The organism is Rhizobium sp. BK112, from assembly GCF_014193215.1.
Taxonomy (GTDB): Bacteria; Pseudomonadota; Alphaproteobacteria; order Rhizobiales; family Rhizobiaceae; genus Rhizobium; species Rhizobium anhuiense.
Genome location: NZ_JACHYZ010000019.1, coordinates 57,672 through 101,337, shown reverse-complemented (window position 1 = coordinate 101,337; position 43,666 = coordinate 57,672). Strand labels below are relative to the sequence as shown.

Here is a 43,666-nt window from a genome sequence, read left to right as displayed (position 1 = left end):
CATCATTTTCGAAAACGTCTTTGCCCCAAGTACCCATAGGATGTCCTGTAACTTCTGCACCAATGGGCGCGGTCTACGAAAAAATAGGAGCGACCTACGAGAAATCCAATTTTAATAAAGAGCAAGCAACACAACCCTTGTTAGCAATTTTATTGTAAACAAAACAACCAAAGCGTCCAAGATGAAGGTACTTTTAGATTGAAAGCTGGTAAATGCCGAATTACGTCGGCGTTTAGGCCACTTGGCTCGCTCTAAGCGGCCGGAGAGCGCACAAGATCATATGCACGGTCGGCGAGCAGCGCATATCCTGCTCAAGGATGACCGGCCTTCCAACGCGGCAGATTGGTCCCGAACATTTCCCGCTGGCAATGTCACTTCGTGTCCAAGGCCGAGTCCGAGATGCTATCCCATTTCTGTAATCGAGAAAGAACCAGATGTCTCCGTGGGTAGGAATGCCACAAGCAGCGGTCAATTATTTCTCCAAGGTCGCCTTATTGTTGCGCAATTTTACATCTTGTTTCCAATACCCATCTGTGACCACGCGACCTCCCGATCCGGATCGTTCTGAGGGTGTTCACCAATCACAGACTTGGTCCCGCCAATTTCACCGCCTAATGGGCGGTTTTCGCCAAGGAAGAATGTCTGTGAAACTCAAGCGACCGCTGGTAGGTGCAGCCGTTTTGGTACTTGTATTTGCTGGTTGTCTGGGTTGGGTATGGCAACGCCACGGCGCTTATGGCCTCAACACCCTTCTCCGACGCGGTGGGACGTACTGGATTACCCTAAAGGCGGACGATTCACGCCTCTCGCCGTCCATGCAATTGGCTCTCAAAGAACCTCCCCCAATTGCTCAATCTGGGCCCTTCACTTGGCGCGAGGTCGAGAAGGGTTTCGAGGTAGCGGAATTGCCGGTGATCGCGGACGGGAAAGAAGTCGACCGCATTTTGCTTAATCGTATCGATCCAGCCCTCTTTCGTTTTGTGGCACTCAATTCAGCCAATGGGGACAAGGGGATCGACGAATGGGAGAAGGCGCTGCCTACCGCCGTTTTGATCGTCAACGGCAGCTATTATGATCTAAAAGGGAGACCAGACACACCAATAATCAGTGATGGCGTCGCCATAGGACCAACCACGTACGACGCAAAGGCAGGAGCCTTCACTGCTGGCGATGGCTTTGCCTCCATCAAGGAACTGTCGAACCAGACCTGGCAGACGGCATTGACAGGCGCGACCAATGCTATGGTGTCTTATCCCCTTCTAATTGGTTCGGACGGACAAACTCATGTGAAAGCAGTAAGTCGCTGGTTAGCCAACCGAACGTTCGTCGCGGAGGATGGCGGACACCGCATCATCGTAGGGACGACCAAGGAAGCATTCTTCCCGCTCGCTGGCCTGGCGGAGTTTTTGAAGAGCGCTCCGTTGGATTTGAAGATTGCACTTAACTTCGATGGCGGCCCCATTGCCTGCCAAAGCGTCCGCCTCAACGGCTTTCAACGAAAATTCTACGCCCAGTGGGAAGCTCAGGTGGATGGTGACCAAGTCAAGCTTCTCAGATGGCCTTTCGGCAAGAGCTGGGCCATGCCGATGGTGCTGGCAGTGGAACGAAGATGACGCAACGCCAATCGCCAGAGGCGATGTCGTTGTCGTCAGAAAGCGAACGAGGACTTTCGAGAGAAGTCCAAAGACGCTCGGCGCGAAGCCCTAGCGCCTTTCGATAGGAGGCTGTCACGAAGCGGCGGCCGAGACCGGGTGAGCTATTCTTTGGCACCCGGCATGACCGCTCGTGGTCTGCAGCGAACAATATCCGACTGATTTGCCCGCATGGGGGTGCCTGGTGTCAGGCATACGGGCAAATCAGCCAGCGGTAGTAAATTAGTGTGTAGTGCTCGGAACCCAACCCCCAAATATTAAGGGGTTGTCCAGCGCCTGTTGGAGGAACCCCCTTCGCTCGTTGATGGAAAGCCGATCACAGATCGGGCTGTGGAGACAATGTGGAAGCAGACACGGCAGTTACGTCCAGTCGTAACTGTCCCATATTAAGCCATTATTTAGGAATCGCTTGCATGCGCAGACCGCGATGTTACCGTTGCCGCCATCGTGGGGGGCGCCTATGACAATTGAAGCTGATTGATTTACAGGAGGCTGGCTCAAGGGCGCGGGTGCTGGGAGTGAGGGCCCACGAAAACCCATACCTCGAACCTCATAGGATGCACACTGATGGTACCGTTGCTCTCGCGGATTGGCTTGCGCGTCACGACGCGTGGAAGTTCGGTTGGGAGGCTGAGGACGCAAGCCGCGAAGGTCGGATCGTTAATCACTTCAAGGACCTGATCTCGACCGCCAAACGACGGGCGTTTGATGCATGAAGTAGCTGATATATTGGTTGCGATGCCAGAGTTGCAATTTGATCCGAATCCCGTCATGTGAACGCTCCACCGTCGCCCATCAATGCAACACGGACCGACGCAGCCCATGGCGCTCCGGCATGAGGTTGTAGAGCGCCCTCTCCTTTTGCAGACGGCAGCTCTGCGACGCAGCAGCCATCGGCCATATTCTTCAATCCAAACTTAGATTACACACGTATATCGCCGTTGGGGATAGTAGCATCCGTGCCTTGAGGGGTCGAGGGTAATGAACTGGAACACATCGTCGGCATTTACGCCGGTCGGGCTTGCACTGCGCGGTCAGACTGCACACAAGATCATATGCACAATCGGTGATGCAGCACATATTCTGATCAAAGACTGGCCTTCCGGTATGGGCGAGGAATATGCCGCGGCTGTAAAAGCCTGTGTCGATGCGATTAACGGACAGATCGGTCCAGAGCAATTTCGGGAAGCGCTATTGCGTGCGGCCGATGAGGCGGGGATCGCTCGTTTGACAGTCGTTCATTGATCACGTCTGAAAGCGGCGACGCAACTGTCTGACATGGTGGTGGCGAAAACACCACTAGGGAAGTTGACGTGCGGATAGAAATGGCCGGACCTCAAGTTCAGCATCCACTCATAACTCGAACGTTTGTAGCCGACAGCGAGGCTCCAGACTCGAAAGAGTGCCTTCACTCAGCGAGCGCGGTAAGAATGCACAGGCGTCCCTTGTAGATAGCTTTTCCATCGTTCAGAAACGCCTCGTTTTTTGCGATCAGGACCTGCTGATCATCCACGAGTGCTGTGATACGGTCCTTTTGGGTGCGGATGGTAGAGATCGATTGCTCCACCTGTTTTTCTAGGCCCTGCAGTAGTGCGTCGATCGACAGGTCTCATCTGGCTCTTTTCAGGCGCCGAATCCCAGTTTGCCCGACATCCGTTTCTTCTTGTCTAAGGACTACTTAATAGCGCAAATCGGTATTTTGATGCACCCTGCCAAATTTTATTGTTTAGTAACCGGATCCTGTCAGGGTGTGTTCAAGCCATCCCGACCTTAGCGAGCAGCAGTTGTGTTGGCGAGGCACGACGCCCTGTTCGCAACAGGGCGTCGTGCCGATGTACCCACCGTCAGAGTGCGGGCCGTGGGGTAGGAGACCTTCCGCACTTGAAAGAGGGTCTGGCGCTTAGGACAACATGGAGCGTGGCCTCGGCAGCGGGAACGGCTTCGGAGCATTTCGCTTTTCGAAAGACGCTTGCGGGGGCGAGCCTAAAGGGGCAGTTCCTAGTAGGCACCCCGAATGCAAGCGGCAACAGCATCGACTCTGGAACAGAGGCAATGCGCCAGCGTACACGGGCCGAACTGCGACACGGCTTGTCCATCCACCTGAACGTGCTCCATAGTTCCCCCTGATGAGTCTCTAAAGACGGAATTAGTGACGCGACTCCATCGCGCTGCAAACATGTTCAGCGTCGACAAACTGGAAGCTATTGCCTGACTGGGCATTGCGATTTCTCAAATAATTACATTGGACTAGTGGCAAAATCTTGTGTTCATGGCATGATTTCCCTGCCGTCAGATTTGTGCGAGGCGCCTTAACGCTCTTGTCGACGTGAGCGCAGTACGTACTCGGCTGTAGATAGGCGGGCCCCAAGGGCTCCAAAAAGAGACATTTCGCTCGAATTTTAGTGGTTTCTCGCACGAAATCTCTAGAGGGCGCATGCATGCTGGGCCCATCAAAGAGGACGGGCAATGGCCAGATTTGGAAAAATAACAATTGGCGTGAAGGCTGCATTCGTGGCGGCCACAGCAGTTGTCGCTTCAACGAGCCCTCTCACTGCAACGGGGTTAAGTGCTCTGACGCGCGATAGCGGAAGCAGCTTAGTACGTATCGGCGAAGGGCCAAAGACTCTTGCTCCTTTCGCAAGCGTTGTTTTTTGCATGCAGCACAAAGATCAATGCGTCAACACGGGTGGTCCGTTGATTATGGTGCTCGACAAAAACCGCAAGTCGCAGCTCATCTCGGTAAACAATTCCGTAAATCACACTATACGTCCGATCAATGACAAGCCCGGAGCGGACGTCTGGAGCATAGACGTCACAGCGGGCGACTGCGAGGACTTTGCGCTAACAAAACGCAAGAAGCTCATGCAATTGGGTTGGTCATCAGAATCTTTGAAAATTGCTGTTGCCATAACGAGCAACGGCGAAGGACACGCCGTATTGGTCGCTAAGACCTCTGAAGGCGATCTAGTCTTGGACAACCGCTTCAATGCCATCAAAGAATGGCGTAAGACGGACTTACGTTGGGTGATGGCACAGACCGGAGACAATCCTAAGTACTGGGCCAAGGTGAAGGCCAACGTGGAAGAGCCACAATTTGTGTCAGCAGCCAGAGAAGCCGTGTCCGAGACAGCTGAGATCAATCACAGCAATGCCGACGGCGAACACCAGCCGAACATCACTGTGACTTTTGCCTATTTTCAATAAGTCGTCTGGTCAGCGGGCCGCGACGACCGACATGGGTGCCTCTTGGGATCAAAAATCATCGGAGAAGTGGTCCGCGCCGAAGTCAGCAGAGCCCTCCCCCGCCCAAAGCCAGATACGTTAGGCGTCGGGAGAGCTATCAGCCTCAGTGAACTCTTTCACCGCGGCCCTCCATCAAAGTCTTCCCACGTTATCTACGCGACGTTATGCGTGCCCGTGGCGCAGACGCAATCAGGTCACGTTGCAAAGCGTCTGAACCTCTCCGGAGCGATGTTAGCCAGAAGGGCAGTCTTCTGACGCTGCCTGCGGAACCGATGCCAGCCGTGGCTTCGACGATAGCGGACCATTCGGGCCTGCCAGGAGGCTGCCGACGGAACCGATCACGGCCGCTTCGCAGATCGTGAAAATGGAACTGGGCGTAGACCTCGTGGTGAGGGTAATCGGTTGACCGGGTTGCCGCCTTAGTGCGGGCGATGCGAGGGACGGCATGATCGTGAACGGCCAACGGCACCGGAGACGGAGCTGAAAGCACATTATTCTTCGTTTATCCCTCTCAGACGCTCACGCTGATCAATCTTCTACTGTCATGCGGATTTTGTTTCCCGACTTCGCGATCTGACGGGCACACTAATAGAAGTATCGCTATGCTGAGTTGTTGCGGTGGGGTGGCAATGCGATGAATTGGCGAAAGCTTCTGAGCGCGGCGGAGTTCGCAAAGCTGGGGCGATCGGACCATCCGTTCTACGGGCTACGATTGCTCAGTTGCGGGGAGTAAACAAGTAACCATTGGCTGCAGTCGCCGTGTTATCAACCCTATTGCCACCCCGGGGGCTGCTTTCCAGTCTATATGAGCAGAACATCGCCTCCCTACATAGGTCGATACTCCAAATGCGCAGATAAGGTTGTTGAACCTGTGTACCATTCTAGCCCTGCGAGATATTTGAGCTTAATCCTTGCCGAGAAAAGTAGACGTACTCTCCATACTTGCTGTTAAAGCCCTCTAATTGACTGGGCTTTCAGCTTTGCTGCCCATCTCATTCCTGCTCTCTGTCCACTGGTCAATAAAATGAGTCTATAAACCGCTCGAAATCCAATCCTAATCTGAGAAATATTGAGGTAAATCACGGTCCAACATTGACCCAAAAAAGGCGCCTCGGTATTAACCAATGATTAACTTTGGAGGTGACGTCGGCTGGGGATGAAAGTAAAGGAAGCACAAATCGAATTCGGTTTAAGAGCGGCACATGTTGACGGTAACGACGAAAGATAGTGTAAATAATATTTACTCAGAGATTGACAACGACAAAAATACTCCATCAGATTGCATTGATGTTCTAGCTATTGGACAAGCGGCATCTCGCTCCGCTCGGTGGGATTTCTTTTTAAAAAGGCTCTTCGATATTTATGCATCTTCCACTGCGTTACTGATACTGGCGCCGCTTCTTGTCGTCATCGGGGTGCTTATCAGGCTTGAGACGCGGGGCTCCCCGCTGTTTTCGCAAACAAGGTGGGGTAAAGATGGGAAGAAGATCACGGTATACAAATTTCGCTCCATGCGGTCTGAAGCATGTGATCCGAGCGGCGTTATTCAAACTGTCGAGAACGATCCGCGCATAACGTTTCTAGGCAGGATCTTGCGCAAAACGAATTTGGATGAATTACCTCAGCTTTTCAATGTGCTTCGCGGTGATATGTCGCTGGTAGGCCCAAGATGCCACGCAATCGGCATGCTCGCCGGCGGGATGCTCTATGAAGAACTCGTCCCAGCCTATCATCGGCGCCATTCAATGCGCCCCGGTCTCACCGGGCTCGCTCAGATGCGTGGTCTGCGAGGACCGACCGATCGGCCCGCCAAGGCCCGGGCCAGAATAAATGCGGATCTTTACTACATTGATAATTTCAGTTTTTGGCTCGACTTGAAGATCATCTTCGGGACGATCGCCGGTGAACTGCGAGGCGGAAACGGCTTCTAACTCCCTTAAACCGCTGAAACCGCCGACGTCGTTGCTCGCAGACAAATACGACTATACTGCATCGTCTAGGGCGTCATGCGTTTGACCGTTTCAGCTTTCCAACAACACCAGAGTTTGGATCAATAGAAGGACTATCAATGCGTATTGTTATGATCGGTTCGGGTTATGTCGGCCTTGTGTCCGGTGCCTGCCTTGCGGATTTCGGCCACCACATCACCTGCGTGGACAAGTCCGAAGCCAAGATCGATGCCCTGGAGCGTGGCGAAGTGCCGATCTTCGAGCCGGGCCTCGACGCGATCATCGAACATAACCGGGCGGCCGGCCGCCTCGACTTCTCCAAGGAATTGGCGGCTCCCGTCGCCGCCGCCGACGCGGTGTTCATCGCCGTTGGTACGCCGTCGCGTCGCGGCGATGGTCACGCCGACCTGAGCTATGTGTATGCTGCTGCCCGCGAGATCGCCGCTGCAGTTACAGGCTTCACCGTCGTCGTGACCAAGTCCACCGTTCCGGTCGGCACCGGCGACGAGATCGAGCGCATCTTTCGCGAAGAATTTCCGGGTAAGGACATCGCCGTCGTCTCGAATCCGGAGTTCCTGCGTGAGGGCGCTGCGATCACCGACTTCAAGCGCCCGGACCGCATCGTCATCGGCACAGAGGACGCACGCGCGACCGAAGCCATGCGCGAGGTCTATCGTCCGCTCTATCTCAACGAAGCACCACTCTATTTCTGCGAGCGCCGCACGTCCGAGTTGATCAAATATGCCGCCAACGCGTTCCTGGCGATGAAGATCACCTTTATCAACGAAATCGCTGACCTCTGCGAGCAGATCGGCGCCGACGTGCAGAAGGTCGCCAAGGGCATCGGCATGGACAAGCGCATCGGTGACAAGTTCCTGCATGCCGGTCCGGGCTATGGCGGTTCCTGCTTCCCGAAAGACACGCTCGCCCTCGTCAAGACGGCGCAAGATTATGACAGCCCGATGCGCCTGATCGAGACGACGGTTGCGATCAACGATAACCGCAAGCGCGCCATGGGCCGCAAGGTCGTCGCAGCTTGCGGCGGCAGCGTCCGCGGCAAAAAGATCGCCGTTCTAGGCCTGACCTTCAAGCCGAACACCGACGACATGCGCGATGCCCCCTCGATCACCATCGTCCAAGCGCTTCTCGATAGCGGTGCCACCGTCCACGCCTATGACCCCGAAGGCATGGAAGCCTCCAAGGGCATGCTCGGACCGGTAATCTACGGCAAAGACCCTTATGAAATCGCGGAGGATACCGATGCGATCGTTCTCGTCACTGAATGGGACGAGTTCCGCGCCCTCGACTTCAAGCGCTTGAAGACCACGGTCAAGACGCCAACCATCGTCGATCTGCGCAATGTCTACTCTGCCGCCGAAGTCAACCGCCACGGCTTCAGCTATTTCGCTGTTGGCAAGAAGAGCAGCGCGAACAAAGCGAGTTGAGCGCGACTCGTGCGGGGCCGAATTACATTTGGGCCTCGCATCCTCGATAAGGCGCGCCGCCCAGCTTGAGATGGGCATTGCACAATGAAACAGCGATCTCATATCGCCCGTCTGGTGCCTTAGCGAAAGGCGTCTTCGGTAGAGCGAACGCTCGCTCTCCCGAAGACGCCTCCGAAGTTTGTACACTTTCTGGTGGACTGTCCACGATCGCGCCGCCACCAGATCGAACCTCTTTTACGATTCTGGCGTCAACTTCATTCCGGTGAGCTGGGCGTGAGCCAGCGTACCGGAGAACGGACTCGGTAATTTCCGCTTCATTTCCTCGCTCCATCGTCAGCGTATCAAATCCGGTTTTGCAGTCGGAATCCGGAGAAATCGAATCGCGAGAAGCATCGTCAACAAATTCGTACTGGGAAAGCTTCCTGTAAGTGCTTGATCCAGGGATCAAAACATTATCTCGGAGACGAACCGGGTACTTCCCGGTTGCGCAATCTAAAAATATCTCGGTGCTCCTTTTGCCTGGGTCGTAGATAACCGAGTTTGACAACGAAACAATCGTCCGTGGACTAATTCGCGGATTGCGGTCGTTGTTGTGTGCGAACAGTACGCCAGATATGTCAACATCGAACACATCTGATCCAATCAGCAGACCCATCGAATGATTCCCTTTGGGGTGCCCCGCAGCTCGCAGAGCCTCAGATATAATTGAGTTTCTAATCTGAACATTGTTGGTGCCGGCATGCCAGACGCTGAGGTTCTCATCGATCGCCCAACTCACGCTAACATTTTCCACAATCACGTTTTGAATCGCACCACCGTACTTCGCGGGGTTTCCGCCAATCGCGATGCCATCTCGCACGCCTGAGACCTCAGGATCGCTTGACGGACCAGGTCGTACGGCGATGTGGCGAATACAGACGTCATGGCTATGCACGCGAAGCGTCCCGCCGACAAGCGTTACGCCCGGTTCAGGCGCCGTCTCGCCGGCTAAGGTTACGAACGGGGTGCGCAAATCGATATCAGACTCAAGCCTGATCGTGCCCCCGACATCGAAAACAATTATCTTCGCTCCGGACGTTCTCACTGCCTCCTCAAGGCTCCCCCTCCCTTTAGGATCGAGCGTTGTTACACGGACTATTTTGGCCCCCGGTTGAAGACCGCATTGAGAATTCGGTACGAACTCTTCTGCTCGGAGGGACGAACAGGCGACCATCGTGGCGATCAAAATAGCCGAAAAGACCGAAAATGCCTTCATATACATCTGTTATCTTTCGCAAACGTTGTGTAGGAGCAATGTTGAAGAATGTTTTATTCACCCGTTTATATTAGAGCACGTCTATTGTCCCGATTGACGTTGTCGCACCCAAACCTTACGAGGATGCTGTCCCTAGATGCAGACATTGACATTTTTTCTTTCGCTGTCTGGATCCTTAACCGCTTGGAAAAAGGCTGGCATACTCGATCGAGAAATTCTCCACCTCAGCGAATATATAAGGGTTGGCGTGTTCGATAAAATTAATATCTTCAGCTACTCGCGCTCCGACCTTACGCTTTTGAGCGATTTGCGCGCCGCGGACCCACTTTACGAGAAGTTTGATGTTCTGGTGCCTTCACGCAAGGCGACCAAATCGGTAATTTTGTTGCATTCAATCTTCGGACCATTGCATCACTATCGTCGGATTGCAGCGTCTGCCGCTCTCAAAACCAATCAGATAAGTGGCAGTTGGGCCGCTCTAATTGCAAAAGTGTGTACGCGCCGGCCCCTCCTGCTTAGATTTGGGTACATCCTTTCGCGGCGGTTTCGCCTGAATGGCCAGCGTCGGGCGGCGTTCCTCGCGCGCCTAGTAGAGCGGATCGGACTTCGGCTCGCTGATGCGGTCGTTGTAACTTCAGAACAGGCCGCGACGGAAATTCGCGGACGCACGGAGTCCTCATCGAAAGTTCACCTTGTGCCGACCTATGTCGATACTGAGCTTTTTGCGCCGGGAAATACTGTTGAAGAAAAAGAGCGATTTATCTACGTTGGCAGGCTGACTCCGCAAAAGAACCTCGCAAATCTGATACGTGCCGCCCAACGTGGCGGGTTTGAGATTGATATGTTCGGTGAAGGTCCGCTTAAGGGGGATCTAGAGGCACTCGTTGAAGCTCTCGGCGCGAAAGTGAGCCTCTTGGGCAGTATACCAAATACAGAGCTTGCTGGCACGATGAAGAATTATCGCTACTTTGTCTTGCCAAGCTTGCACGAGGGCTTGCCGAAGGTTTTGCTCGAAGCGATGTCAACCGGCTTGATTTGTGTGGGGACAAACATTCCCGGCACGAGCGATCTCATAGAAGACGGCGTGACCGGGTATCTTTCGGACGGAACGAGCGATCTCGAACTCGCCGATGCCCTCCGAAGAGCTTCCGAAGGGAAAAACACCGGCCCCGCTGCGCGTGCTTTAATTGAAGAACGCTACGGTATACGCCGTTACATCGAACAGGAAGCCGCAATATTCGAAAGTGTTTTTAACTAATATGTCGATAAAGGCAAAATCCCTATCAGGTATTGGCTGGTTATCATTTGCCAATTCGGCTAACCAATTAACCACACTTATCGTTTTCGTAATACTTGCTCGTCACTTAACGCTGGAGCAGTTCGGCCTGGTGATGCTCGCAGTGCTGATCAACAACGTCTTCACAATCGTATTCAAGGAAGGAATTGTCGACTTCATCATCCGAAGTGACGATGACCCTGATGGCGATACTACAGCCACCGCTTTCTGGCTTCTTTTGATGTTGGCCGCCCTGTGCGTGGCAATTCAAAGCGGTGTGATAGCGCCGTTTGTCGACCATTTCTTCAGCGCAGACACGTCGGTGTACTTGGCCGCTATGGCACCCATTATCGTCCTGAACGCAATGAGTGTCGTTAACCTCGCCAATGCCCGAAAGAAATTCAACTTCAAGATCTCGGCTCTTCGGAACTTCATCAACGGGCTGTTAACTGGCATTGTGGCAATCGTCATGGCCTTGCTAGGTTATGGAGCATGGTCGCTCATTGTTTCCAGGGTCGCCGGCGCCCTCGGATCGGCTGTGATTCTTTGGCATGAGGAACCGTATCGGCCCAAATTAGTATTCAGCGTTATGCACGCAAAACGCATAGTGTCCTATTCGGCGCCAATCCTTCAATTCCGGCTTTTGAGTTATCTGTCGGGCCGCATGCCTGAGTTTCTTCTTGCTGCCTTCGCTGGTCCAGCCGCTTTGGCAATTTACCGGGTCGGCGGACGATTGATCGAGGCGGTCAATTCGCTCTTGCTGGATTCAATCGCAAATGTCCTTGTCACTACCTTTGCAAAGCTCCGCGACCGGGACACCATTGAGCCCTATATACGCGTGACATCCGCGCTGCTCGCGATCCTTGCTCCGATTTATATCGGATGCGGTGCTATTGCTCCTGAGTTAACGCATGTTTTGTATGGCGAGAAGTGGGCGGAGAGTAGCATCGTTTTAACATTTCTCTCGCTTCAGATCGTGCCGGCCGTTCTAAAAATGGTCGCGATAACGCTGTTCAAAACTCGTGACCGCACCTCAAAATTGAGGAGGCTTGGCATCCTGGATATCGTTTCGTCTGCTCTCTTCGCATTGACAGCGACGACCGGCAGCCCCTCAACCGTTGCGGCAGCGGTTGTCATAAGCGCTTTCCTGACTTGCGCGTTCTATCTGTCGGCTAGCCAGAAGTCATTTGGGATTTCGGGGGCATCGGTCGTCAAAGGAAGCGCGCCGTATTGTATCGCAAGTTTGGCGATGTTTGCCATGGTCTTCCCCCTGGCAGGCTTGCTACTGTCGCACATGCCGCCGATTGCTGCTGCAATGGTAGCAGCACTAACCGGTGCTCTGATTTATGTCGCGATCATTCTTGTTTTTTTCAGAAAACAGTCGCTGGTTCTGCTGGCCGAACTATTGTTTCTGCTGCCCGGTCGTCTCAAAAACCTTTTCTTAAAGCGCAAGATGATGCCGGTAGAAGAAGGCGAAAATTCGTGAAGACGCTTTCTAAATGCGTCACTTTCGTCTGGCGTCTATCAGCCTAGACTGCATATCCGAGTCAGCGGCCAGGCTGAAGTCCTTGATGTCTTGAGCGGGCGCATGCTCCAGAAAGTGCACCAGATCCGACGCGAGGGCACTGGCGCCGGCCGAGCGGGTGACAGGTTGAAGACTAAGCCATACTCGCATCCGAAGACTAAGCACGTCGGGCTCGACTGGCGCATATTTGGATGACAACGACATCAAGGCCGCGAGCTCGGCGGTGTTTTCACCTTGGAGCCTGCGAAGCATCGCAAAGCGGAGCCAATAGTTTCCCTCTTTCGGCGAGCACCCAAGAGCGAATTTCATATATCGGTCGGCGCGAGTGAGCGTATCGACCCAAGCAGAAAGATTTGGCTTCTCCGCCGCCTCATCGACGGCGCGAAGCATGACAGTTACCGCCGGCATCACCAAATCTTCCCGACAACCGTGAGACTGTTCGAGCTCCATCGCAAGCACGGCCGCGCGCTGCGCTGCTTTCTGACTTATAGGACGGCCACTCTCGACACGAGCAGCCGTCGATACTAGATCGCTGAACCGAAGTGTTTTATAGAACTCGCTTCCCGCGAATATTGTCAATAGCCCGCAGGCGATCGAAAGCGCCCCACCTAAAATGGATTTCACGCGCTACTTTTCTTCCAAGTAATAATCTGAGTATTTGGAGTGATAGTATTCGACTGAACCATGCGATCGATAAAGTTTTAACTTTTTAGTGTCGACCTTATTGAGAACCGCACCGATCATTCTTGAATGTATTGCAGGCTCACTGCCCAAAACAGCTTGCACGACCTTACGCGACGTCATCCCCCATTCTATGACCAGCATAAAACTGTCAATGAGGGGCGCCATAGCTCGAGCGTCGATGACCGGCCCTGCAGGTGGGAGGTCAATGATCACGTAGTCGAATTTGGTGCGAGCGGCTGCCAGAAAATCTGCCATTGCCTTCGACGACAGTAATTGCGCTGAGTTTGAGACACGTTTGTTGACCAATGCTGGGATAAATTCAACGCCACTTTCTTCGATACGGATAAGCAAATTTGCGGCCGAAGCGGAACCGTTCAAGATCTGGGGCAAACCAGATTCTGCATTTGGCGCCAAAAGCTTGGAGGTTCCTGGTTGCCTGAAATCCGCATCAAGAAGCAACGTTCGGCTGCCCTCTGCCGCCAGCAAGTGGGCCAAGTTTATTGCAGCGGTGGACTTGCCCTCCCCGGGTAACGCCGAGACCACCCCGACAACCCGGCAACCAGATGTTTCATCGGATTCAATAGCGATCTTCGCAGCTCGCAAGGTCTCCGCGAACATCGACATTGGATGCGTCATGACATGATTTGCCGCGCCATCTTTAATGGCAGGCATAAATCCAAGGAAATCGATTTCGAGGGAGTTTCGAACTTGATCCCCAGTTCTGAAATACTTGTCCTGAAACTCGAGAAATGCAGACGCTGACATGCCAGCGGCAATGCCCAGGATACCGAACAGCGCAAGCGTCAGCGGCTTTTGCGGATAGCTTGGTACAGTCGGATTTTGAGCCTTCTCAATAATCCGCGCCTCGGTTATCGGGAACGACTGTTGCTGCGTGGCTTCCTGATACCGCGCCAGGAACGTCTGATACAGGTTACGAAAAGTATCGGCCTTGCGCTCAAGCTCACGCAGTTGAACCTGTGTTTCCCCGGCTGCTGCGCTTACTTTGCTGGCTTGCCCAACACTGTCGGAAAGCGACTTTTCCTTCGAAAGGGCCACATCGTAATCGCTCTTATAGCTCTCCGATATGCGACCCAACTCTTCAAACATCATGCGCTCATACTCGGCCATCTGCCCTCTGAGCCGAACCGCTTGAGTATGATTGGGCCCGAGCCGTGCAGAGATTTCCGCCTCCGTCTTGGAGGCTTCGAGATATTTCATTCTGAGATCGTTCGAAATCGAACTGTCCAAAACGTCGGTAACGATCGCGTCAGTGCGATGAGCGTCGATGATTATCTTTATACGATCATATCGAGCTTTTGCCTTAGCAGTCTCCGCCTGCGCATCAATGAGCGCCCTGTTAAGCTCAGACAACTGTTGATCGGATATGAGTTGGCCGCTGGTTGCCAGAAGTCCATTGTCGGATTTGAATTTCTGTACCGCCAGATCCGTCTCAAGCGCCTTCTGTCTCAATTCGTCTATTCGCTGCTCCAGCCAGTCGCTGGCACGGCGCGTCGCATCATACTTCGAGTTCAGTTTATCGAGTAGGTAGCCCTCTGCAATGGCATTCACAATTTTCGCAGACAGGGCGGGCGATCTGGAGGTATACTCTATGTTCAATACGTAGGTTCGGCCAACGCGGCTTACCGACATGTTCGCTTTTACAGCTGCGGCTGCGTTTTCACGCGCCTCGTCTGCGGCATCTTGGTCTTCTGTTGAACTGGAAAAGAATCGCCGCAAATCAAGGAGTTGAGCCAAGCTGCTGCGTAGTGATTGGCTTGGCGACATGAAGGTTGCGTTGTCTTGCAACTTAAATTTGTCGACGACGGAAAGCGCGACCGAATCGGACCGAAGAACTTCAACTTCGCTCAAAACCGCGGCATCGTCGTTAACCGCGGCTCCGGTTTCGCTCATTTGGCTGAGGAGACCGCTATTGCTTTTGTCAATGAGCAGAGTGGCCGACGCGGTGTACATTGGTACAGCGCTTAGTAGAAAAGCTGCTCCCACCACGAGCCCAGCTGCGAGCGCGACGGCGACAAGAGTCCAACGCCGCCGAATTATCGCGAGGATAGCGTCAACGTCGAAGTTATCGCGTCGGGTACGAAACTCACTGCCGAGTTCAGCGGCATCATTTCTAAATGGGGACAGCATTCTAACTCCAACACTACAATTAATTTGGACTAATCACATTCGTCACGATGGTCGTTGACCTCCCGGCGCCTCTGGCCGCCAACCGTGCCGGTGCAGTCGTTGCGGTCGCCACGTCGCCACCGACATTTCCACTGTTGCCGACCGCTCCCGTATTGCCGATATCTCCTGCCGCGGCAGCAGCGGCACCGTTACCCAAGGCGGCAGTTGCGGTGTCATTGGCGGCACCAAGAAATGCCGTTATAACCTCCTCTAGGCCGCTAGCGGCGATCTTCTCTTGAATTTGAAGTGCATATTCCGGCTGAGATGCGGCACATGCCCGAGCTGTCCAAGCCAAACCAGCGCCAATCGCTGATTTTTGGCCTGGCGAGGCGCCGGCGGCGAGTTGGACAAGCCGGTCGACGTTATCAAACCTACTTCCAGCCAGCGTCCTGACCTCCAAGGACATTGCTGCACCGCCCGTCGGATATTTTGTGGTAAGATCGGCAGGTTGAGAGGAGAACGAGTCCAACTGCTCCGGGCTGGCTTTCGCGGGAGCGATGAAACACGATGCTCCCGCGTCAACAGCTGCATGTACTTGACCAGCACCGAACACCACCACAAAAGCAGCTGCGCACCGTAGTTTAAAATAGCTCATTCCCTCACCTCATTTTCGCGCAGGGACCATATTTTGTGGGAGTGATTTAAACAATCTCCCGGCCCAGGTTAGTTACTGTATCGTTAATTTCCGGCACATCACGAAAAACATCGCGCGTGGTGACGGTGCTTGATGTTGCGCCCCAAAACCGAAGGAACATCTGGCGCGGCGCCACGGCCTCCACCCAAAACCGTCTTTGCTGGAGGCAGAGCCCGCTTCGACGAAAAGGAGGAGAGTTGTTGTTTATGTCGACTTGGGCGCAATCGATCCCAACCTTACGGCCCTTTGTCGTGACTTTAACTGTCGCTTTCTGGTCCAGCGACTTATCATCGCGGTCGGATCGGCGAAGCGTACGTCCGGCCAAAGCCAATCGTAACGCCAACCGCCGGAAGAGCCTTAGAACCACTTTCCATTAAGACCTTATTCCTTCAAACCTAACATTTTGAAATCGTTTAACAGATCAGCTTGCCGTTTTCGAGCGCTCCGCGATTTATTTTAAAGATGTTGCACTCGGGCAACGTTGGCCCGACAAGACTATGTGAGTTGTTTTAATGTCGTATTACCTGAGATCTCATGCGGTCTAATATTGCTTTTGTCTTGAAAGGAGATCCCAAAAGCTATTCCTGCAACCGCCGCAAAGAGATTGCTAACGCCCGGTATTTGGAGAGGAAAATCGACCAGGGAATGGGCAAGTAGCGCAATGGTCGCGCTTATACCCAATGCAGCAAAAGGGCGGAAGCGTCGGCGGAGCTTCATACCGCCGAGATAGGCGCGGCACAGAATCCACATCCCACACATCAGCGCAATGAGGAAAATAACGCCAAGGCCGAAGGTGCCCTCCAGAACAGAGTTGTGCGCCCTATCCCATATGCCGTTTATTCCACAATCTGGGCTCCGATAACGTGGAAACGCTGAGCGAAATGCGCCGAAACCAGTTCCTACCCAAAAGTTTGCGTCAGCCACAATACCAGACAAAATCGAGCCATACGTGCACACCCGGCTATCGGCAAGTTTTTCGGTGGTCAGGCGAATGATCGCTCCTTGACCAAACAACGCAATACACGAAAGAATGAAGCTACCCATGAACAATGAAGGCATTACCATTGGTTGCTTTTGGCGCGCCGGGCCGCCGGAAGAATATGCGCGGAGCAATGCTGCCATCAGTAAGCAACCAAATATAGCGGCTGCTATGCCCGCCCTCGACTTTGTCAAGAGCAGCGCAAATACGCCTAGCGCGAAGAGTGAGGGTGTCATCCATCTCGATATGGGCCTGCCCTTGGGTGCGATACGCTGCCCATAGAGCATGAACGCCAAGAGAATCTGCAGAATGAGGCCAATATAGGCGGCCGCATTATTTCGGTTCACAAACGGGCCGGTTAGGCTCTCCTTGTAATGCAGCTTGTCTGCGAAGACAATATGATCAGGGTCCACGAAGAACTGGACGAGCGCGCCAACAACGATTGCGGCGCCCCATGCACCGAGCAGCCTCAGCAAGCGCAACGCGCTGTCATTGCCGGTCGATACGGCCCGAAACAAAAAGAAAATGACAATAGGCACGAGTAATCGCAAAATCGCGATATCGGTTGCCCCAGGGGACACAGAAATCGACTTCTGCTGAATACCCTCGAAGCTTTCGGAAGACGCGCCGAGCGTGATGAAAGCCGAGATATCCAAAGCCTGTGAATAGGCGGCAGCTGCCAGCGTACAACTGACGATGAATAGAAGCCATATTGTTTTTGTCTCGGCCGCGCGGGGCATCACAACGAACGCAACCGTGCCTGTTGCGAACGTCAGAACAGCAAAAAACTGGAAAGGGACTTCGGCGACGCCCCCATATGCTAATGCCGGGAGCGCTACGAGGGAACATAGCCAATGTGCGTAAATGCGTGACCTCACAACCGTCACCGCACCGTCGTCACCTGAACTGGTTCCCTAGCAGCTACTGTTCGGGTCATTTCTCGATCTTGCTGCGGGTAGAACGCCGGATTTTGAGCCACCAAGGGTATTATGTACCAGAACATGAAGTCTGCCTGCAGCGGACCATCGTTGTGATAAAATATGTGCACGAGATACGGGACGAATGCGAGCACGCCCACCAAATTTTTTGCGAAAGCACGTAGCAAGTATGGAACGACAAAAAGCGCCAACACCCCATGTTTGTTGATAAACATCAAATAGTAGTTATGGAGTGCATGGATCGTAATCGCTTGAGAATTGGGATAATTTTTCAGCCAATCCCAGTACTCGGAATAGTGAGCGACGCTGTCGAAAGACAGCCCATATCCGAATGGTCTATAGAAGAACAACATTGAACCATAGACGCTAAGGACCAACCGTCCCTCGCCCGAACTGTTTTCCGTGTTGAATGTACGAAGCCCGGAGGAATTCATTGCCTCAACAATGGAATCTCCAAGAAGAACTGCAGCCGCCATGAAGAGGCCAGCTAACAGCCCGAGCATTGGCTTAGCGGAAGCTAAATAGAGGCAGAAGAATACAGCCAAGCCAAGCATGGGCGAGCGATTGCCAGAGCATATTGCCACGAAGCCAGTGATTGCAACCGTCGCAATCAGTCTTCGGTCCAATCCGCTCATGATCGCACTCCGACCAACTTGACTGATGCGGTACGCGAAAATTACAGCAAAGGCTAGGCAGAGCTGCGTTCCGAGGTGAACCGGACTATATGACAAACCCAACGCTCGATAGTGTGTGTCAAATCCCTCAAAATCTGCGAAATCTCTTGGCTGTAATGCGGACAGTGCGTCGTAGGCGGACCAAGCGGGCGAAAATCCTGCAAATTGCAAGGCGGCAAAGATTGAGGAAATCGCGATCGGCAGCAAAAAAATTAGAACCGTTGATTGATAACCAACAACAGTGATCACGCAATATCCCACAATCAAGCCGACGATTGCTTGAATGTGGATCTGAACAACTTGACCTATGGAGTAAGTGAAGCCGTCCCCTACAAGCGCACTAGATATCAATGCACAACAAGTCAAAAACGCAATGAGAAATATCTGATTTCTTTGATCCTTAACCGCGCGAACGATAAGTCCAGGCGCATACGCGCCCACCACGGCAAGTAACACCGCGACGAAAAGCAATCTTACGGGAAGGCCACCAACCGACAGTCTCACCAACACAACGGCAAGCATCATGTTGATCGCAAATAGGGTCGCTACGATGGGTTTCAGCAAGACGTTACTCGACAGGTTCGTGGTCTTATTGTTCAATCAGTGGGCTTGCGAGTACCATTCAACAAAGCGCCGAACGCCCTCAGATACAGGTGTCTGTGGCGTATAGCCCGTCAACGACTGAAGAAGCTCAGGTGCTGCATAGGTACGAGGCACATCGCCCTGTTGCATAGGTAGCATATTACGCAACGCCTTTTGATCCAGCGCCTGTTCTACAGTCTCGATAAATGCCTCCAAGCCAACCGGCTGCCCGCCCCCGATGTTCACGATGCGGAAGGGGGCATGCATTGATATAGTGTCTATCGCGTCATCTGTAGGCGTCGAGGACTGCGGAATCACAGGTATGAGTCGGACAATCGCTTCAACGAGATCATCGATGTAAGTGAAATCTCGGGACATTTGTCCATGTCCATAAACGTCAATTGGCTTGCCGTCGAGTATGGAACTCACGAACTTGAAGAGCGCCATATCCGGTCGGCCCCACGGGCCATAAACCGTAAAAAACCGAAATGCAGTGGTGGGGATCTTATGAAGATGCGATTGGCTGTGCGCCATCACTTCCATAGCTTTTTTTGTCGCTGCGTAGAGGGTCAAAGGCTCGTCTGCCTTGTCCGATTCCCCAAATGGAATCTTGCTATTTGCTCCATAAATCGACGAAGTCGATGCCAGTAGCAGGTGATTGGGTCGAAACTGCCGGCACAAATCCAATATGTTCCACGAACCCACTAAATTTGATCCAATATATGCGTCAGGATTCTCAAGGCTATATCTCACGCCTGCTTGAGCGGCCAGGTGCACGACAACATCCGGTCGAGCGTATTGGAATGCCTCTGACAGTCGATCACGGTTCTCTAGCATTGCGATAACCGGGTAGAAATTGCTGTAGTTGGATAGAATTGCGTGCCGCCGCTCCTTTAAGGAAACGTCGTAATACGGTGTCATCCCATCAAATCCCGTCACGGAATGACCTTCCTCCAATAGGCGTCTCGCAAGATGAAAGCCTATGAAGCCCCCAGTTCCAGTCACTAGAAATTGCATATCTTTGTCTTCTCTTTATGTGCGGCAAATTTACCTCGGGTTATGCCGACACTAAGCATACCCGGAGGAATAATCTATAACGGGACAATCCGATTTGGCTATCTTTCAACAAATACACGCGCCATATGATCGCGTATTGGCTTTGTGAAGTAACTTGCGACGGATCGATCGTTCCCTCTAATGAACGATTCCACAGGCATGCCGGGAAGGAGTTTCAATTCCTTCAGCTTTGCGACCTCATCAGCGGGGATGGCAATGTCGCATTTGTAAAACGCAGTATTCGTTTTGGCATCCATCTCGAGATCCGCCGATACTCTTAGGACCTGTCCGGTCAAATCAGGTGTTGTGTTTCGATCAAACGCACTAAATTTTAGGAACGCTGACTGACCAACGGCCACCTGATCGATCATCGACGGAGCAAGCCTCACGCTCACCACCAGTTCACTTTGAGATGGAACTATCTGAAGAAGCGTTTCGGCTGGCGTGACAACAGCGCCAACACTGTGGATATTGAGATCGTGAATAGTGCCCGCTGTTGGCGCGCGTATTTCAACACGATTCAGTTGGTCGCGGGCCGTTACTTCTTTTTCAGTCAGTTCATCGAGGCGGCTCTGGACGTCTCTCTGCTCTGTTTCAACCTGCAATCTTAGGTCCTGATCGATCTGCAATAGCTGGATCTTTATTTCCGAAATCCGAGCTTTCGCACTCGCTGCAGAGGCAACCAGTTGCCCGTTCTCGCCCTGAATGCGCGCTTCGCTTCGATCAAGGCTATTCAATCTGTTGAGTGAAACGAGGCCCTGGTTGTAAAGACGACGTGTCCCTTCCAATTCTTTATCGATCAAACGGATCTCTTGAGCCTTAGCGGCTTGTTGAGTTTCTAGGCCTTTGATCTGCTCTTGGTACTGGGTGATCTGTTCACCGAGTTGCTGACGCTGTCCCTCTCGCGCGTCCCGGCGGCTCTGAAAGATGCGACGCTCCGATTCCATCACGCCGTCAATCTTATCGGGCGCAATTCGGAGAGCTAGCTCCGACGGGACGATAATATCTTGCAGTCCCATCGCTTCAGCAAAAAGCCTAGCCTTCCTTGCGTAGAGCTGATTAATTGCGGCCTTCAAGATCTCATAGTTCATCTTAGCAGCAGTGGCGTCCAACCTGATTAGCACTTCGTCGCTACGCACGACTTGGCCTTCGCGCACGAGGATTTCAGTTACTATCCCCCCACTAGGGTGTTGGACCGGCTTGATGTTTCCGTCAACAACGAGCGTTCCAGGTGCGACTACTGCGGTTGCGAGTGTCGTATTCCCTGCCCACACGGCAAAACCGCCAAATATCGAGATCACCGCAGATACGCCAAACAGCATATGAATGCGCAGAGATTTTCGCAGTCCGTTTCGCGTCTCTCCGTTCATGCTCCCAGATCTCCATCAACGACCTTCAGCGTTGTCGCCGGCAACGCCCGGGGACCCTCAGATATACGATTGATGATGGCATCCCGCTTCCCGTACATTGCGACGTCCCCGTTTCGCAGCATGAGGACATGATCGACGATGTTCATAATGTCGGAGCGATGCGCGACAACAATAACAATACCATTTCTGTCCTTCACTCGGAGCAGAGCGTTAGCGAGCGCACGCTCTCCATCGACATCCAGATTTGAATTCGGCTCGTCCAGCACTACCAAGAATGGCTTCTTGAAAAGCGCCCTTGCGAGGGCAATACGCTGCCGTTGACCGGCCGATAGGTTTTTGCCACCCTCTCCGACCGCGGTCTGATATCCATCCTCGAAGTGAACAATCATTTCGTGTGCGCCCGCCGCATGGGCTGCATCCAATATATCATCGTCGTTCGCATTCTTAGCGAAACGGCTGATGTTCTCCGCTACGGTCCCCTCAAAGAGCTCTACTGTCTGAGGAAGATATCCGATGTGCGAGCCGCGCGCAGTGTCCGTCCATTGGTTTAAGGTTGCGCCATCAAGTCTGACCTCTCCCCTTACCGGCGACCAGATCCCGGCAATCGCTCGCACCAGACAAGACTTACCTGAACCGCTAGGACCGATGACACCGAGTATGCTTCCCGCCTCAAGCGCGAACGAGGCGTTTTTAACAGCTAACTTTTGCGTGCCTGGTGGCACGATCGCAACGTTTCGAACCTGCAAGTTCAGCTGCGGAGCGGCCAGATTCGTTTTATGTTCGGTGATCGTTGCTAGCATGGAACTCTCACTGAGCCGTCGCCAGGCTTGCATCGCACCGATCAAAGACTTCCATTGGCCGATAACCTGCTCCACTGGTGCGAGTGCGCGGGACACAATTACTGAGGACGCTAAGATCATCCCGCCAGTCAACTGGCCATCAACGACAAGAAATGCTCCGAGCGCGAGAACACCTGACTGGACGGCATATCTGAACGTCTTGGATGCACTCGCAGCCATACCTGCAAGATCATTTATCTTGCGACCCGATTTCGCATGCGCCTGATGAAAGTCGAACCATCGCTCATACGCGCGATCGAACAGCCCCATCGACGTAATGGCTTCAACATTTCTATGAACCTCTTCCTCGATCCGACCTCGGGCAGCGAGTGTTGTGCTGAGGTTTCGTGCTTCTCGCTTCGTGGCAAAATGAGTTATTGCCGTCAGCACGACCAGGATCAGAAGTGCTGAAGCAGCAACAATCCCAATATACGGATGGAGAAGAAAACATACAAAAAGATAGAGAAGCGCCCACGGAAGGTCAAACAAAGATAGGAGACCGCTTCCAGATAGGAACTGCCTTATCTGATCCAAATCCGCAGCCGGTCTCGTTGCACTCTGCCGTGCAGCTGCAACACGAGGCATCGTAGCAATGATGCGGAAGACAGAGGATGCTAAGTCAATGTCCAAGATGCCGGCAACACGAGCCATAATGCGGCCGCGTAGTACGTCCAAGACACCTGAGAAGAGATAGAGAAATGCAGCGAGAACACCCAGCGCCACGAGCGTTGGCATGTTCTTACTTGGTATCACCCTGTCGTAGACCTCAATCATGAAGACTGGACCTATAAGCGCTAGAAGGTTTACGCAGCTTGTCAGAACCACTGCCATGACAACGGCGGGGGTAAAAACACGCGGGGGGAAGGGTCGAGTGTGACTCATTTTGCCTGCACTTCTTGGACTTGGCGCTTCCGGACTAATATTAAGCGGTCGCTACTTCAGTTGAGTCGGAATTGCGGAAGCGAGGAATATCATTGTCATTGGATACACCGATCTTGGTCAATATTGTTTCAACGACTTCATCCCAGTCCGGAAATAGGCTCCGATTTACCGTGAACGATTCGGGCTCAAGCAGGGCTTTCTTGATTAAGTCAGCGAGCTGAGTGCCATTTTGGGGATCGAAGTAGTGAACATCTGGCAACTGGAGGTCGCGGTTGGCGTCAATGTCCGAGAGCAGGATGGGCGCACCGCATTGTATTGCTTCGAGGACCGAATTGGACATACCCTCGTGTATCGAGCAGTTAATAAAAACCGCGGCTTGGCGAAGTCGGTCATAGACCTCCTTCCGGTCGAGAGCACCTTCCATCCTGAGGTTTACTAACCCGCGGCGTACGATGTCCGAAGACAAAACGTCGAATTCATTTGTCTTATCGGGCCCACCGACGATCGTGACCGGTGTTGAGCCCAAGACGCTAGCAGCCTCGACCAGCACCGAATAGTTCTTCTGGCTAGTTATACGACCAACAGCCAGAGCGCCAATCCGCTGAGTTTCAAGCTCAACCCTGTCTCTAGTAATGCCATTCCGGACGACGGTAGCAGCTATCGCTTTTCTACCAAGGTGCCGTTGAATACTGGGCGAGACCGCGATAACGTGATCAGCAAATCGCATGGTTGTTTCCGAAAAACGGAAGTAAAGCTTTGCTAACCTGCCCCATTTTGGGAGATGGTAATCTATGGAACCGCTCCGCACCGCAACCAGCGGGCGTCGACGGGGATTAAGGCGAGCAAGCAAGCCAAGCGCCGCTGAATTTATGCCAAGCAAAAAGACGTAGTCATAACGACCAGTCAGGCACAGCCAAGCTGCCTTCATATAATATAGTATTTTATCGGTCTTTCCGAAACCAAATGTGCCGGTTACGTGAACCCTTACCGACGAGTGGGCACGATCGTCGTGTTTTAGGCAGGTAGCCTCTACGTCGATAATCTCTGATGCTCGCTTGCAGAATTCCTCCGCAAACTTCTCGACTCCTCCTTCGTGTCCTGTGATCCCGCGAGCACCGACTACAAGCATCTTTTTTCTACTTACCACGACCGATTGTCCTTCGAAGGCGTCTTAAAGAATTTGGGGTTAAAAGAATTACTGAGTATTTCATGATGGTCAGGGCTGCGTCCAAGAGGGAACCGCTTTCCGAAATGTCCATCAATCGTGCCGCGAATGAAAATAATGCCTGCTTTTTCCGCTTCGCCACGGTGATAGAGTCTGGCGAGTACCGACGCTGGATGAGTTGCTCCGGGATGCAGGAGAACGTTAGCCCATGGCGGGCGGAGCGAAGATAGAGTTCGTAGTCCTGAGCGTATCTGAAAGGTTCGCAATAGCCGCCAATGTCGACCACTCGGCTCCGGCGATAGGCAACTGTTGACGCTACAATGAAGTTTCTTTTTCTGAGCGCGGCCACGATCTGGTCGCCCTCGATCGGACCTTTGATCGACCAGGTCGAGCTGTTGCTTTCAGATTTGCCTTCGGCAAATGAGTATACGAAATCAGCGGAGGTTGCCTTGAAATGCGCATAGATTCTGGCAAGTCTTTGCTCGGTTGGAATGTCATCGTCGTCGTTTCGAACAATCACATCCCCGCTCGCTAGGCGAAGACCGACATTCAAGCTTTTTGTCAAGCCTTGGTTTGAAGCATTGACATGTACCTTCAACCGCTCGTCCGAGGCGGCCAGTTCATGGAAGTAGGCAACGTCCGCCTTCGGGTTGTCGACTACGATGACGATCTCCAGTGGCACATCGGTCTCTCGCCGAAATATGTCAACAACCTGCTTCAGGTCGCCCCCACCGGTGGTACAAATTAGGACTGATAGCATCAGGATGTGGCCTGCCAGATTAATTAAGTTATTTTTGCTCCGACGCGCCGCTCGTTAGCGGCGCGCTCAATACCAGCCATCAGACGATGTGGATATCTTCTGCGTGCACGGTCACTGGGGTGAAATCTGCGAGATGGATTGTGGCGTTTCGGCCCCTCTCCATTGGCATCCTAGTAAAGTGCAAAGGTGGTTTTGGCGTTAAAGAAGAACTACATTATTTAATTACTTGATAGAACGCGCCGCTCGTTAGCGGCGCGTTCAGTACCAACCATCAGACGATGTGGATATCTTCTGCGTGCACGGTCACTGGGGTGAAATCTGCGAGATGGATCGCGGCGTTTCCGCCCTCTCCATCTGCATCGTAGTAAAGTGCAAAGGTTTTCGTGTTAAAGACGAATTGTGCGCCAGCACCTTCCGCTTCACTTTTATCACTCGACGTGAACAGCGCGTTGACGTCGTAATCAGTCTTATTGAATTGCAGCGAGTCAGCGGCGGATTGGAAATCGCGGATTCGGTCGATGCCGTTCGCAGTTCCCGCAGCCTCAAACACGATAGTATCTGCCCCTGCTCCACCGGTGATATCATCGTTGCCAGCACCGCCGCGGATCACATCGTTGCCGTCCAAGCCCGCGATCTTGTTGTCCCCAGCATCGCCAGACAGCTTGTCCGCAAAAATTGAGCCTTCAAGATTCTCGAAGTTTTTCAGCGTGTCACGGCCAGCGCCGATTGTGTCCTGCGCCTTGGTGCTTATCGAAAGATCGACCGTCACTCCATTGATCGCGTCTTTGTACGATACCAAGTCGACACCGGCGCCGCCATCCTGGAAGTCATTGCCGTTGCCACCACGGATGATATCGTTGCCCGCCAGACCAGCTAAGCTGTCGTCGCCGTCGCCGCCGAACAGCGTGTTGTTTCCGCTGTTGCCCTTGATAACGTTGTTGAGCTCATTGCCAGAGCCGTTAATGTTATCTTCGCCCACCAGCGTCAGATTTTCGACGTTAGGGCGCAGGGTATAGCTGATGTATGCCTTCACGTGGTCGATACCCTCGCCCGCGAGTTCCACCACGACGTCCTGAGCGCTTTGCACGACATATGTGTCGTTACCCACGCCACCGTACATCTTATCGTTACCCTCGCCACCATCGAGGAAATCGTCGCCAGCGCCGCCGACCAAGGTGTCGTTCCCGATCCCGCCGCGCAGATTGTCATTGGCGTCAGTACCGACAATGTGATCGTCACCGTCTGTGCCGTAAACATTAACGGGGCCCGCCTGATCAGAAAAATCGCTGTCCTGGCCCGGTAGAAGATTAATTGTAGTCACTTTGGTACTCCCTGCTAACTTGTGTTACTCATATTTTTTGAGGCAGCTAAATCCACATCTCAGGATTTAACTTCCATCACGTGGGACGCTACTAACATTGTTTGAAATAGCAATCCATTTAATCAGTGGTTAACCTAAATAGACAAGGTAAATATTTCAGCAAAGATTTTATATTTGCAATACCTCCAACCGCTGATTGAGTCACTGTAATAAATTCGCCGCTACCGATAATCGACCACAGCACCGTGAGCTATTTGCTTAATTCGGAGTTAACGTCAAAGTCCACTTTTGGGTGGATTGTATATATATTGGCTTTGAGGCGCTCCGCTGCTCCGTCTGCACTTGCTGAAAGCAAGAAGACATCGAAATCAACTCGACGAAACAGTATGAACTTTACTAGGGAGATTGGCCGACAATGCAAAGGGCCTGCGTCCGCTTAGACTTACTAATCGAACACTCGACGGCACCTTGTCACTGTGGCCGACAACTCGCCGTGCGAGAATATCTGTCACGAACTAAAAAGATTTCCCTTTGGACGAGCGCTTTAAAAGCATTCGATACGGGTAAGGATTGCCGACTCTAAATATTCCCGATTGAGGTGCCACATCATTACGCCTTCCGCGAAAGCACGTCCCGGACGAACGGCATTTCATTCTGGAAATTGAAGGTCAACCTATTGAGCCCGACCATTGAGAAGACGCGATAGAGCTGTGCAGCTACGAAATGGCGGTATCGCAATTCGAAGAGGTTCGAAGCAATCCATGCAATAGCTATAACCAAAGCCAGACTAACGGTTATGGCTAGGTCGATGCCGATGATTGGCGTGAAAAGCTTGATGAGCGAAAGGCCCACCACCTGGTGAAACAGGTAAATGGAATAGCTGTAGTCACCGATCCAAACTATGACCGCGCTTTGGAAGACAAGCTTATCAGCCAAGAGGGTCGCCGCCAGGATGAACAAGAATTGCACATTCTGGTCGAATACGAATGCATCATCATTGATCGCCATGACTGAGAATGCGACGGCCAGAGCAAGCAAGGCATTGAACACACCATCTTGCATCCGTCCCGCCATGGCTACTCCTAAAGCGAAAAAGGGGAGATACTGAGAGATGAATATTCCATGCATTACCTTGCTCAGAACTCGTAGATGGTTCGAGCTGTCGAAGTCCAACGGTATGCCGGGAGTTCGATCAACCAGCAGAATGAGCAAATCTATGGAAGACACGGAGAGGGCCACCAAGCAAAACACTTGGATGAACCGCTCCTTGAAGGCAACCGCGAATAGCCCAATGAACAGGTAGAACTTGAGTTCAACCACGATCGACCAGTAGGCTCCGTCAACCCATGTAAAGCCGAGGTCTTCCAGAAAGAATAAATTGCCAATCAAGTCAAAAGCCGTTGGCTGCTTTTCGAAAAAACTATGCGACCCCAGAACGACCGGCGGCTGCGCGAAATGGATGAAGACGAAGACCGTGATTGCAGCGACAATAAAAAGTGGCCAGATACGAGCGATACGCTTAGCATAGAATGCGGCGATGTCAGTTGTTTTCGCGAGCGACTTAGTGATCAGATATCCCGATATGACAAAGAATATCAAGACGCCAACCTTGCCTATTTGCAGCTGGAGAATCGGCGCCTCGGCTGAGCCGAAGGCTTCGGGCGGCACCCTGCTTAGAAAGTGGTAAAGAACCACTAAGGCGACAGCAATGCCCCGCCACATCTGAATGAATCGACTTGTCGAGTCGCTCATCATTTCTCTCCGACCGTTGCGCTCTATTGGATCGGAAGTAACTAGACATCAGTTTAACGTCAAATTAATAACGCAGCGTTGACAATTTAACCTTAATTCACGCGGCTACCGACTAGCGGTTCCCGGCTTACCAGATCAGAAAATCATCGGGCGATTTCCCAGCTTCGCGCCGGTTCCAGCGAACACCGGAAAAGAACGCGAATAAGTATGCCCATGCCGATGTGAAGAATTTCATGAATCACCCCCCAAGCCTTCATGAGGGAATGGCTAACATGTGATGACAGAAACGTCGAGGCCATCGGACCCCCGAGGAATTTGTGTTCACTATAACTGATCGGCTCCCGCATGAAGGAAGCGCTGAAGGTTATATTAGTAGGAAGCATCAACGATAACCTTTTGCGTGAAAGATCTCCACGGAACATGCCGACAACCTCCGGCTTCATTCTCGAAGTGCCAAGGTGGAGAGCCGGCTTGTGGTCGACAGGCGGAAGACCGGGCTGAGCGGTCGGATGCCTGATCAGTTCTCCGTGAGAATCAACAGGGCGCTCCACGACCGTATGTCGGAGCGCCCTGGGCTGCGTCGCCCGCTGTTGCGTTTATGGACGACGCAGTGCGCCGCAATACCTAAATTCTCGACTAGTTCTATTTGGAGGGAGCGGGGGATCACAGGTGCCGACAATGGCCGGCATCCGCAGACGAAGGGCCGGAAAATACAGTTGATCCACACGACAGATGAAGCAGGAAATTCAGACAATCTGATCCCTAAGTTTACTATCCATGCCGACGCTCTACTGCCAATTGGTACTCGGCCTCAAGCTTTTCGCCATCTGATTCCTGGGCCTTGACGCTAGACACAGACCGAAGGTTAATCTCATCGATGCAAGACGAGCAAATCAGCTCGTCGCCATCAATCTTCTTGCCGTTGCCACACCGCATGCATGTATGTCCACGTTTCTTCCTGCCGAATAACATCGAACCGGTTCTTCCCTCAGTTTGTTAAAATGTTACAAACAAACGCGAAATGTTATACTCGCGATGCATTGCGACAATGCCTATAATTTCTCTTGCATTTTAAAGTCCTCAAAAGCGCAGCCCACGCTTACTGCGCAGCAATGCTTTTAGCCCCATTCGAGGTGAAATTCATTTGGGTTGAGGTAGACTAATGTTTGGGTTGTGCCCGATCGAGGCAGCGATTTTTCGCGCTTACCGGCAAATAGCTGAAGCTAGCCCAACGAAGATCTAGAAAGGATCTGACCTTTCGATTCAGCGGGCGCAGGATATACGGAGAAGTTTCACGTGCATCCCCCCGGGCTTGTTGTTTTCTGGAAAGTGCCTCAGTGGCTGGCATTGAAGTCTTGGCGAGACAGCGCCGCAAAATATAAACGAATTTCAAATTAACCCCAGCAATCCCCAAGCCATCACAAGCCCAATGGACTGGACTTTGACAGCGCCCCATTTCTTTACAAACAGTAATTGCAAATTTCTTCGTAAAGTCGAGTCCCGTCGCGGACTTTTTTTGGGTTTAAGCTGCAATCCAAGACCTTATGAACAGTGTTGTTGGCGCCATTGTAGGGAAGGTTGTTATTTCGTCGAAGTGACGTCTGTGGTTGTGAAGCACTTTGCACAATATCTCTCTCGACTATGTCAATAAGTCATCGGAATTGTGCGAACATCCGCACTGCTTCCGGCATCCATTTATTCCAGTCTTGATCTCTTGAAACCGTCGATACAGCTCAGCTTTATCCATTTTCCTCGGCTTGCGTGTCAACGATGTCTGTCTCCTCGATCGCGACCGCGTTGGTGGTCTCCTCTGGGTTCCATCGTCAGCCCATTCCTCCTCGAGGTCTACTAACCTCCGCCGAAAGGGGCCTTGGTCTTCGACGACGGCTCGAAGAGCTATTTGCGGCGTTGAGATGTGCTGGGTCACATTCATTCGCGAGCGGCGCCGTGTAGCAGGTTGCTCTTGGTTACGCTTTCTCAGCGACTTTCCCCCATTCTCCGCCCAATGAAGGAAGCCACCAACCAGAGCCTGACAGAAGACTGGAAGCAAACGCGCCGCTTTGTCCTGCAACGTGATGGATTTAGATGCGTATCGTGTTCAACGAAGGCGTCTTCCGCCGACGCCGACGTACATCATCTATTGCCGCGATCCATGGGCGGGTCTGATGAACCCTCAAATCTCGTAACCCTCTGCGATGGCTGCCACGCCGCCCATCACCCGAACCTGGCAGGAACCCTTGCGCGGCGAGTAATCGAACGCTGGGCTATGCGCTTGGCTCGGTGGCTAGACAAAGAGGCGCGAGACCTTGAGTCCACCATGAACTTTGGTCCCATCCTCCGGCTCTTTGGCGCATCCCATTTTCGCGACGGTCAGCTACCAATCGTTTTGGCTGCGCTCACCGGCAAATCCATTCTCGTTGTCAGCCCGACGGGGTCCGGCAAGTCTCTCTGTTTCCAGCTACCCGCCATGCTGCGAAAGGGAATGACCATTGTCGTCAGCCCCCTGAAAACGTTGATGGCCGATCAGGTCTCCGGGTTGCTCCGCAAGAAGATACCGGCAACCTTCGTGAACAGCGGCCTCAGTCGCGAAGAGAAGGAAATCCGATACTCCATGGTCGAGGAGCACGCCGTGAAGTTCCTCTATCTCGCGCCAGAGCGCTTCTTCGTTCGGCGACAAGAGGAGCGAGACGCCCTGACCCAGAGCAAGCCAGAATATATGGTCGTCGACGAGGCTCATTGCGTCGATCAATGGGGCCGCGATTTTCGCCCCGAATACGGACGTTTGCGGGAGGTGCGCCAGAGCTTGAGTTCGCCGCCGATCTTGGCTTTCACCGCGACTGCCGGATTGGCGATGCAGAAACGCATCTTGGCATCCTTGGGGATCGAGGATGCGACGGTGTTCGTTCGCGGCGTTGACCGGCCGAACATCGCACTGATCCGGTGGCGTTGCGCCGCTTCCTCCCGTCATCTGGAGATCGCGAAGTTACTACGCATGCCGTTTATCGCGGGACGGAAGGCCATGATCTTCGTTCCGACGGCTCGTATCGGTCAGGAACTGCAATCCAACCTGCGAAACAGCGGCCTTGAAGTTCAATTTTATCACTCGAAACTCGGAACGGAATGGGAGCGCCAGGAACTGCTAAAGCGCTTCCAAGGGGAAAGCCGACCGGTTATCGACCACATAATCTGCACGAACGCCTTCGGCATGGGCTTGGATGTGCCGGGCGTTCGCCTCGTTATTCACTGGCAGCAGCCGTCGTCGGTGGAAGATTATCTTCAGGAGTTCGGCAGAGCCGGACGCGATGGCCGACAGGCCGCCGCGATCATTTTCACCGAAGGCAATCGTGCCGGGCGCGATGTTGGCCTCCTTCGCTTTATGGCCGAAAAGACGTCCGGCACCTCCGAACTCGATGAAGTCACTGCTCGGTCGATGCTTCAGCAGCGGTACTCGCAGATTGAGGACCTAAGTGTATTGCTCAATGCCAAGGGTTGCCTGCGAACTGGGCTCATCGAATATTTCGAGGGGCCGAAAGTCCCGGCCCGGCAAGGGATCGGACGAATGATCCTAAACTGGGTCTTCAGCAGAGACAGCAAGGCTCAGCGCTTCCGATACTGTTGCGACGCGTGTGCGCGACAAGGCCGCGAGTCCAAAGCTCTTTCAGACCATGTCATGTCGGTGTTCACACGTCTCTGAGGCTGACAGTGTTGCGCCTGGTCGCGGTGCCTGACGTTGCAGGTTGGCCGAATCTCGTCATGTCGGTGCCCTGCCCAAATGGTCCGCCTCCAAGAGGCTTTCGCCTGATTCAGATAGCGCTACTTGGACCGGTCAATATTGACAATCTGGCTAGCCCGTTTAGCTTGAGGTTGAGCGGAGGCAAGACGATCGGGCTTGCCTGGGGTTAAGACCCGTCAGCGTTGCGCACTATATAGGCGCTCGTACCGTTTAAAGACTGCGGAGTGACGCTTTTAGGCGTCGTCTTGTGCGAGGAATATCCTCCCAACTGAGGGGCGGCTCTTATTGTCGCTGCACGTCCGCTTCAGCAATGAAGCAAAGGACGTGGGACTCGTGAAATCAAAGAAGCAAACACAATATCTGAGAAGCAAGGCCGCCGAGAGCCAAGGATGGCTATGCTACTACTGTCAGCAACCCATGTGGGAGACTGATCCGAAAAGCTTCAGCGCACGGTTTGGGCTGACGGGCCGCGCAACGTTGCACTACCGGTGCACGGCAGAACATCTGAAGGCTCGATGCGATGGGGGCCGCGATGCCAAGGAAAACGTCGTAGCTGCCTGTCGGTATTGCAACGGGAATCGCCACAAGAGGAAGCGGCCGAAAGACCCCGTGTCCTATAGAGAACTTGTTCGATCACGGATGGAGCAGGGTCGATGGCGTCCCATTACGTTGATGGATTGCCACCGCCCAGACGGGTAGTCACATACGTCACAGCCGCGACAGCATACTCTCTAGCGAGAGCGGCCGGACCGCAGGTAGCAGCTGTGACGCTTAGCCCTTTCGATCCAATGTGTCTTCAACCTTCCTCCGGCTGTTGCCGACGTCCTTGACTATCTCTTTGACCGCCTGCTCGGACACGCCCTCCTTCGTTGCCTGATAAAGGACCTCGTGATCTTGGCCAGCCGCGAGGCGGGCTCGATCCTGATTTGCAGCTTATCGACTTGAGGAGATTTCAAACCTCCGTCGCTTCGCTATGGAATGCCAAACTTCCTGAGATCGACGAAGTGCATGCTGGTAACCCGTTGTGGTGAACGGCACCCCAACCGGTCCCTTAAATGTGAAGCCTTCTCTTTTTCAATAGCTTAATTCACTCGCGTTATGTTTGCGTGCAATAGGAGAGCGCCCCCATGCCGCGCAGACAGTTTGCCACCTACACCAGCATACTCACAATGGCGATGATCGGCATATATTCTTGGCTTCCCATTTCTGCTGGCTGCCCTCGCACGCGCGATCCGCTGTTCGCCGGATACCTGTGGAGCAGTTGGGCTCGTATTCGGTTTGTATGGCCGGATGTTTGGCGGTCTAATATACGGCATCGCGATGCTAACCGTCATATCGGCTCGCTGCAGACGCGCTGGATTGAGTTCTTGGTGGGTTGTCGCGTCCCTTTTCTGGCTGTTTGCCGCTCGTGACGCTCTGATGGCAGGTCTGAATTTGTGGGCAATCGGCGTTTCCTTGGGAATCCTGTCGTTCCAATGGCCGATAACGCTGATCATCTTCTTCGCCTTCGTTACGTTCCTCTCGCTTTGGAGAGGCCCCGACGAGAACGGAAGTGAACCACCGCGAAAGAGCTGGAAGACGGCACAGGTGAGCGCGGCACTATCTGCGATCATAGGTGCCGTCCTGTGCATTCCACTGTTTGTGACGCTTGCGCGGATTGGCGGATTGAGGCTGATCAGTCCACTAAGCGTTGTCATGTTTCCCCAACATTATCTCTACGTCCGCATCGGGACGCACTTCATCACCTTCACGACCGCGCTTTGGTTGTTCCTGTTGGTTTTCGCGGGCGCGTTGATCCACATCCTTGTTTCGCAAGGTCGGGAAAACGTCGACATGCCTCCAACGAGATTTTCGAGCCGGGTTTCGTAGAAGGGCGACAAGGCTTCCGGGAGCCACGCCCACTGACGGGGGTAAGTTGCCGACCTCGTCACAGATTGCATCATTATCAAGAGAGAATAATGCAGCATCTTAAAGGGCTAAGCACCGTACTTGTGGCAATCACGCTCCTGTCCACCCCAGGCCAGTTCCTTGGAGGCCAAAGCGCGGATGCTTGCGACGATACCGCGCGATATGGATTGATTTTCAACCTGGCCTTCCACACCGCAGATATTGACGACAAGTGTCACGTGCTTTCCGTCAGCGAACGCCGGAAAATCGATGAGACGATCGATGATCTCACTTCTTCCAATAAGCTCGGCGTTCTCAAGCAGCCATTGCTGAGAGGACGCAGCCTGTACAAGGCAAGCTGTGCCGATAAGGATTGGGTTCGTGATTGGCGGAATTACGCAAAAACCGGCTATCTGCGCGAGAAGTAGGCCAACCAGTTAATATGGATTCTCTCAGATCGAGCTTGCTTGAGGCACGTCGCCGGAACGGAACGCAGCGACGCGTAGTCGGCCTTCGTGAACTCGCTTGCATTTATATGAATTGCCAGGAATTCAGTCGCACAACCTGTCGGTTTGATGGGTGTGACAAATATGGAGGTGATGAATGCAACTTCTCTCTTTGCTAATCCTTTTCCGTGACGGCTTTGACGATTTGACTGCGCTACAAGCCGCGCTTGCCCAGTACCGTGAACCCCTCAGGCAGGTCGCTCCGGACCAGTTGAAATTCGGGGCACCGGTTGAACTGGATGTTCAATTGGCCAGCGAGAGCGATGTCCTGATTGAATCCCAAGAGATAGCAGAATTTTTCCCTCATAAGGACAGTAGCGCAATTGCTCTATGCAATCAGCGTATCGAACTATCATGGGACATGAAAGCCGATCCTGGCTTGATCACAAATCTCATTGGTTTTGGGGAGCCTGAGATACGTCGTCTGGTCGGCAAGTGCTGGACTTTCGACCCCGCCGGGGGCGTGTGGTTTTAGCCGCCCCGCAAACATAACGGCCGGTTTCCTATGGCTTGTTGTGACCAATCGACCCCTCCGATGCCGCTGCCGTAATCGCAGGGTGGGGCCGGACGGCGTCAAAGGCAGAACATCCGAAAGGGCGGCATGCCCCTGGGAAGAGTTCAGTCGCGATGGGTTGCTCCGCTAAGGCATAGGAACCTCTGCAGCTCGATGCCTACTGCCCTGCGAACTTGAATATCGGGTGGGCATCACGGACGTGGAGGCCCCACCCCTTCAAACCGCATGCAATACAGACGATACTGTGTCGTTTGAGGAACGCCTGCCGCCCCTGGCTAACGGGCAAATAAAAAAGGCCGGGGCGAAATCGCACCGACCTTTCCAACATCGCCCTTCACACCAGTGCCAGTACATCCGTGGTCAAAAGCAGATAGCAACTTCGGCAGTCGCGAACGCTCGCGTGGAGCACTAACCAGCAACGCCGATGACATTAGATAGCGTCGGATTGTGTTCAATTCAAGTTGCCCGGCAAGAAGCTCCGCCAATCCACGGACCGCCATCGAGCGGGCGTATCAACCGTGTCTTGTGGTCCCATTCGTGAACCCGACAGGCCTCACCGATTAGAGACTGCACACGCCCCTAACTCAATCCTCGACGAACGCATGGTTCGTAGAATCCAGCAAAGGCTTGATCAGGTAATCGAAGAACGTTCGGTCTTCAGTGCTGATAAACACCTCGACGGCCATCCCGGGATGGAGGTCGTCAGTGGCAACTCCATTCGGCAGGCTCCCCGTTATCTGCAGGAGAGCCTTGTAATAGGGTTGCTGCGTTGCCTCATCCACAAGCCGGTCAGCTGACACCTGTTCCACAACCGCACCACCTCCGGTGTCAGTCGGGCATCGAGCGCCGTGAAGCGAAGTCGCGCAGGCTGGCCGGAATGGACGACATCGATGTCTTTCGGCTGAACCTTCGCCTCTACAAGCGGGCGGTCAGTCGTCGGAAGGATTTCCATGACCTTCTCCCCGGGGCCAATGACGTTGCCGACGATGTTGTAGGCCGAAGTCACCACGATGCCGTCCGAAGGCGCTTTGATTACGGTCCTTTCCAATACCGCGAAGGCAGCCGCGAGCTGTTCTTCCACATCGCGCACAGAGTTCTTGGATTCATTGAGTTTCGTGACGGCTTCTTCGGTTCGCTGGGTCCGCAAGCGTTCCACTTGTTCCTTCGCCTCCGCGATTTGCGAGCCAGTCGTTGCCTGTTCTGAGGCAATAGCGGCCGACTGCCCGAGAAGATCGGCGTCGATGCGCAACAGTTCCGTGTAGTCCGATCGATTGATTAGGCCTCGCTCAACCAGAGACTGTTTTCGTTGCAGCTCTTCTTTCACGACCTCCGCCTGTTTTTGAACGGCAGCCTTCTGCTCACCCAAGCCGTCTCGGGTCTCGTTAAGCTGCTCGAGGCGCTCTCCAAGGATAGCCTCTTCGGAGCGAAATCGAGCAAGGCGGGCGCTGAATTCTTTCTGCTCCTCGTTGATGATTTCGGTCGGATCAACATCGATCGGCAGCTGATTCCCGCAGTCGGTTTCAGCCAACTCAGTTACCCCGTCACGCTCCGCTCCCAGACGCTCAATACGGATGCACAAAGACAGCCACTGTTTTGCAAGGCGGTTTAGCTGGGTACGGGCGGCCGTGTCGTCGAGCACCATTATCGTATCGCCGCGGTGCACGGCGTCGCCCTCGCGGATTGAAATAGAGCGGACAATCCCTCCTTCGAGATGCTGCATTTGGATGTTTCGCCCTGCTGCGGCGATCGTTCCCGCCGCTACCGCAGCTCCTGAAATGGGAACTGTCGCGCCCCACAGCCCGAAAGTGCCGCCCATCAACACTATGGCACCGTAACCGATCAAAGCAGGGGTCCTGGCAGAATGTCGGAGCCTGCTCTTCCAGCTTCACCAGCCGTGACGCGAAATCGACGACAAGTGCGGGAGGTTCACCGGTTGCCGCAGTGAATGAGCAAAGGAGTTGTCCAAGCGTCTCCTATCCCATTGTCTTGGGATTTTCACTTCCGAAGGCCGCCGCTAACGGCCACATCGGTCGAGCAACATGGGATTCAAGTCCCAAGCTACGGCGTGAGGCTGACACTGGTAGCGGTTTCACCTTTCCTGCATCGCTTCGGAGCTAATCTCAGCCAGTGGCGAGTAGAGATATTCGAGGATGCGGCGGCTGCCGGTCTTGACCTCGACGGTGACGGACATGCCGGGCGAGAGCGCGACGCGCGTTCCATCGATGTCGATGCTTGCCAAATCCGGCCTGATGGTGACGGGGAAGACCAGGTTCTGGACGCGCTGGGCGTTGCCGATCGGGATCACGCTCTGGAGCTCCTTTGCCGGCTGGCCTTCGAGCTGCTGTGCATCCGGTTCAGGAATGGCGTCGGCTGCGACCCTAGTGACCTTGCCATTTAGGATGCCATAGCGGGTGAACGGGAAGGCCTCAATCTTGATCACAGCAGTTTCCCCTGGCGAGACGAAGCCGATGTCCCGGTTCGGCAGATAGGCTTCGATTTCGAGTGAGGCATCATCCGGCACGATCCGCATCAGCTCCGCGCCCGCGGTCACCACCTGGCCGACCGTGGTGATGGCGGATGTCTGGACGATGCCCTTGATCGGGCTTTTGATCGTCATCGACTCCAGCCGCTTCGTCGCCTTGACCAGCTGCTGTTCTTTCTCGTCGATCTCCCGCGATGCCGCCGCTTGTTTTTCGGCATTGTCGGCGACGAAGGTCTTGATGGCTTTCAGGCCTTCGCTCGTCGCCGCGACGATCGCGGTCTCCGCCTCCGCCCGCTGACCGATCTGCTCGGCAAGCGTTGCCTCTTCCCTCTGCCTGACCTCGACCGCATCGATGACGCCGGATCTCGAACCAGCACTGAGATCGACGAGATTCGAGCGCATCGTCACGCGGTCCGTCAGTGTCGCGACCAGTGCCTGCTGTGCGGTGACCATCTCGCTGTATCGCTTCACCGCAGCGAATTGCTGGTTGCGCTGAGCGGAAAGGCTGTCGAGAGTCGATGCAAGCTGCTCAAGATCAGAATTGTAAAGCAGCGTTTCGCGCGTCCGGATGTCGGCAGGTATGGAATCGGCGAATTCGGGGACGATCTCAATCCGGCGTGTCCCGCTCCAGAGATCGCCATGCTGCCAGGCATTGACCTCAGCCAATGCCGCGCCACGCCGCGTGACCTCGGCCCGCAGTGCCGCGAGGCTGGTGGACAGCGTGTTGACCTCGGCGCGTGCTTCGGTCGGATCAAGCTCGACGAGAATGTCTCCGGCGTCCACCTTGGCGCCGTTTGCGACCGGGACCGCGATCGTCTTGCCGACCTCGATCGACTGGATCACCTTGACGCGTCCGGTCGGCTGGATCTTGCCCTGAGCCGTCGCCACGATGTCGAAGGTGCCGATATAGCTCCATGCCAGCGCGCCGACGGTGAGCAGACAGATGAACCAGATCAGCGCCGTGCGGATCGGCGAAGCCGGCGTTTCCAGGATCTCGAGTGCCGCCGGCAGGAACTCGTTGTCCACCGGCAATCTCTTGCGGGGCTTCGGCGGAAGCGGGGGAGGCTGAACGGTCTGGTTCATGATTGAACCGGCCCCGTCTGCAATTGCCACAGATGGGCATAGAGCCCGTTCGGACGGGCAAGCAGCGTCTCGTGGGTTCCCTCTTCGACGATGCGTCCGTCCTTCATGCCGATGATGCGGTTGCAATGCCGCACGGTCGCGAGGCGGTGGGCGATGATGATGACGGTGCGGCCGCGGACGATCTCGCGCATATTGCCGAGGATGATGCGCTCGCTCTCATAATCCAGCGCGCTTGTCGCTTCGTCGAGGATGAGGATCGGCGGATTGGTGGCAAGTGCGCGGGCGATGGCCAGGCGCTGCCTTTGGCCGCCGGAAAGATTGGCGCCGCGCTCCTCGATCAGCGTGTCGTAGCCGCGCGGAAGCTTGGCGATGAACTCGTCGGCGCCCGACAGTCGCGCCATCTGAATGGCGGCGGCCCGCGACATGGCCGGATTGACCATGCAGATATTGTCGTGGATCGTCCGGTTGAACAGCATATTCTCCTGAAGCACGACGCCGATATTCGACCGCAGCCAGGCCGGATCGACCTGGGCGATATCCTGGCCGTCGACGAAGACCTGGCCGTTATTCGGGATATAGAAGCGCTGCACCAGCTTGGTCAGCGTCGACTTGCCGGAGCCGGAGGGGCCGACGATGCCGATGACTTCGCCCGGCCGGATCGTAAAGGTGATGTCCTTGAGCACGTCCTGGCCGTCGGGGGAATAGCGGAAGTTCACCGACTTGAAGCCGATCGCGCCTTTCGGCGGCGGCAGGCTGACGGCAACGCTCGGACGCGGCTCCTGCGGGGCGTTCAGAATATCCGAGAGCCTGGCGATGGAGACCTGCACCTGCTGGAAATCCTGCCAGAGCTGCGACAGCCGCAGGATCGGCTGGGAGACCTGACCGGCGATCATGTTGAAGGCAACCAAGGCGCCAACACTTAATTCACCGTCGATGACCGCCTGCGCGCCGAAGAGAAGAAGCGCGGCCGAGGTGATCTTGTTGACATACTGGATGATGTTCTGACCCTTGGCCGCCAGCATGGTCGCCAGGAAGGACGAGTGCACATAAGCGGCCAGCCGCTCCTCCCATTGCGAGGAAACCACTGGCTCGACCGCCGAGGCCTTCAGGGTCTGAATGCCGACGACGGTTTCGACGAGCAATTGCTGGCTGAAGGCGCCGCGCTCGAACTTCTCGTCGATCCGTTCCTTGAGGAAGGGGCGGATGAGAAACCCGATCGCGACGTAAAAGGGAATGGAGGCGACGACGATCCAGGCAAGCTTCGAGGAATAGGAAAACAATACGAAGATGAAGATGATGGTGAAGATCAGGTCGAGGCCGGAGAACAGGCCCTGGCCCGTCAGGAAATTGCGGATGGTTTCGAGTTCGCGGATCCTCGCGACCGTCTGGCCGGTGGCGCGGGTCTCGAAGTAACTGAGCGGCAGGTTCAGGAGATGGCGGAACAGCCGCCGGCCAAGCTCAACGTCAATGCGATTGGTCGTGTGCGACAGCGCATAGGTTCTGAGATATTGCAGCACGACGTCGAAGAGCCCGACGGCGGCAAGGCCGACGACGAGCACGATCAGGGTCGAATAGCTGCGGTGCGCCAGCACCTTATCGACGACGACCTGGAAGAACAGCGGCGTCACCAGCGCGAAGATCTGGATGACGAGGGAGGCGATCAGCACATGGCCGAACGCCCGCCGATAGCGCCAGATCGCCGGCAGGAACCAGCGGAAGCCGAAATTCTGCTGCGAGGCGCCGGGGCCGGCAAAGCGGCGCTGGACGAGGATGAACTCGCCCGAAGTCAGCGCGAGAAGCTCCTCGGCCTCGATATTGCGTGCGGAGAAATCGATGGGATTGATCAGCCGATAGCGCCCCTCGGCGGCCAAGCCGGCGAAGACCGCGAAGGTACCGTCCTTCAGCGAGACAAGTGCGGGTGCAGGAAGCGTCGCCAGTCGTTTGGTCTGAGTGGCACGGACGGTGCGCGCCTTCAGGCCGATGATCTTGGCCGCCCGCAACAGATCGTCGCGTGCAGCCGGCTCGGTCAGCGCAAGCTCACGGCTCAACGTCTCCGGACGTGATGCGATCCTGAAATAACCGGCAACAGCAGAGATCGCCGCCAGTCCGCTGTCGGCGATTGCTGCTTCGGATGCACCGTTGCCCTCCGCCGACATCGCGTCGCGATCGGGCGCTGTCTGAATGTCTACCATGTGCGGGATCAACGAAAGGCGGATATGCCGGCGCTGCAAAGCGCCGGCGTGAGGCGGGAGATATTGTTATGCGACATTGGCCGCCTGACTGGACCGTACGGCAAGCATGGCGTCACCGACCAGATATTGGTTGGTGCCGTCAACGGTTTGATAGGAGCTGGTGCCTGAGATCATCGAACCATCGGCGAAGGATTGTGTCCCGTCGCTGCTCGGTATCAGGTTGATCAACCGGATACCGGCGGCCGTCATCGTCTGCAACTCGCCAGCATCGCTGACGCCGTTCTGGTTGAGATCGCGCCAGACCCTGAACTCGCTCCAACGCTCATCGTTGAGGTCGAGGACGTTATCGTTGTTCGTATCAAAGGCGAGGCGCAGGCCGTCAAGGTCCGAGGTCGACTCGTTACTCCAGGCGCCAAACGCCAGTTCCAGCCCCTGGTTAATCTTTCCGTCAGGGCCTGCCGTTCCATCGGCGGCGAGGTCAATCGCGAGGAATCCGTCCTGGGGGCCGACCCAGGCTGATTCATCCGCTACCCCATCACCATCCCAATCGAAACCTACCGATGTGGCGAGCGAGTCAAGAGGGCGAAGATCAACATGGCCATCGCCATTCAGGTCCAAAAGAACGGGACTGGTTCCTCTCGCGATGACACGCCCCTGCGCATCATATTTTTTCCACCAATCCAACTTACCACCCTGGTCGGAATGGTACTCGTATTCTATGCGGGTACCATCGTCAAAATAGGTGTCCCCGCTGGTTCTGACGCCGTACCTGTCATAGCGGATTATGAGCGTTTTCCAGATCTGGTTATTCAGATAGTCACGGTATTCGTAGTACCACTTCTTGGCCTCATCCATTTGCGTGAATATTTGCATGAGGGCGCTGGAGGATGAATATGATTCAGTCTGAAATTTCCAATTCTGACCGTTACCGACGTCATAAGTCGTCTTATCGGTTTGACCGCTATCGAAGGTCGTTTCTTCGTAAGTTGTCTGCCCTGCGCTATTCTGGATCACGAGACGGTATGACCAATTTGCAGCGGCCCGGTCCCACGCCTCATAGCGCGTGCCGCCGTTGTCGTAATAGGTGTTCTGCGCCGTGAGTTGACTGCTGGCATTGTAGGAATAGTCGATGCGAGACCATGCCGCCGCATTGGCGGGATCGTAGCTGGCGACATAGCGTATGCCGTCATCATTGGTTTGATCGACCCCGATCAGTCTGCCGGCAGTGTCATAAGACTGCTTGATAGTCGACCATGACTGGGTGCCGGCGACATCATAGGCGGTCTTCGTTCCGTTGTCGGCCGTTTCAAGCTTGTAAGTCAGCTGTCCAGCCGCATTGTAGTTCTGTTGAATCTGCGACCACGCCGCAGCATTCGATGGATCGAAGCTGATCTCGATCCGTGTGTTGTCGTCGTAGAACTGCTTTTCCAACGTCTCCCTGCCGGCAGTGTCATATTGCCGCTCGATACTTTTCCACGTGTTCGCACTCAGCGGATCGTAGAAAGTGACGGTCGTCAGCAAGCCGGCCTTATTGGCATTGGCGACGCTCAGTTGCTGGCCGCTCGCCCCGTCGTAGGTCGTCGTCACCGAGCTTCCATCAGCGGCGAAGATGGTCTGCGCGGTCTTGCGGCCAGCCGAGTCCGTCGTGAGGCTTGAGACAAGCGAGCCGAGCGCGGTGACTTCAACAACGTTTGTTTGCGTCATCGAGCCGCTGGCGTTGAGATCGACTTTGGTCAGGGTGATCGAGCCATCGGCATGCGTCACCGCAGTCTCGGTATGATCGATGGTGGCGTTGTTGCCGGCATCCTTCGATAGCTTGGTAATCAGGCCATCTGCACTGGTCGAGATCGTGCCCTTTGCCGTCACCGTGCCACTGGCGTTGGTTTCGGTCACCGCCGTGACGATAGAGCCATCGACTTGGATGGTCGATTGCATGACGGTCTCGTAAACGCCGTTGCCGTCATAGTCGTATTTGGCGATCTTGGTGCGGCCATCCGCTGAAGTCGTCGTCTCGATCTTCGCGGCGATCGCCTGGGTCCAATAGACACCACCCGGCGTCAGGTTGGAAACCAATCGCGCCGTCGCGTTGTTGGTGACCAGGGAAACCGAGGCGCCCGTGGAATCGACGGTGACGGTTTCGCTCTGATCGTTCGTTCCGTCGCCGTTGATATCCTTCGACGTGGTCCTCACCCTGCCGTCGGCCGACGTCTGGATCGTCGTCCTGGCGGCCAGGGTATTGGCCGGGAGATCGGTATCCGAGATCACCGTCGTGCTGCTTCCATCGGCATTGGCTGTAAAATTCGTCACCCGCTGACGATCGATCGTGCCGTTGCCGTCGAGATCCCAGGTGGTTGTCGTGAGGCGGCCGTCGGCGGATACGACAACGGTCGACTTGTCCTTGACCGTTCCATCGGCTTTGAAGTTGGTCGTCACCGATGTCTGAATGCCGGAATTGGCAGTAACCGTCTCCTGACGCTGATCGACGATGCCGTCGCCGTTGCCATCTCGGTCGATGGTGACAGTCAGCTTGTCGGCACTGGTGAGCGTGACGATCTTGCCGATCAAGGCCCCACCGCTATCCCTAGTCTCGACGGTTTCGCGAATGGCGCCGTCCGCCAGCACCGTGGTCGTGTCGGTAACGGTCTGGTTGGTGAAGCCCGGACGCTCCTGGCTGGATGTTATGATCAGGCCGTTCGCGCTTGTCGTCGTGGTGGTCCTGGAGATCAGCGAGCCATCGGCCGTCCTCTTGCTTTCCACCGTCCTCGTCTTCGTGCCATTGGCATTCAAGACTGTGACATCGGTCGCCGTCTGGCTGTAAGAGCCGGCACCGGTCGGGTCGATCTGAGCGGTGATCGACAACCCGTTGGCACTGGTGGTGACGAGGGTGCGGCTGGTCAGCGTCGTGCCGGTCAGGTTGCTGATCGTCTGCGTCGTCGAGCCGTTGGCATTGAGGACGGTCACGTCGGTCCGGCTCTTGTCGAAGGTGGTGCCGCCACCGGTGCCTGTTGTATCCCACTTAGTGGTAACGGTCAGGCCGTCTGCCGAGACTTCTGTCAGCGTGATGCTTTTGGTAACACCGGCGACGATATCCTTCGTCGTGG

General features: G+C 54.4%; 31 protein-coding genes and 1 pseudogene (1 of these 32 running past the window's edge). 13 read left to right on the top strand and 19 right to left on the bottom strand.

The features are described from left to right. The first annotated feature begins 434 nt into the window (after positions 1 to 434). The 3 genes from FHT75_RS32720 to FHT75_RS32715 all read left to right on the top strand — a co-directional run bounded on the left by FHT75_RS32720 (position 435) and on the right by FHT75_RS32715 (position 2,897). On the top strand, positions 435 to 1,613 hold the full coding sequence (locus FHT75_RS32720; protein ID WP_245445241.1) for a phosphodiester glycosidase family protein: 1,179 nt from the start codon (positions 435 to 437) through the stop codon (positions 1,611 to 1,613). 506 nt (positions 1,614 to 2,119) lie between these two features. Continuing rightward, positions 2,120 to 2,368: a CrpP-related protein gene (locus tag FHT75_RS36120; RefSeq protein WP_245445240.1), complete on the top strand. Its 249-nt coding sequence runs from the start codon at positions 2,120 to 2,122 to the stop codon at positions 2,366 to 2,368. Between the two features lie 265 nt (positions 2,369 to 2,633). Continuing rightward, positions 2,634 to 2,897 carry a DUF982 domain-containing protein gene (locus tag FHT75_RS32715; RefSeq protein WP_097623567.1) on the top strand — a complete coding sequence of 88 codons (264 nt, stop codon included), beginning with the start codon at positions 2,634 to 2,636 and terminating at the stop codon, positions 2,895 to 2,897. A gap of 163 nt (positions 2,898 to 3,060) precedes the next feature. Here FHT75_RS32715 and FHT75_RS32710 read toward each other — a convergent pair whose 3' ends face one another. Further along, on the bottom strand, positions 3,061 to 3,219 hold the full coding sequence (locus FHT75_RS32710; protein ID WP_179877585.1) for a hypothetical protein: 159 nt from the start codon (positions 3,217 to 3,219) through the stop codon (positions 3,061 to 3,063). A gap of 899 nt (positions 3,220 to 4,118) precedes the next feature. Between FHT75_RS32710 and FHT75_RS32705 the strand changes: the two genes are divergently transcribed. From FHT75_RS32705 to FHT75_RS32695, 3 genes are all read left to right on the top strand, one after another. After that, a complete protein-coding gene (locus FHT75_RS32705) occupies positions 4,119 to 4,856 on the top strand; it encodes a transglutaminase-like cysteine peptidase (RefSeq protein ID WP_210299152.1) in 738 nt (245 codons plus the stop codon). A gap of 1,244 nt (positions 4,857 to 6,100) precedes the next feature. Next, positions 6,101 to 6,826, top strand: a complete 726-nt coding sequence (locus tag FHT75_RS32700) for a sugar transferase (RefSeq protein ID WP_409527381.1) — start codon at positions 6,101 to 6,103, stop codon at positions 6,824 to 6,826. A gap of 137 nt (positions 6,827 to 6,963) precedes the next feature. Continuing rightward, positions 6,964 to 8,289, top strand: coding sequence for a UDP-glucose dehydrogenase family protein (locus tag FHT75_RS32695; RefSeq protein WP_097623564.1), 1,326 nt, complete (start codon positions 6,964 to 6,966; stop codon positions 8,287 to 8,289). Positions 8,290 to 8,311: 22 nt separating this feature from the next. On the opposite strand, the gene FHT75_RS32690 is transcribed toward FHT75_RS32695, so the two are convergent. Continuing rightward, positions 8,312 to 9,550: a pectate lyase gene (locus FHT75_RS32690; RefSeq protein ID WP_097623563.1), complete on the bottom strand. Its 1,239-nt coding sequence runs from the start codon at positions 9,548 to 9,550 to the stop codon at positions 8,312 to 8,314. Between the two features lie 130 nt (positions 9,551 to 9,680). Between FHT75_RS32690 and FHT75_RS32685 the strand changes: the two genes are divergently transcribed. Next, positions 9,681 to 10,802, top strand: coding sequence for a glycosyltransferase family 4 protein (locus tag FHT75_RS32685; protein WP_097623562.1), 1,122 nt, complete (start codon positions 9,681 to 9,683; stop codon positions 10,800 to 10,802). Further along, a complete protein-coding gene (locus tag FHT75_RS32680; RefSeq protein ID WP_245445239.1) occupies positions 10,732 to 12,306 on the top strand; it encodes an oligosaccharide flippase family protein in 1,575 nt (524 codons plus the stop codon). The genes FHT75_RS32685 and FHT75_RS32680 overlap by 71 nt, the downstream gene beginning before the upstream one ends. Before the next feature lie 18 nt (positions 12,307 to 12,324). Here the strand turns inward: FHT75_RS32680 and FHT75_RS32675 are convergent, their stop codons facing one another. The 12 genes from FHT75_RS32675 to FHT75_RS32620 all read right to left on the bottom strand — a co-directional run bounded on the left by FHT75_RS32675 (position 12,325) and on the right by FHT75_RS32620 (position 28,168). After that, positions 12,325 to 12,969, bottom strand: a complete 645-nt coding sequence (locus FHT75_RS32675; protein WP_245445238.1) for a hypothetical protein — start codon at positions 12,967 to 12,969, stop codon at positions 12,325 to 12,327. Between the two features lie 3 nt (positions 12,970 to 12,972). Further along, on the bottom strand, positions 12,973 to 15,177 hold the full coding sequence (locus tag FHT75_RS32670; RefSeq protein ID WP_097623560.1) for an AAA family ATPase: 2,205 nt from the start codon (positions 15,175 to 15,177) through the stop codon (positions 12,973 to 12,975). Positions 15,178 to 15,196: 19 nt separating this feature from the next. Then, positions 15,197 to 15,811 (bottom strand): hypothetical protein, encoded by a 615-nt coding sequence (locus FHT75_RS32665; protein ID WP_097623559.1) that lies wholly within the window; start codon positions 15,809 to 15,811, stop codon positions 15,197 to 15,199. 534 nt (positions 15,812 to 16,345) lie between these two features. Beyond that, the gene (locus tag FHT75_RS32660; RefSeq protein WP_097623558.1) at positions 16,346 to 17,716 is read right to left on the bottom strand and encodes an O-antigen ligase family protein; all 1,371 of its coding nucleotides are present in this window, start codon (positions 17,714 to 17,716) and stop codon (positions 16,346 to 16,348) included. Next, on the bottom strand, positions 17,713 to 19,005 hold the full coding sequence (locus FHT75_RS32655; protein WP_097623572.1) for an O-antigen ligase family protein: 1,293 nt from the start codon (positions 19,003 to 19,005) through the stop codon (positions 17,713 to 17,715). Before FHT75_RS32655 ends, FHT75_RS32660 begins: the two co-directional genes overlap by 4 nt. Positions 19,006 to 19,041: 36 nt before the next feature. After that, complete coding sequence (locus FHT75_RS32650; RefSeq protein ID WP_097623557.1) at positions 19,042 to 20,040, bottom strand: NAD-dependent epimerase; 999 nt, start codon at positions 20,038 to 20,040, stop codon at positions 19,042 to 19,044. Positions 20,041 to 20,138: 98 nt separating this feature from the next. Continuing rightward, positions 20,139 to 21,449, bottom strand: coding sequence for an HlyD family type I secretion periplasmic adaptor subunit (locus FHT75_RS32645; protein ID WP_097623556.1), 1,311 nt, complete (start codon positions 21,447 to 21,449; stop codon positions 20,139 to 20,141). Continuing rightward, positions 21,446 to 23,119 carry a type I secretion system permease/ATPase gene (locus FHT75_RS32640; protein ID WP_245445237.1) on the bottom strand — a complete coding sequence of 558 codons (1,674 nt, stop codon included), beginning with the start codon at positions 23,117 to 23,119 and terminating at the stop codon, positions 21,446 to 21,448. The genes FHT75_RS32645 and FHT75_RS32640 overlap by 4 nt, the downstream gene beginning before the upstream one ends. Before the next feature lie 91 nt (positions 23,120 to 23,210). Then, the gene (locus FHT75_RS32635) at positions 23,211 to 24,317 is read right to left on the bottom strand and encodes a glycosyltransferase family 4 protein (RefSeq protein WP_097623554.1); all 1,107 of its coding nucleotides are present in this window, start codon (positions 24,315 to 24,317) and stop codon (positions 23,211 to 23,213) included. Beyond that, positions 24,307 to 25,095, bottom strand: coding sequence for a glycosyltransferase (locus tag FHT75_RS32630; RefSeq protein WP_097623571.1), 789 nt, complete (start codon positions 25,093 to 25,095; stop codon positions 24,307 to 24,309). The genes FHT75_RS32635 and FHT75_RS32630 overlap by 11 nt, the downstream gene beginning before the upstream one ends. A 271-nt stretch (positions 25,096 to 25,366) precedes the next feature. Next, positions 25,367 to 26,416, bottom strand: a complete 1,050-nt coding sequence (locus tag FHT75_RS32625; RefSeq protein WP_097623553.1) for a calcium-binding protein — start codon at positions 26,414 to 26,416, stop codon at positions 25,367 to 25,369. Positions 26,417 to 27,025: 609 nt separating this feature from the next. Then, a complete protein-coding gene (locus FHT75_RS32620; RefSeq protein WP_245445236.1) occupies positions 27,026 to 28,168 on the bottom strand; it encodes an acyltransferase family protein in 1,143 nt (380 codons plus the stop codon). A gap of 2,005 nt (positions 28,169 to 30,173) precedes the next feature. Here FHT75_RS32620 and FHT75_RS32615 point away from each other — a divergent pair. Both FHT75_RS32615 and FHT75_RS36560 read left to right on the top strand, forming a co-directional pair. Then, on the top strand, positions 30,174 to 31,862 hold the full coding sequence (locus tag FHT75_RS32615) for a RecQ family ATP-dependent DNA helicase (protein WP_097623570.1): 1,689 nt from the start codon (positions 30,174 to 30,176) through the stop codon (positions 31,860 to 31,862). A gap of 456 nt (positions 31,863 to 32,318) precedes the next feature. After that, positions 32,319 to 32,600, top strand: coding sequence for an HNH endonuclease (locus FHT75_RS36560; protein ID WP_409527380.1), 282 nt, complete (start codon positions 32,319 to 32,321; stop codon positions 32,598 to 32,600). Between the two features lie 72 nt (positions 32,601 to 32,672). Here the strand turns inward: FHT75_RS36560 and FHT75_RS32605 are convergent. Beyond that, a pseudogene (locus FHT75_RS32605) lies at positions 32,673 to 32,819 on the bottom strand (DUF3606 domain-containing protein); the annotation flags it as partial. A gap of 501 nt (positions 32,820 to 33,320) precedes the next feature. Between FHT75_RS32605 and FHT75_RS32600 the strand changes: the two are divergent. From FHT75_RS32600 to FHT75_RS32590, 3 genes are all read left to right on the top strand, one after another. Further along, on the top strand, positions 33,321 to 33,770 hold the full coding sequence (locus FHT75_RS32600; RefSeq protein WP_143541155.1) for a hypothetical protein: 450 nt from the start codon (positions 33,321 to 33,323) through the stop codon (positions 33,768 to 33,770). Between the two features lie 89 nt (positions 33,771 to 33,859). Beyond that, positions 33,860 to 34,216 carry a hypothetical protein gene (locus tag FHT75_RS32595; RefSeq protein ID WP_183845731.1) on the top strand — a complete coding sequence of 119 codons (357 nt, stop codon included), beginning with the start codon at positions 33,860 to 33,862 and terminating at the stop codon, positions 34,214 to 34,216. 175 nt (positions 34,217 to 34,391) lie between these two features. After that, positions 34,392 to 34,769 carry a hypothetical protein gene (locus FHT75_RS32590; RefSeq protein WP_097623547.1) on the top strand — a complete coding sequence of 126 codons (378 nt, stop codon included), beginning with the start codon at positions 34,392 to 34,394 and terminating at the stop codon, positions 34,767 to 34,769. A 772-nt stretch (positions 34,770 to 35,541) separates the two neighbouring features. On the opposite strand, the gene FHT75_RS32585 is transcribed toward FHT75_RS32590, so the two are convergent. From FHT75_RS32585 to FHT75_RS32570, 4 genes are all read right to left on the bottom strand, one after another. Then, a complete protein-coding gene (locus FHT75_RS32585) occupies positions 35,542 to 36,651 on the bottom strand; it encodes an HlyD family type I secretion periplasmic adaptor subunit (protein WP_245445235.1) in 1,110 nt (369 codons plus the stop codon). 246 nt (positions 36,652 to 36,897) lie between these two features. After that, positions 36,898 to 38,373, bottom strand: coding sequence for an HlyD family type I secretion periplasmic adaptor subunit (locus tag FHT75_RS32580; RefSeq protein ID WP_097623546.1), 1,476 nt, complete (start codon positions 38,371 to 38,373; stop codon positions 36,898 to 36,900). Next, a complete protein-coding gene (locus FHT75_RS32575) occupies positions 38,370 to 40,565 on the bottom strand; it encodes a type I secretion system permease/ATPase (protein WP_097623545.1) in 2,196 nt (731 codons plus the stop codon). Before FHT75_RS32575 ends, FHT75_RS32580 begins: the two co-directional genes overlap by 4 nt. A gap of 66 nt (positions 40,566 to 40,631) precedes the next feature. Further along, on the bottom strand, positions 40,632 to 43,666 hold the final stretch of the coding sequence (locus tag FHT75_RS32570) for a hypothetical protein (protein WP_245445234.1). It continues 4,522 nt past the right edge of the window; the window shows 3,035 of its 7,557 coding nt (coding positions 4,523–7,557); its start codon lies beyond the right edge, outside the window — the gene reads right to left on this strand; the stop codon is at positions 40,632 to 40,634.

Coding starts and splice junctions, on each gene's coding strand:
- FHT75_RS32720 (WP_245445241.1), top strand. CDS start 435: ATGTCTCCGTGGGTAGGAATGCCACAAGCAGCGGTCAATTATTTCTCC.
- FHT75_RS32715 (WP_097623567.1), top strand. CDS start 2,634: ATGAACTGGAACACATCGTCGGCATTTACGCCGGTCGGGCTTGCACTG.
- FHT75_RS32705 (WP_210299152.1), top strand. CDS start 4,119: ATGGCCAGATTTGGAAAAATAACAATTGGCGTGAAGGCTGCATTCGTG.
- FHT75_RS32695 (WP_097623564.1), top strand. CDS start 6,964: ATGCGTATTGTTATGATCGGTTCGGGTTATGTCGGCCTTGTGTCCGGT.
- FHT75_RS32690 (WP_097623563.1), bottom strand. CDS start 9,550: ATGTATATGAAGGCATTTTCGGTCTTTTCGGCTATTTTGATCGCCACG.
- FHT75_RS32685 (WP_097623562.1), top strand. CDS start 9,681: ATGCAGACATTGACATTTTTTCTTTCGCTGTCTGGATCCTTAACCGCT.
- FHT75_RS32670 (WP_097623560.1), bottom strand. CDS start 15,177: ATGCTGTCCCCATTTAGAAATGATGCCGCTGAACTCGGCAGTGAGTTT.
- FHT75_RS32665 (WP_097623559.1), bottom strand. CDS start 15,811: ATGAGCTATTTTAAACTACGGTGCGCAGCTGCTTTTGTGGTGGTGTTC.
- FHT75_RS32650 (WP_097623557.1), bottom strand. CDS start 20,040: ATGCAATTTCTAGTGACTGGAACTGGGGGCTTCATAGGCTTTCATCTT.
- FHT75_RS32645 (WP_097623556.1), bottom strand. CDS start 21,449: ATGAACGGAGAGACGCGAAACGGACTGCGAAAATCTCTGCGCATTCAT.
- FHT75_RS32640 (WP_245445237.1), bottom strand. CDS start 23,119: ATGGCAGTGGTTCTGACAAGCTGCGTAAACCTTCTAGCGCTTATAGGT.
- FHT75_RS32630 (WP_097623571.1), bottom strand. CDS start 25,095: ATGCTATCAGTCCTAATTTGTACCACCGGTGGGGGCGACCTGAAGCAG.
- FHT75_RS32620 (WP_245445236.1), bottom strand. CDS start 28,168: ATGAGCGACTCGACAAGTCGATTCATTCAGATGTGGCGGGGCATTGCT.
- FHT75_RS32615 (WP_097623570.1), top strand. CDS start 30,174: ATGAAGGAAGCCACCAACCAGAGCCTGACAGAAGACTGGAAGCAAACG.
- FHT75_RS36560 (WP_409527380.1), top strand. CDS start 32,319: ATGTGGGAGACTGATCCGAAAAGCTTCAGCGCACGGTTTGGGCTGACG.
- FHT75_RS32600 (WP_143541155.1), top strand. CDS start 33,321: ATGGCAGGTCTGAATTTGTGGGCAATCGGCGTTTCCTTGGGAATCCTG.
- FHT75_RS32595 (WP_183845731.1), top strand. CDS start 33,860: ATGCAGCATCTTAAAGGGCTAAGCACCGTACTTGTGGCAATCACGCTC.
- FHT75_RS32590 (WP_097623547.1), top strand. CDS start 34,392: ATGCAACTTCTCTCTTTGCTAATCCTTTTCCGTGACGGCTTTGACGAT.
- FHT75_RS32580 (WP_097623546.1), bottom strand. CDS start 38,373: ATGAACCAGACCGTTCAGCCTCCCCCGCTTCCGCCGAAGCCCCGCAAG.
- FHT75_RS32575 (WP_097623545.1), bottom strand. CDS start 40,565: ATGGTAGACATTCAGACAGCGCCCGATCGCGACGCGATGTCGGCGGAG.